Genomic DNA, 57,671 nt, shown 5'->3' with positions numbered 1-57,671 from the left:
GGGGGTCAGACAGGGAACGCGCTGGCCGTCCGGCAGCAGCAGGTCGTAGAGGTAGCTGGCACCGCGGAACGCCTTGTGCACGACCCGCAGGGCAATGTGGCTGCCCTCGTCGTACTCGATATCGTCCGGGCGCACCAGCAGGCGCAATTCTTCGCCGGGCTGCCAGTGAGGGTGACCGCGGTCGAGGACCCCCAGGCCATCGTTCATCTCACCGGCAGCATTGACCGTGACGGTGATCATGGTGCCCTGGCCGATAAACTCGGCGACGAATTCGTTGCCGGGGTTGTGGTACAGGTTGTACGGCGTGTCAGTCTGGGCCACCCGTCCGCGGTTCAGCAGGGTAACCTGGTCGGCCATGGCAAAGGCCTCGTGCTGGTCGTGGGTGACCAGGATGGCGGTGACGCCGTTGCGCTTCAGCAGTTCGCGGATTTCGGCGGCCAGCTCCGTGCGCAGCTCTGTATCCAGGCTGGAGAAGGGTTCGTCCAGCAGCAGGATCTCCGGATTGGGTGCCAGCGCCCGGGCCAGCGCTACCCGCTGTTGCTGGCCTCCGGACAGCTCGTGGGGGAAGGCACGGCCGTATTCGCTCAGGGCGACCAGTTGCAGCATGCTCTCCACCCGCTCGCGCCGCTCCGTGCGCGGCAAGTGGCTGAGCCCGAAGCCGATATTGCGGCGCACGTCGAGATGGGGAAACAGGGCGAAATCCTGGAACACCATGCCCACCTTGCGCTGTTCCGGTGGCAGCTGGCGTCCGGGTGTGCTGATGGCAACGCCACGCAGGGCAATGTTGCCAGCGCTGATGCTTTCAAATCCGGCGATGGCGCGCAGCAGAGTGGTCTTGCCGCAGCCCGAAGGTCCGAGCAGGCAGCCGATCTGCCCGTTCTGCAGGGTCATGGAAACGTCTTCCACCGCGGTGAAATCGCCATATTTGACCGTTACCTGCTGCAACTCCAGCTGGCTGCTCATGCGTGTTCCTGCTCCCTCGGCATGCTGCGGTTCATCAGGATAACAGGCAGCAGGCCGATGAGCACGATGGCAATGGCGGGCAGTGCTGCGTCCGCGAGCCGTTCATCGGAGGCCAGTTCGTGGGCGCGCACTGCCAGGGTGCTGAAATTGAAGGGACGCAGGATTAGGGTGGTGGGCAGCTCTTTCAGGACATCGACGAACACCAGCAGCAGGGCGGTGAGCAGGGTGCCGCGCAGCATGGGCAGGTGAATCCGTCGCAGCACGCCCAGGGGCGAATGGCCCAGGGAGCGCGCGGACTCGTCGATGCCGGGGCGGATACGGGCCAGCCCCGCCTCCACTGTCTGCAGCGACACCGCAAGGAAGCGCACGACATAGGCGAATACCAGCGCCGCCAGAGTGCCGCTCAGCAGCAGGCCGGAGGACATGCCGAACTGCTGGCGCAGCCAGCTATCGATACTGTTGTCGATCCAGGCGAAGGGAATCAGCACGCCGACGGCGATCACGGTGCCGGGTACTGCATAGCCCATGCCGGCAATCCGGGTGGCGATGGTCTCGGCCCGGCCCGGATACAGGCGCCGACCGTACCCCAGAAGCAATGCCAGCAGCAGGCAACACAGGGAGGCGATGGCGGCGAGCAGGAAACTGTTGCCCACCAGCTGCAGAAAGGCGCTGTCGAGGACGCCGGCATGGTTGCCCGCCGCCCAGACCCCGAGCTGGGCGGCGGGCAACAGGAAACCGGCGGTCAGTATGCCCAGGGCAGTTCCGAAGCTGGCGGCGGCGCGCCAGCCGCGCAGGGGTATCCGGGCAGGAAAGCTGCGGGCGGAACTCTTGTGGAAGCGAAGGCGTGCTCGCGAACGCTTCTCGAGAATGAACAGGGTAAACACGAACAGCAGCAGGAAGGCCGCGAGCTGCGCCGCGGTCTGCAGTTCACCGAGGCCGTACCAGGTGCGGAAGATGCCGGTGGTAAAGGCGCTGACACCGAAATAGGCCACGGTGCCATAATCGGCGAGAGTCTCCATCAGCGCCAGGCTGACACCGGCGGCGATAGCCGGCCGGGCCAGGGGCAGCGCCACCAGGAACAGGGTTTGCCAGGGCGTCTTGCCCAGGTTGCGACTGGCTTCCAGTACCGCGGTCGACTGTTCCAGGAAGGCAACCCGCACCAGCAGGTAGACATAGGGATACAGCACCAGCGACAGCATGCAGATGGCGCCGCCGAGAGAGCGGATTTGCGGGAACCAGTAGTCGTCGAAGCCCCAGCCGAAGCTGTCGCGCAGCAGGCTTTGCACGGGGCCGGCGTAGTCGAGCATGCCGGTGTAGGTGTAGGCGATGATGTAGGCGGGCATCGCCATGGGCAACAACAGGGCCCAGCTGAAGAAACGTCGTCCCGGGAAATCACACATCGCTGTCAGCCAGGCAGCGCTGACTCCCAGCAGCAGAGTGCCGCCGCCTACGCCCAGCATCAGCAACAGGGAGTTGCCGATGTAGTCCCACAGCACGGTGTCCAGCAGGTGCCGCCAGGCGTCGCTGTAGGGCCCCAGCAGGCTGGCGACGATCACCAGGATGGGCACCGCGATTACTGCGGCGCTGAGCAGCAGCAGGCTTCGCCACAGGAAAGCCGGCAGCGAATTTCCCCGGGTTGCGGTTGGCGCGGGGGTGGCTATTTCCAATTCGCCCTGTCCATGGCCATGACCGCCGCGGCATTGAGCCGGCCCAGTTCACTGACCTGCAGCGGGTCAGCCCGGAACTCGCCCCAGGATTGCAGCAGCGTGGAGGGAGCAATTCCGGGCCGGACCGGGTACTCGTTGTTGGCTTCGGCGTACCACTGCTGGCTGTCTTCACGCAGCAGGAACTCGATCAGTTGCCGCGCCATTTCCGGGTGTGCCGCAGAGCGGGTGACACCGGCGCCGCTGATATTGATGTGTACACCGCGTCCAGCCTGGTTGGGCCAGAACAGGCGCACCTGCTCCGCGGCCGCCCGCTCTTCCGCCTTGTCCGAGCGCAGCATGCCGCCGAGGTAATAGCTGTTTACCAGGGCGACATCGCACTGGCCGCTGGCCACGGCCTTGATCTGGTCGCGATCACCGCCCTGCGGCGGACGCGCGAAGTTGGCAACGAAACCCTCTAGCCAGTTTTCGGTGGCCTCGGCCCCCTGGGTGGCCAGCATGCCGGCGACCATGGACTGATTGTAGATATTGCTGGAGGAGCGCACGCAAATCCGCTGCCGCCAGGCGGGATCTGCCAGCGCGGCGTAATCGGACAGCGCGCCGGGATCGACCCGGTCTGGTGCGTACACCAGTACCCTGGCGCGCAGGGACAGCCCGAACCAGAAACCTTCATCACTGCGCAAATGTGCCGGCACCGCCGCCTCCAGGGCCGGAGACGTGACCGGCTGCAACAGGTTTGCCTGCTGGGCCCGGTAGAGGTTGCCCGCATCGCTGGTGAGCAGCAGGTCCGCCGGTGAATTCAGGCCCTCGTTGCGCAGCCGCGCGAGCAGCGCGTCCCCATCCCCGGTGACCAGATTGACGGCGATTCCGGTTTCGGCGCTGAAGCGGTCCAACAACGGCTTGATCAGCGCTTCCTGGCGCGCCGAGTAGACGTTGACGGCTTCCGGACCAGAGCAGGCGCTCAGTGCCGGGGGCAGGACCAGCAGCGCAACAAGTAGCCGGGAAATGGCAGCGCCGCGGAGTAGATGAAACATGCAGACCTCTCTGATGGCTGGGCAAGTTGCGGATTGATAACGCTAATTATTCTCATTTGTAAAACAATAGCAACCCTATTCTCTGCTATCGACCCCGAGACTGTAAATGCTGCTGCCGATCGCAGCCCGGCAATGAACGAGTCGCGGTAGCCCGGAATTTTGCAGCCCGGGGCTGCGGGCGCGTACACTGAGCCGGTTATCCGCCGGAGAATGACCGAATGTCCCCAGACCTCCCCCTGTCGCTGCTTGAACTCGCGTCTGTGCGCGCGGGTGACTCCGTTGGCCAGACACTGGCCAACAGCGTCGCCTATGCCCGGCATGCGGAGCAGTTGGGTTTTACCCGCTTCTGGCTGGCAGAGCACCATAATATCGAAGGGGTGAGCAGTTCTGCCACGGCGGTGCTGGTCGGGCACATCGCCGGTGCCACCCGCAGCATCCGGGTAGGCTCCGGCGGCATCATGCTGCCCAATCATCCGCCGCTAGTGATTGCCGAACAGTTCGGCACCCTGGAATCCATTTATCCCGGGCGCATCGATCTCGGCCTGGGCCGGGCGCCCGGAACCGATCCGGTCACCAGCCGCGCCCTGCGCCGGGCGGGGCCGGGCGCGGAAGCGTTCCCGGAGGACATTGCCCAGCTGCAGGCCCTGCTGGGTCCCATGCGCCCGGGGCAGGCAGTCAGGGCAATCCCCGGCGCCGGTACGGAAGTGCCGATCTGGTTGCTGGGCTCCAGCCTCTACAGTGCCCAGCTGGCAGGCATGCTGGGCCTGCCCTATGCGTTCGCCGGTCACTTCGCGCCGCGTTTATACCGTGAAGCAATTCAGGTGTACCGCGCGCATTTCCAGCCGTCGCAGCAGCTGGATGCGGCCTATGCCATGTTGGCGGTGCCTGCGGTTGCCGCGGATACGGACGCGGAGGCGCGCTTGCTGGCGACCACCAGCCAGCAGCGCATACTGGCGCTGATGCGCGGACGCCCCCTGTTCATGGAGCCGCCCGTAGACAGCATGGATGGACTGTGGAGCCCGCAGGAGGAAGCGGCGGTGCGCGAATTCCTCGGCCTGCAGCTGTGCGGCGGGCCGGCTACGCTGGGACGCCAGTTGCAGGAGCTGCTGGCGACGGTAGACGTCGACGAATTGATGTTCACGGTCGACATCTACCAGCCGGAGGCCCGCCGTCACGCCCTCGACATTCTGGCGGGACTGCGCTCCGCGCCTGAACGGTTGGCTGCCGGCGCCTAGCCTGCGCCGGTGGGCAGCGGGCGGTGCAGCCCGTATAATCCCGCACTTTCAGCCAGGTTCAGCCAAGACCATGACCGTTCGCACCCGCATCGCACCTTCTCCCACCGGCGACCCCCACGTCGGTACCGCCTATATCGCCCTGTTCAACCTCTGCTTCGCCCGGGCCCACGGCGGCCAGTTCATCCTCCGCATCGAGGATACCGACCAGGCGCGCAGTACCCCGGCCTCGGAGCAGGCAATTCTCGATTCCCTGCGCTGGCTGGGACTGGAGTGGGACGAGGGCCCGGACGTTGGCGGGGCCTGTGGCCCCTACCGCCAGAGTGAGCGCATGGAGTTGTACGGTGAATACGCCATGCAGCTGGTACGCGAGGGCAAGGCGTTTGTCTGCTATCGCACGCCCGAGGAGCTGGATGCGCTGCGCGAGGCGCGCCGTGCCGCGGGCGACAGTACGGCACTGAAGCCGGCGGACCTGAAGTTGCCGAAGGAAGAAGCGGCCCGGCGCGAGGCGGCTGACATGCCTTACGTGATTCGCATGATGGTGCCGGACGAGCCCGGTGCCTGCGTCATCGAGGATTTACTGCGGGGCAGCATTGAACTGGATTGGAGCATGGTGGACGCGCAGATCCTGCTCAAGTCCGACGGCATGCCCACCTATCATCTGGCCAACGTGGTGGACGATCACCTGATGGGTATCACCCACGTCCTGCGCGGCGAGGAGTGGATCAACTCCGCGCCCAAGCACAAGCTGCTGTATGAGTACTTTGGCTGGGACATGCCGGTGCTGTGCCACCTGCCCCTGCTGCGCAATCCGGACAAGTCCAAGCTCAGCAAGCGCAAGAATCCCACCAGCATCCTTTACTACCAGCGCATGGGCTTCCTGCCCGAGGCGCTGCTCAATTACCTGGGCCGCATGGGCTGGTCCATGCCCGACGAGAGCGAGAAGTTCTCCCTGCAGCAGATGCTGGACCACTTTGATATCCAGCGGGTCTCCCTCGGCGGGCCCATTTTCGATATCGAGAAGCTGCGCTGGCTCAACGGGCTGTGGATTCGCGAGGACCTGAGCGAAGAGCAGCTGGCCCAACGCCTGGTGCAGTGGGCCTACAATGCAGACAACCTGATGCAGGTACTGCCCCACGCCCAGAAACGGATGGAAACCCTGAGCGACTTCGCCCCGCTGACGGCGTTTCTGGTGTCCGGCACTCTGCCCATCACCGAGGCGTCCTTCGCGGATATCAAGGGTAAGCGCGAGGATCTGGTGACCAACCTGCAGTTCGCCCTCTGGCGCCTGGAAGCCCTGCGCGAGTGGGACCGGGATGCGGTGTGGGACGCGCTCAAGAGCCTCGCGGATGCCCTGGGTATCAAGATCAAGGAGCTGCTGGCGCCATTGTTCGTCGCCATTGCCGGCTCCAGCACCTCGTTTTCGGTGGTCGACTCCATGGCCATGATCGGCCCGGACATGAGCCGCGCCCGTCTGCGTCACGCCATCGAGGTGCTGGGCGGGGTCTCGAAGAAGGCCGGCAAAAGGCTGGAAAAGGCCTACGCCGAGCTTGCCCGGGACAGTTGAGTCGCCCCTGGCCATGCCCGCAGCTCTCGCGGCCCCTGCTTGGCGCTGGGGCCAGAGCCCTGAAGGGTCGGTGATATTCTCGCGACGGCAGCCTACAATGAACGTCCTGTAAAGCCGCCCGGAGAGTTGAGTTTGGCTATCAGTGCATTTGACTTGTTCAAGGTGGGCATTGGTCCCTCCAGCTCCCACACTGTCGGGCCGATGAATGCGGCACGCCGTTTTGCCCTGACGCTAGATGACTCGGGCGCGTTGGAGCGGTGTCAGCGTGTCACCGCGGAACTGTACGGCTCCCTGGCCGCCACCGGGGCCGGGCACGGCTCGCCCAAGGCCGTCATTCTCGGGCTGGAGGGCGAGACCCCGGAGGGGGTCGTGGTGGAGGACATCGCCAGCCGGGTTGATAGTGCTCGCGAGGGCGGCCGCATGCGTCTGCTGGGGCGCCATGAGATCAGCTTCAGCTATCGGGACGACCTGATCATGCACCGCGGCGAATCCCTGCCCTGGCATGCCAACGGCATGCGTTTCACCGCCTTCGATGCCGCCGGCGAGGTTTTGCAGGCGCGGGTGTACTATTCCGTGGGCGGCGGCTTCGTGGTCGACGAGGCAGCGGCGGAGGGCGGGGATGTCATTGTCGATGACCCCACCGAGCAGGCCTGGCCATTTACCACCGCAGATGAACTACTGCGCCAGTGCAAGATAAGCGGCCTCTCGATCAGCGCCCTGATGCTGCAAAACGAGAAAGCCTGGCGCAGCGAGCAGGAGATTCGCGACGGCCTGCTGGCCCTGTGGCGGGTCATGGATGCCTGTATTGAGCGGGGCTGCCGCGCCGAGGGCATCCTCCCCGGTGGTCTCAAGGTCAGGCGCCGGGCGGCACAGCTGCACCGGCAGCTCAAGGCCGGCGCCGGGGGCCTGGGAGACGATTCGCTCAATACCATGGACTGGGTCACCGTCTATGCCCTGGCAGTCAACGAGGAGAACGCCGTGGGCGGGCGCATTGTTACCGCGCCGACCAACGGTGCCGCGGGCATTATCCCGGCGGTGCTGAAGTACTATTTGACCCACTGCAAGGGTGCCAGCGAAGACGACGTCACCCGCTACCTGCTGACCGCCGCCGCGATCGGTATCCTCTACAAGATCAACGCCTCCATCTCCGGTGCCGAGGTTGGCTGCCAGGGTGAGGTGGGATCAGCCAGTTCCATGGCGGCAGGTGCCCTTGCCGACGCCCTGGGCGGCACCCCGGCCCAGGTCGAAAACGCGGCGGAGATCGCCATGGAGCATAATCTGGGCCTGACCTGCGACCCCATCGGCGGGCTGGTACAGGTCCCCTGCATCGAGCGCAATGCCATGGGCGCCATCAAGGCCATCAGCGCCGCCCGCATGGCCCTGCGCGGCAGCGGTGAACACTACGTGTCCCTGGATCAGGTGATCAAGACCATGAAAGATACCGGCCGCGACATGCAGGACAAGTACAAGGAAACGGCCCGCGGCGGCCTGGCGATCAACGTGCTGGAGGTGCCCGTCAATTTTGTCGACTGCTGACCCTGGCTGTAGGAGCCCGCTCCGCGGGCGATCGCGCACGGACAAGGTGAATGGCCGCGCAGCGGACAGAGAAGGTGGCCTGGGCCAGTGCGCTCCTACGCGAAGCTTTTGCCGCATGCGCTTGACACCGCATTCCAGCGTCACTAGAATTCGCGTCCTCAGAGTTTCGGGGCTATAGCTCAGCTGGGAGAGCGCTTGCATGGCATGCAAGAGGTCGACGGTTCGATCCCGTCTAGCTCCACCAATCAAATCAAGTAGTTAGGCCAATCCGCGGGGGTTGGCCTTTTTGCTTTCTGGGCTTTTGCCCCACTTTTTGCCCCACCGATGATAAGCCCTGCCCGCGCCAAGCATGAGGCCAGCAATACGTGGAATTGATTGGACTTGCCGGGATTCGCCCCCGTGGTATCTGTGTCAGTCTTTCTCCAGAGGCTCAAGCGAAGGAGGACTGTTTCATGACCACTGAATCCATGAACAACCATATGTTGCTAAGACTGCCGCAGGTCAAGGCTGTTACTGGTTTATCCCGCAGCATGATCTACGCGCTGGTTTCCAGTGACCGTTTCCCTCACCCGATTAAAATAAGCGATAGGGCGTCCGCCTGGGTGGCCGCTGAAGTTGATGCCTGGATAGAGGGTAAGATCGCTGAACGCGTGAAGCCGTAAGTCCGTGCTCTAGGAGTGCGGTCCTTGCCAAGTTCCTCTGGAAGTGGCTTTGCCCGATAGCATAAGCTGGCTTTACACCCTAAATGAATGCTGCTGAGCCTGTGAAGGCTGGATGGTCACGGCGATCATACTTTCGGATGATTGTATGGGGTATTGGCTTCCCTTATTTTGAGCCCTCGAACCATTAGGAATCGGGGGTCTACCCATGGCATTGGCTAAAAGCTCGAGCGCACCTTCCCATGGTGTGGATCCGTGTCGCATTGAAGCGCTTCTGTCGCGCGAGATAGACCGCTTCATGCAAGAGCACCCTAGGTCGGGCGAGTTGCACGCCAAGACAAAGGAACACTTCATCCACGGAGTGCCGCTTCACTGGATGAGTCAGTGGCCGGGTCCCTATCCGATCTTCGTGGAGCGTGCTCAGGGCACCTCTTTGCTTGATGTTGACGGCAACAAGTACGTCGATTTTTGCCTAGGAGATTCTGGGGCGTTCTTCGGGCATGCCAACCCTGGCGTTTCCGCCGCAATTGCACAGTACGTTCAGGGCAATGGGTCCACGATGATGTTGCCGTCGGAGGACACGGTTTACGTGGGGCAGGAGCTGACTCGGCGCTTTAATCTGCCGGTTTGGCAATTTGCTACCTCCGCTACCGATGCCAATCGTTTCGCTATTCGAATTGCTCGCATGGTGACTGGCCGAGACAAGATACTGGTCTTCAATGGCAAGTACCATGGATCTGTTGACGAGACTCAGGTGGAGTTGGATGGAGGTGATATGGTGCCGCAGCATGGCATTCATCCAAATGCAACGAACTTTCCTGAGACGACTCTGTGCATCGAGTTCAATGACCTCGGCGCGCTCGAGGCAGCTCTGAGCAAGAGAGAAGTTGCCTGCATACTCGCCGAGCCTGTTATGACCAATATTGGTATGGTGCCTGTGGATGAGGGTTTCCACGCCGGCATGCGCGAGCTAAGCAGGAAGTATGGCACGCTGCTGGTTATGGATGAGACCCATACCATCTGCTTTGGCCCGGGTGGCTACACGGGGCTGTATGGTTTGGTGCCAGACTTTCTGGTTGTAGGGAAAGTGCTGGCTGGTGGGATACCGAGCGCAGTGTATGGCATGGCTCCTGAGATTGCTAAGCGTCTCGAGGAACTGACGGCTGGCCCTGGAATCAATCATTACGGTTTTGGCGGCACGCTCACAGGTAACGCGCTTACTGTTCGCGCGATGCGCGCAACCCTTGAGAATGTTGCGACGCAGGAAAACTATGACCACATATTCTTGCTGGCCGAGCGTCTGCGATCTGGGGTTAGTGATCTGATTGAGAAGAGTAAGCTCCCCTGGCACGTCTTGCGTTTTGGTGCCAGAGTAGAGTACCTCTACCGGCCTGATCCGCCGAGGAATGGTTCCGAGGCCGCTGCCGCTCGCGATGATCATATCGAGGAGTTTATTCATCTGCATGCATTGAACAGAGGCGTTCTGCTCACACCGTTCCACAATATGGCGCTGGTTTCGCCAGCGACTTCCGAGGCGGACATCGACCGATACCTGGAAGTGTTTGGTGCCTGCATTGAGGAACTCGCCGGCGATTAAGGCAAACGGGGGTAACAAATGTCGGAATTGAAGACAGGGTTCGTATGGCATGAACTTTATATGTGGCATAACACGGACGGGCACACATTATTTTTGCCGTCTGGCATGTCTCTCGAGCCCTATCGCCATGTGGAGAATCCTGATGCGAAAAGACGGGTCAAGAATTTACTCGACGCGTCTGGGCTGAGTTCGCAGTTAGAGCTGCTTGTGCCACGCAAGGCATCGACTGTTGATCTCGCGCGGGCTCATACGGAGCAGCATGTAGTCGACGTCAAACTAAAGAATGAGCAAGGGCGGCGCGATGCGGGTGCGCTCGCACCCCTCGGAGAGGGAAGCTACGAGATCGCTCGCCTGAGCGCAGGAGGTTTGTTGTCTGCCCTCGATGCGATCCACTCGGGTGATATTCAGAATGCCTACGCTCTCGTTCGCCCGCCCGGGCATCATGCCGAGGCTGCGTTGTCCATGGGTTTTTGTATCTTCAATAATGGAGCAGTAGCGGCCCGATACGCGCAGTCAGTACTCGGATACAGCAAAATAGCCATCATCGACTGGGATGTACACCACGGTAATGGCACGCAGGCTATTTTCTGGGATGACCCCTCGGTTCTAACCGTCTCCCTTCATCAGGATCGATGTTTCCCACCTGATTCCGGGCATACTCATGAAAATGGCGAGGGCCCCGGCCTCGGATATAACCTGAATGTCCCCTTACCCTCGGGATCCGGTCGTGGCGCTTATCTTGCCGCCCTGGAACAGGTCGCGATTCCGGCGCTGGAGCGCTTCCAACCCGACCTGATCTTCGTTGCCTGTGGTTATGACGCGGGCGCTTTCGACCCTATGGCGCGACAGATGTTATCCAGCGAGGCGTTTGGACAAATGACCGCTCTGATAAAGGATGCGGCCGCAAGGCTCTGTGGTGGTCGCCTGCTTATGTACCACGAGGGGGGGTATCATGCGGAAACGGTGCCTTATTTCGCGCTCCGTGTTATTGAGGAGTTGGCAGGTATTCAAACGGGTGTTGAAGATCCTTTCCTGATGGCCGCGGAGGCGCTGGGAGGGCAGGGCCTGCAGCCGCATCAATCCGAGATGATCGATCAAGCGGCAATGAATCTGGAAGCAATCGGCAGTTAAGGAGGTTTCTGTGGAAACCACGGGCAGAACAGTAATAAGTGGCGGCGATATCATTCTCCAGGATGGCTCTTCAGCCTCGCCAGAGGCGATCGTCCTGGAAGGGGGGCGTGTGCTCGCCTCCGGTACCGCGCAGGACATGAATAGCCTTGCGGGTCGTGGGGCCCGGCGCTACGACCTGGAGGGCGCGACCCTTATGCCGGGTATCGTCGATAGTCATCCGCATTTTCTCCATTTTGCTGCTTTCGAGGCGGCTTGTGTCAACATTCTGGATGCGACTGATCACGATGAAATCGTGGCGCGAATTGCCAAGAAAGCCCAGACGACCCCGGAAGGGCAGTGGATTATCACGACGCCAATCGGAGAGCCGCATTATTTTATTCGGCGCTGGTACAAGGATCTTAAAGAGCGCCGTATGCCAGATCGAAAGGTCCTGGACCGGGCTACGACCCGGCACCCTGTGCTGATTCAGGCATGGGCACCAAGAACGCCAAATATCGTCGCCTTCAATTCGCTGGGCCTCAGGCAGGCAGGTATATCGGCCATTACACCTGATCAGGTCTGCTCTGTGCGGATTGAAAAAGACGATGATGGAGTGCCCACGGGGATTCTGCGTGGTCCTGTTGTGAATTATTACACCGAAGACCCCTTTTGGCTGCAGATTCTGTCAAAGCTCCCGCCGCCACCCGATCAGCTATGGGAACTCGGGGCGCTCGAAGGTCAGAAGCTTGCGGCGAAGCTTGGTGTGACTGCTTGTTATGAAGCCCATGGGATGGATCCCGAGCACATCCTCGCATACAAAAAAGTGCGGGATAGCGGCAGGTCCACGATGCGTGTACTCACGGCGATGGAGATCGTCAATGGCCTTTTCGATCCGCACTGGCAGCCGACGAATGATGAGGTTATCGAAAGGCTGGCGATTGCGGCAGCGATGCAGAGTACCGATGATGATTTCTTTCGCCATCGCGGTGCAACGTTGGCGCGGGGAGGGCCATGCTGGCCAGGCTTTTTACGGATTTACGACGAAATGAAGAATCCTGTGGGAGAGCTGACGCGCGGCAAGACCTTCGTCACCAAGGAAATTGAGGAGCTGGTTATCGACTATTGCCTTAAGAATGATCTTCGCCTGAATATGGTGCAGGGCGGTTATCGTGACCAGGACGATTTCTTTGATTCACTCTCGGCGTTTGAGGCGGACTACGATATACCGTCACGCAAGTGGATATCTCAGCATAATATCCTGATAACAGAGGCACATTGCAAAAAACTGGCCAGTCTGAATATGGACATCACGACGAGTGTAAGCTTTGTGTGGGGCAAAGGAGATATGTACGGCGAGCGCATTGGCGAAAGCTCCTGGCGTGATCTGGTTCCCTTGAAGAGAATGGTTGACTCCGGGGCCACTGTTGCCTGTGGTAGCGACTGGGGGCCCAAAAACATATTCCATCATATTGCGCTTGCTGAAACGCATGAGTTTGCCGCGAGCGGCCGCTGTAATGCCACCCCGGATCATAAGTTGAGTCGACAGGAATCTTTGGCAACTTGGACCACGGCTCCTGCCAAGGTGATGCAGTGGGAGGGCATCGGCTCTCTGGCAGTGGGTGATTTCGCGGACCTGGTGGTCGTCGATCGAAACCCGCTAACGACAGCCAACGAAGATCTTGAAGGTACCCAGGTTCTGAAAACAGTGGTTGGCGGCAGGTCGGTGTACGAGACCTCGGCTCTAACACGGTGGGAGCAGCTTTAGTTATCGCAGGTGGAAGAACTACCCGGTAAGATCCACGGTTACATCCGGGATGAACCGTACATCTATGGTTATTATCCCGAGACCTTGCCTGAATCCATGTTGGGGAATGTCCTTGGGCGCCCCGGACGGCCGAAAGATGACTTCCGTTATCTGGATCTAGGCTGCGGGTTCGGCGTCACCAGCAGCCTGCTCGCGGCTCTGTATCCCTGTGCAGAGGTCGTACAACTGGACTTTAATCCAGTGCATATTGCATCGATACAGGCTTTTAACAGTAGCAGCGGACTCGATAATGCCATCGCCCTGCAGCGGGATATATTCTCCCTTGAGTCGGGCGAACTCGGAGAATTTGATTTCGTTTCCGGTCACGGGCTTTTGAGCTGGATAGCGGAGGATGTCAGAGCGGCGCTGTTCTCATTTCTTCGTGGATCACTGAAGCCCGACGCACTGGTTTTTTTCAGCTATCTCACCCCCAGACTGGATCCGAGGCTCACTGCCTTTCGCACAACGCTGTACCGGACCTTTGCAGCGGCCTCCGGCGGTTCGCTGGACCGCCTTCACAGGGCACTTGAGAGCTGCCTGGTCCTTTTGCAGGAAGGATCATGGCCGGGGCTTGGCCGAGATGAGGCGCGCGAGCTTCTGCTTCAGTTCATGGAGCGCTCTCCCCGTTATTTACTGCACGAGTTCCTCAATGACGATTGGTGCCCTATTGACCCCAAGGAATTGCGGCGGTGCCTGACGGCTGATGATCTGTCTTCACGATTCCAGTACGAGGAGGAAGGTTTTCAGTCCGGGTACTGCCGGGAGGTCTTCGGAAAGGGCGACGTTACAAAACTGCTACACAAAGACGTGACGCGGTATTCTCATTACCTGGAATGTATTCCCGGTAAGCGTCCCGTGCTCAGCGACTATCAGGCACCGCCGGCGAGTGTCGGGACTGACGATAAACCTGCGGCCGGGATCTATCTGCATGAAGGCAGCAGCGCGCAGCCTCTCCTCCTGAGTAGCCTATCCCGCTACAACAGAACCATTCTTGACTCACGGCTGTCGGACGAGAAGAGTTTTCGTCCGCTTGCGATTGCCGGTGCCGGGCAGGGGCTGCGACTGACTCCGGTTCAGCAGGAGATCATTCGAGCCTTTTTAGTCGGCCGCGTACCCACCGCGATTCTCGATCAACTGCTTCTTAAAAGGGGGCTAGGCGACGCGGTCGAACGTCATCGCACGCTGGAGGGGGCGCCGGAGCCGGGGTCCCCGGAGTTGAGTCTTCTCGAATTTCTGTCTGATCGAATCCCCTATAGCTACTACTAAAAGAGTCGTCATACTTTTGGACGATTGAAGGTTTCCCCGGCCGCACTAAACTTGCGATACACATTTGATCCAACAGGAGCACGTATCGTGGGTTATTCGGATAACAGAGTACTTCGCTATCGGCTGCGTGGTCTTTTTTACGCAGGCTTGACTGTCCCCAGCTTTCTTTTACCGCCCCAGGCCCTTGCTCAGACTGATGTAGATGCTCCGAAGGTATCGGGTGGATTTGCTTTGGAGGAGGTTACGGTCACGGCCCGGCGTCGGGAGGAGTCCATGCAGGATACCCCGATTTCCATGAGCGCTTATGGCCGCGACGATATCAATAATATGGTGGTGGGAGATATCAGGGATCTTGCCAAGTTCTCGCCAAACGTACAGCTTGATGCAGCATCAGCAGTCGGCGGCAGCGGAAGCTCGTCGACGATTTTTATTCGGGGTATAGGCCAAACCGACTTCCTGATTACGACCGACCCCGGCGTGGGCATGTATCTCGACGGAGTGTACATCGCCAGATCCGTGGGGGGCGTGCTGGATCTTCTGGATGTCGAACGCGTAGAGGTATTGCGAGGACCGCAGGGCACGCTGTTTGGACGCAACACGATTGGCGGCGCCGTGAACGTGACCTCCGGTCGACCCACGGGGGAGCTTGGCGGCTCCGTCAGGGTGCGCGCTGGTAACAGAAATCGTCGAGACTTTCAGGGCTTTCTCGACCTACCGCTGATTGATGATGAACTCAATGGCCGCATTTCGCTTTCATCCAAGAACATCGATGGCTACGCGGAACAGGGACTGACTGGGCGCGAGCTGGGAAATGAAGACAAACTGATTTTCCGTGGTTCTCTGGATTGGACTCCGCGAGATGATTTCAGTCTCTTCCTATCTGCGGATTATACGGATGTGGAAGAGAGTGGTGCGGCAATTTTTACGCCCGAAATCAACGGCGGGGCTGATCTGGCGTTCCTGTACAACGGGTTGGTCGCGGCGCCTCAGGGGCTTAGCTATGACAGTTCCTGGCTTTCTTCGGAAAAATACACTAACAACGGGACCGGGCCGGCGATCAGTGAGGTAGAGGTCCTTGGTCTTACCGCGGTCGCCGAGTGGAACCTGTCCGATAGCATCCTTTTCAAGTCGATAACCGGCTACCGGGAAATGGAGGCGCTGTTTGGTAGAGACGCGGACGGGTCTCCGCTGCAGTACGTTGAAACCCTGCAAACGCAGGATCAGGATCAAATTAGTCAGGAATTCCAATTGTCGGGAAATTCCTTCAATGGCTCGCTCGACTGGATGATGGGGGTTTATTACTCCGATGAGAATGCGATTGACTTTAACGAGGTCCGTATCGCGGTAGGCCTTTACGATGCGCTGGAAGCCTTGCCGACCTCCCTTGACAATCTCGCGATGGGCAATTTTGGTGCTCCGGCGACACCGGGAGTTCCGGGTGGGCCTGGCAATCCGGTGAATGCAGGTCTGGATATCGACATAGATGCCTACAACGAAGTAAACAACGAAAGCTATGCGGCCTTTGGGCAGGCCGATTATCACATTAACGCGGATTTCTCGGTTTCCCTGGGTGTCAGATACACCAAGGACAAGAAGGAATTTATCGTAGAGCATTTGAGAAACAATGCGGGAAGTTTCGTCGCAGGCCCTGCGACGGTGAACGAGAGTTGGGATGATGTTAATTTTCGCCTGGGTACGCAGTACCGTACGTCAGACAATACTCTCCTGTATGCATCCGTGGCTACAGGTTTCAAAAGCGGGGGGTTTAACGGTAGACCTCTGGATGGGTTTGCGGTGCAGTCCTTTGACCCAGAGACGGTCACTGCCTATGAAGTGGGCTTCAAGAGTGAGTTTCTGCAGAACACCCTGCGTTTGAATGGAGCGGTGTATTTTAATGACTACGAGGATATCCAGCTCACCATTCTTACCGCGACGCCTCAGGGTAACTTCACCTTCATTACCGAAAATGCAGCGCAAGCGGAAATCCAAGGCTTTGAGCTTGAATCCACCTGGGTCCCTAGCTCTTCCTTTCAGCTAAACGTTGCGGTCGGTTACACGGATGCTGAATACACGGATCTAGACCCGGGCGCGACGATTACTCCCGATACCCGGTTTCCGAAAACTCCCGAATGGACAGTGGCGTTTGGTGCTCAGTACATGTTCGACCTAGGCGATCTCGGAAACCTGCGTTTAAGAGCGGACGCGGCATATCGCGACGACTACTTCAATGATGCGGAGAACGCACCGGAAATTGCACAGGAGGCCTTCACCATTGTCGACGCGGTTGCTGCCCTCGAAGGCAAGGGCGGGAATTGGGTGGTTGGTGTCTATGGCAAGAATCTGACCGATGAGTACTACATTCAAGCGGGTGATTCTGATCTTGGGGCTTTGGGATATTCCGAGGGCTACATCGGCCCGCGACGTGAGTACGGCGTCTACGTCGACTACAGTTTTTAGACCTGCGACGGAGGGAGTAAACAGGTATGGAGTTTTCCCAAAGTGTAGTACTGGTCACGGGTAGCGGGCAGGGAATTGGGCGGGCTATCGCGCAGGGTTTCGCCCTCAAGGGCGCAAAGGTATTTACCGTCAGCAGAACGGCGGCCAATGGCCAGGAAACGGTAGACCTTATCCGGGAAGCTGGCGGGGAGGCCTGCTTTCATCAGGCCGACCTGCAAACCCGCGAGGCAGTCGAACAATCTGTAAAGGCGGCTATCGGAAAGTACGGTAAATTGGATGTGCTGGTGCATAATGCGGGGGTCTTTCCCTTTGTTGGCATTGAAGAGCTGCAAGACGATGATTTGGAGCTCACCCTTTCAGTAAACCTCAAAGCGGCGTTCTGGTTTGCGCAGGCGGCGATGCCGTCGTTGCGGGAGTCCGAGCATGGCCGCTTGTTGTTTACCTCATCGGTGACGGGGCCGCGGGTCTCGATGCCAGGGTTGGCGCATTACGCGGCGTCAAAGGCAGGGCTGAACGGCTTTATTCGTTCGGCAGCACTGGAGTTTGCGAAATACGCAGTCACCGTAAACGGCGTAGAGCCTGGCCTGATCCATACCCCGGCAATGGATAATCTGGGAGATGAGGCCAACAGCGAGCGAATGCGAGCCAATATCCCCTTGAAACGCCTCGGAGAGCCTCGCGAGATAGCTGCTGCCATGATCTATCTAGCCAGCAAGGATGCCGGTTTCGTCACCGGTCAGACGATCGTGGTCGATGGCGGCGCTTTACTGCCAGAAAACCCTGAGGCGCTGCTATGGTAGTTGAACGTGTGACCACTAATCGCTGAGCTCAGACAGTTCATTCTTGCTCAGGTACAGCTTGTGTAGCAGATCTGTTCTTGATCTGACTCCGACTTTTTCGAAAATTTGCGAGATGTGGGTTTTCACGGTTGGCATTGCTATCCCGAGTTCAGCGCTAACTACTTTGTTGCTGGCTCCTTTTCGAAGCAGATAAACAACATCTCTTTGCCTTGGTGAAAGGTTGTACCTGCCGCTAAGTAGCTCCGCTTCTGAGTCCTTTCTGGGGAGAACGTAACTCTTAAATGTGTACTGTATGTACTCATGTACAGATTCCACACACTGGCGATCCGCATATGAAAAGGGACCTATTTTCTCTGATCTCAACAGTGATATTCCCGCAACAATCTGATCGCCCTCGCGCAGAAAAACTTCCATCTCATAATGGATATCCTGAGGCATCATGAATTCTCGAAAATACGGATCGTTGGCTGGGTTCCATACTCGCGACACATCGTCGCATGTGACGATGAATTTTTTTGTCCCGTAGAAGTTCCTTGGATGGAAAGGGTCTATGTCTGCAAAGTTGCCAGTGTATTTAGGTATGCTTTCGTCTTCCATATTGTGCAGCGTGTGCCCGTAGGAGTTGGTCACGCCGTTCACGAAGTAAAAGCAACTGGCGGTTGTGTGCACCAACCTTTCGCAAAGGCTCAGCGTTTCGTGTTTAAACTGGCTTACGTAATGAGGTTCGTTCATCGCCTGGGTACCGAGTTTGAAATTAAGCCCGCCTGCTCATGCTAATGAGGTCCTTTATTGGTGCCTTTTGCTAGCTAGTCATTATAAAGTATAATTCTCGCTATCTCCTGCATTGCGTTGCCGATAAGCAATGTATCGATAGACGTGCCTGTAAAGTCAGCGCCTGCTGTCTTGGTTTTCTGGATCACGGGCTCCGTCAGCGCTTCCATACCTGCTGGTTTCTCCCGCGTTTTTTTATCATATGGATAGCGTTTACGCAAGTCTCGATACGCTTGGACTCACCGGCTTGTTCGATGATTCCCATTGAAGCAGCTAGACCTGGTGGGCCTGGGAAATTACTGGGCACGCCTTTATTTACCTCAGCTGTGTACACATCCGTCCGAAGACTACAGCAGCACGAAAACTGGCACCGATACTGGTGGAAAAAATTGTCGCATCGCCGCACGGTATCTGAATGACAAGAGATTATAATCGGCTTTCCCCGTACCTCATGGCGCTGGTACGTGAGGCTTGAGGGCCGGGTACGGCTTTGCCGGATTGCGGGGATACCGGGAATAAAGCGTTGATCTGCCCGGTGCCGGAACTGCCGAAGTAGGGGGTAATGATTTCGGCAGCTTGATCGTAATCCGACCAGCCGAGAGCACCCAACAGCATCGCGGTATCATGCATGAAGCCCTCGCCGTGCGCTTTGACTGCGTACTCCGGCAGCATCTCGCAGAATGTTTTCCACTTCGCATCCTTCCACATCTCGACAATATTGTGATCGAGCATTTCCAGGAACGGACTCCAGACCCTGTGCAGGTAATCGGGCGCCATGCCGTTTTGGGCAAAACGGTGGGAGAGTGAGCCGCTGGCAAAGAAGGCGACGGTGCCATTGTAGTGTTTCTCCACGGCTTCGCGCATGGCCCAGCCCAGTCTGGCGCTGTCGTTGAGGTAGTGCGCGGTACACATGGCTGACACTGAAATGGCCCTGAAATGTTGTTCCGTGTTCATGTATCGCAGGGGCACCAGAGTGCCATACTCCGGATCCAGAGTGGTATTGATATGCGCGAGAGTTTCCACGCCCTGGGTATTGCATTCTTTTGCCAGGATTTCGCCCAGCTCGGGGTTGCCGTAAACTTCAAACGGCATGTTGTTGATAAAGTGCGGCAGTTCGTTACTGGTGTAGGTTCCCTTGCTGTGTTCCCGGCAATTGATGTGGTACCCGGAGTTCACGAGCCAGTGGGTGTCGAAAACCACGATGGTATCGACACCCAATTCGCGGCAGCGGCGGCTGATTTCCCGGTGGCCGTCAATGGCGGCCTTGCGACAGTCCTTGGTGGGGCCATCGAGTTCTGACAAATACAACGATGGCACGTGAGTGATTTTTGCGGCCAGTGCGAGTTTTCCCATGTTGTGCAGTCCTGCGGTAAGAGTGGCTGATAGCGATAGGCGTTTGCAGGCGTTTGAATGCTGCAGGTCGGCTAATACGCGCCATTTCCCTGGGGCTCTGAGCCGTGTTCCCTGTCACCCAGGTGACTCTCCAAAGTGTTTCTGGCATTGTAGGCCAGCGCCAGGGTGTCTACTCCCAAGGCGACGAACTGGGCGCCCGCCCGTTCATATTGGTGTGCCAGTGTCTTGCTGGTGACCAGCGTGCCCGCTGACCTTCCTGCGCTCCGGATGGTCTGCAAGGCAGATTCGACAGCATGGACGACATCGGTATGCGTCGGGTTGCCCAGATGGCCCATTGACGCCGCAAGATCGGCGGGCCCGATAAAAACACCATCGACACCGTCGACGGTGAGGATGTCCTCCAGGTTTTCCAGCGCGCGGACCGACTCGACCTGAAGCAGCAGGCAGATCTCGTTATCTGCGTTGGCAAAGTAGTCCGGAATGAGGTTCCAGCCAGCCACCCTGGCGAGAGCCGTGCCCACTCCCCTGACACCCTTGGGCGGGTAACGGGTAGTTGCCACCAGCGCGCGCGCTTGATCGGCGGTTTCCACGGAGGGAATTAGCAGCGACTGGACGCCGAGATCCAGCATTTGCTTGATCAGGGCAGCGTCGCCCTCGACGAGTCGCACCACGGGATGGCTGGGCGTGTTGCCGATGGCCAGGAGTTGTGCGTGCACAGAGCGCAGGTCATTGGGGGCGTGTTCGGCATCGATCAGCAGCCAGTCGTAGCCACAGAGTCCACAGAGTTCAGCTGATAACGGGCTGCACAGACCAAGCCAGAAGCCGTATTGCTGCCCGCCTTCCCGCAGGGCGTGTTTGAAGGAATTATGCAGTGTTCTCATGGGTTGGTACTCTCGATCAGACAAACTCGCAGCGGATTTCACCCAGGGGGCCGTAGTCCGCGCGAATTCTATCGCCCGGTCTCACAATAACCGGCGCTGTAAACGACCCGGAAAGCAGGATTTGTCCCGGCTCCAGGGCAATGCCGTGCTGGGCAAAGCGCCTGGCGATCCAGCAGATGCCGTTGGCCGGGTGGTCGAGCACGGCGGCTGCCAGGCCGGTCTCTTCGATGATGTCGTTGCGATACAGGATGCTGCCGCTCCAGCGCATATCAATGGCGTCGGGCAAAAATCGTTGTTCGCCGAGGATAATTCCTGCATTCGCCGCGTTGTCGGCGATGGTATCCATGACCGTGCGTGTGTAGCCGGTTTCGGGGTCGGTGCGAAAACTGCGTGCGGCGATCAGCTCCAGGGACGGGGTGACGTAATCCGTTGCCGCCAGGACATCGTCAATCGACAGGCTGTCACCGAACAATCTGTGTTTCAGGACAAAGGCCAGCTCAACTTCGATCCGCGGGTCAGTAAAGTCGGCATGGACGATACGGCAACGGTTACTGAACTGCATGGATTGCAGCAGGATGCCAAAATCGGGCGTATCGATGTTCATTGCTCGCTGCATCGCTCTTGAGGTCAGGCCGATCTTGTAGCCGATGACCGGGTCTCCTTTGGCGATCTTGCGCTGTACCCAGGCAGACTGAATCGCATAGGCGTCATCCAAGTCCATGCCCGGATAGGCCTGGGTGAGGGGCGTAATCTGTGCGCGCGAGATCTCTGCTCGGTAGAGATCGGCGGCTGCCGCCTGCACCTGTTGCTGGTCTAGCGTCGTCACGCCTGTTCCTCCAGGAAGTCCTGAATATTGTTCCTGTTGAACTTCAACACGGGCTCAAGCTCCCTGAGTTCAAATGACAAGGCGACACCGCGCCGTTCAAAGCAGGCAGCAAAATGATCTTCGTAGACCGCGAACAGGGTTTTGGCCACAAGCATCTTGTCCTCGTCACGACGTCCGGCCCCGATCAGTACGGCGAGGTGTACGAACATGTGATTCGGGTTGCCGTCGGCGATGCGATAGTGGCGGCATGCATAAGCGCGACTGCGGATGCCCTTGAGTGGGAAAATTCCGGTATTCCGGGCACAGCTGTGTAGCGTGGCCAGCAACTGCTGCAGGTCCAGGATGTCACTGTCGATATTGTCGGAATATTCAAGAACAAAGTGAGCCATGTAGAAACCGTCAGAAGGATTTGCCCAGTTGCGGCACACTATGGGTGCCGTGCGCGAAGCAGACATTCTTCGTCTCCATATAGAAGTCGAAGCTGAAGTCACCGCCGTCCCGGCCGATGCCGCTCATTTTAATCCCCCCAAAGGGGGAGGGCAGGTTGCGATTGTTTTCCGAATTGATCCACAGCATGCCGGTTTCAACCCGGTGCGCCAGCCGCATGGCCCGGCCTTGGTCACTGGTCCAGGCGTATGCTGCCAGGCCATAGGGACTGTCGTTGGCTATCTGGATCGCCTGCTCTTCGCTGTCAAAGCTGATGGTTGTGAGCGCGGGACCAAAGATCTCCTCCCGCGCGATGCGCATGTTGTTGTTGGCGTCGGTAAAGAGTGTGGGCTGGACATAGTTGCCCGCCGCACTGACGCTGTCGTCGCGATAGCGCTCCCCGCCCACGGCGATACGGGCGCCTTCTTCGCGGGCGACGTCCATGTAGCTCATCACTTTCTCGCAATGGCTGGTGTGGATAAGTGGCCCGACCTCGCTGGCGGGATCCAGTGGGTGGCCCACTTTGAGATTTCTGACTCGCTGCTCGAGGGCTTTTATAAAGCGGTCGCGAATGCCCGATTGGATCAGCAGGCGGCTGCTGGAGGTGCAGCGCTGGCCGTTGAGGCCGTAGATCATGAAAACCACAGCGTCCAGGGCCCGTTCAAAATTGGCATCGTCAAATACAATGACCGGATTCTTGCCACCCAGTTCAAAGTGGGTTCGCTTCAAGGTGGCAGCGCCCTGGACCGTGATACGCGCGCCAGTTTGTGATTCGCCGACAAACGCGATGGCCTTGATGTCAGGATGCTCAGTCAGGGATTTGCCGGCCACCTCGCCAAAACCGTTGACCATGTTCCAGACGCCCCCGGGAAGACCTGCTTCCTGGCTGACTTCAGCCAGAATTGCAGCGGTGAGAGGGCTGAATTCGGCCGGCTTGTGGACTACGGTGCAGCCAGCGGCCAGAGCCGGAGCAATCTTCCAGGTTGACAACATAAAAGGGGTATTCCAGGGGGTGATGATCCCGACCGGCCCTATTGGTGTCCGCAGGGTCAGGTTACTGTGCTCGGGTTGATACATCGCCTGGCCATTGCGCGCCTCGGGGGCCTTGTCGGCAAAGAAGCGGAAATTGGCCGCTCCGCGTACGGCAGCCTGACGCATGAAGCGCAACGGCTGGCCGCAGTCCATGCTTTCCACCAGTGCAATTTCCTCGGCGCGCTTGAGAATCAAATCGGCAAAATGATGGAGGATATTTTTGCGCTCGGTGGCAGGCATGCTGCTCCAGGCGGGAAAGGCATCCCTGGCTGCCAGGCTCGCGGCATTGATGTCCGCGGCAGTACCCCTGGCTACCTGCCCAAGGCTGCTGTTGTCCACCGGCGTGGTGTTGTCGAAGGTTTCGATACCTTCGTCGCTGGACCACTGTCCATTGATGAAGTGTGTGGTGGTATTCTCCCGAAAGCGTTTGAGATAGTCCTCTGCAAGCGACAGATTGCTGGCGAACTCTGACATTGTGCTCTCCTCTCCTCCTTGCAAAAAGATAACGTGTTAAATATATTTTGTCAACAAGATAACGAATTCCTCACGGAGCTAGTGATACTGAGGGGTTTGTAGCACTTCATCGAGCTTTTCAGGGTTTACAAATTAACGCGTTAACTATAAAATTGTGGGCGTAACAGACCGCTTCGGGGAAGTCTTATGCGTTTTGCCTCCTATCAACGTGAAGACGGGGTCACATCTTGGGGAGCGGTGGTTGCCGGGGATTCCGGAGAGCGGCTGATCGACCTGCAAGCTGTGGCTCCCACCCTGAAAGCTGCCATTGAGAGGGGGTTGCTACCGGGTATCCGCGTGGACAACGGCAACACCCTGGCCTTTGATGCTGTCACTCTGCTACCGCCCATTACAGCGCCGGACAAGATCCTCTGCATCGGTGTGAATTACGCCAATCGCAACAGCGAGTACAAGGATGGCAGCGCGGCACCGAGCAACCCCAGTGTATTTATCCGTTTCCCGGATTCCTTTACCGGCCACAATCAGCCACTGATCCGCCCACACGAGTCGGAGCAACTGGATTATGAGGGGGAGATTGTGGTGGTGATTGGCAAGGCGGGCCGCCGTATCAAGCGTGAGAATGCCTTCGAGCATATCGCCGGGCTAAGCATCATGAATGAGGGGACTCTGCGCGACTGGGTGCGTCACGCCAAGTTCAATGTGACCCAGGGCAAGAATTTTGAGCGCTCCGGCGCAATCGGCCCATGGATGGTTTCCGCAGATGAGTTTACCCGAAAACAGCTGGAAGACATGAGGCTGGTTACCCGCGTTAACGGTGAGGTGCGGCAGGACGACACCACTGCCAGCATGATGTTTCCCATTTCCTTTATCATCGAGTATCTCACGACTTTTTGTGAGCTGAGGCCTGGTGATGTCATCGCCACTGGCACCCCGAATGGGGCGGGTGCCCGTTTTGATCCGCCGATTTATCTCAAGCCGGGGGATATGGTCGAGGTCGAAGTCGAAGGAGTTGGTGTACTATCCAACGGTGTCGAAGACGAGCGGGTTTAAATCCCCATGAGAGAATTCCGGCGATCCCTGCCGATGTCCCTGCTCAAGGCCAGGGAAGCGGTAATGTCCACTTTTATTCCCCATCTGCGGGAACACGGGTTGTCCGCCCAGCAATGGCGCGTATTGCGGGCACTTTTTGACAATCTGGAGTCGGGCCAGGCGGAAATGGAAATGAGTTCCATTGCCAGGCAGTGTTATCTTTTGATGCCCAGTTTGTCGCGGATTATACAGTTTCTGGAGAAGCGAGGCCTGATTGAGCGGCGAACTTCCGAGGCGGACATGCGCCGCGCAATGATCCGATTGACAGCGGAGGGGAAGGAGCTTGTGAATGTCATGGCGCCTCAATCCGAAGCGCGCTATGAACGCATCACCCAGGTATTCGGGTACGGCAAGCTCGAGCTGTTATACGAATTGCTCGATGAGTTGACAGAAAAACTTTCGGCGGAAAGCGAGTCAATGGAGAACTCGTCGGAAGAAGGCGATGAGATGCCTGCCGGGGAAAAACCACATGATAGGGGATCTCAGACGAAAAGAGCCGAAGGCGGGTAGTCTATTGGCACGAGATCCGGATCTCAGGAAGAAATGTCTGGACTTCCCCTGGTTCATGGAGATTTGCAAGACAAACCGCCCCGGCAGCTTAGCTACCCACAATTGACACCTGCCTACTAAGGTGTGGTTATCGAGCGCTCTCGCCCAACACGGGCTGGTCCCTAACAGCAATGTCCACGGGCAGGACAAACCAGCGCAGGTGTTCGTGGGCGGGTGACAGCCTCGGGTTGGCGGCCATGGTCGGGTGATCCCCCCGGATCAATTCGTATTCCGCCAGTTCCAGCTGTGCTGTCAATGACAGCGGCGCCAGTTCCTTGACCACTGTCGCCGGACGCTCCAGCCAGCCCATATCTGCCAGCGGATCCGGCCGCCCCGCTGCCTGGCCCTGAAAGCGCCAGATTCCATGGTCGGCATCCAACTGGTAGCTGGGCAACAGCCGCCAGCCGTGTTCCGCCACCAGTTCCAACGCCCGCAGCAGATACTCAAACTCCTCATTGTCGATAAAGTAGTTGAAGTTAAGGCGTACCCATCCCGGGCGCAGCAGGCTTGAGCCGGCAACAATAGCGGCTTCCAGCTGTTTGCTGTAGGCCATGTCCATGCCCAGCAGGGCGTGGGCGTAGGGTCCCGCGCAGGAACAGCCACCGCGGACCTGGATACCAAACAGGTCGTTTAACAAAGCCACTACGAAGCCGTAATGCAGGTCGTGTTCCCCGTGGCGAAAGCGCAGAGAGAAAATCGGCAGGCGCGCAGCGTCATGGCTGCCGAGCACTTCGATGTTGGGGCAGGCCCGCAGCCGACTCATGGCGCGCTCGGCCAACACCGACTCGCGGGCCTGTATGGTGTCGGTGCCCACCGCCTGTTGCAGGGAAAATACCAGGCCGGCGCGAATGGATTCCACGATGGCCGGCGTACCACCTTCCTCCCGGCGCTCGATGTCCTTGCTGTAGACATGGTCCTCCGGGGTCACGTAAGTCACTGTACCGCCGCCCACCATGGCTGGCACCCGATTGCGAAACAGTGTGTTTTTTGCCACCAGAATGCCTGGTGTACCGGGGCCGCCGACAAATTTGTGGGGTGACAGGAACACGGCGTCCAGTGGATATTCGCTGTTCATGTCGATGGCTACGTAGGGTCCGGCGGCGGCGTAGTCCCAGAAAGCCAGTGCCCCGTGCGCCTTCAGGAGGCGGGTCACGGCCGCCACATCACTCTTGATACCAGTGACATTGGAGGCGGCGGAAAAGCTGCCGATCAGCAGGGAGCGATGTGCGTGCCGCTGCAGGGCCGATGCCAGTACTTCCAGATCGATACCGCCCTGCTTGTTCAGGGGTATGACCTCAAGCTCGGCGATGCTCTCTCGCCAGGGCAGCTCGTTGGAGTGGTGCTCGTAGGGGCCGATAAAGACCACCGGCCGTTCCTCCGCGGGCAGCTGTGCCGACAGCTGGCAGCGGGCGTCCAGCTCCGCCGGCAGGCGCAGATTCATCACATCAATCAGCTTGTTGATTGCTGCGGTGGCCCCGGAGCCGCAAAAGATCACCTTGTCGTCGCTGCCGCCGTTGACAGCCCTGCGGACCTGGTTCCGGGCCGCTTCCCGCAGGGCCGTGGTATGGGCGCCGGTAAAGGAGGTTTCGGTGTGCGTGTTGGCGTAGTAGGGCAGCACCTGCGCGCGGATATAGTCTTCAATGAAGTCCAGGCTGCGGCCGGAGGCAGTGTAATCCGCGTACACCAGGGGCTTGTCACCGAACGGCGTGGCGATGGGCTGGCGCTGACCAATAACGGCCTTCCGGATCCGCTCTAGCAATGGGCTCATGGGCAGGGCTCCTAAGTAGGGTTGTTGTGAACGATAAATCGAATTTTATCGGTTGGCAGCTGAAACATTGTGCCTATTTGTGTTTTAAATATGGATAACACCGGATCATTGTTTCATTATAGTATTGAATATCGAAACAAAGTGTCGGTACAGGGTGAGAGGATACACGTATGCTTGATTCGACGGATAAACATCTTCTGCGCTTGCTGCAGGTGGATGCCTCACTTTCGGTTGCGGATCTCGCCGCGCGGGTGAGCATTTCGAAATCCGCGTGCTGGCGCCGCCTGCAGAAGCTGGAACAGGGCGGGATCATTCGTCAGCGGGTGACCCTGCTCAATGCCGCCAGGATCGGGCTAGGGCTCACCGTTTTCATTACCATTCGCACCAATCAGCACAACGAGGCCTGGGCACAGCGTTTCCGGGAGGTGGTACAGGGTGTTGAGGGGGTGCTCGAGGTGTACCGCCTGGGCGGGCAGCTCGACTACCTGCTGAAAGCGGTCGTTGCCGACATGCCGGATTACGACCGGCTCTACCAGCAACTGATAGGCGCTGACCTGTTTGACGTCTCTGCCAGCTTTGTGATGGAGGAAATCAAGGCCACTACGGTGTTGCCGCTGTAAGGTGCAGGGTGCAAGGTCGGCGCGGCGAACCCGCGCCGCCTTTTAGCTTGAGTTGATCCGAGCGTATCTCAATGGCGAGGGCAGCGGTTTCCCGTTAGGACAGAGACCACGGTAGGAGAGGTTCAGCTATAGCTATTAAGGGTAGGCCGACAGAATCATATCAGTAATCCATCAGCTCGAAGTCGGATTTCCCGCTGCTGCAGTCAGGACAAACCCAGTCATCAGGTATATCTTCCCAGAGTGTCCCTGGCGGTATTTGATGTTCAGGCATGCCGACGCTTTCATCGTATATATAGCCGCAGAATAAACAAATGTACTTTCTCACGATTATTCTACCTCAACCGCATCGTTTGGATTGAAAGGCGGTATACGCGGCTCATACCCTGTCGCTTGTCGGCCATTGAAGGGGCAGGTAGCGATGGCAGTTGGCTTTGCCGGGCACCGCAATCGGTGTTTCTCCGGTTTTGATGCTGAAGTTCGGAATTCGGTGAATCCATTCTTTAAGGAAGACCCGCAGTTCGGTTCGCGCAAGGAAAGCACCTATGCACTGGTGCGGGCCTCGGCCGAAAACCAGAGTTTTCTTGTCGCCTCTTTTAAAGTCAACGTTAAACGGATTCTCAAAGCGATTAGGGTCGATTCCAGCAGCTGAAGTTGGAATCAGGATCGGGTCGCCGGCTTTCAATTGAACACCTTTGTAATCCATATCGCGAGCTGTAATCCTTGCGATATTGGCGATGTGGAACCGCCGCATCAGCTCTTCCAGTGCATCATTGATCAACTCTGGCTGATCGACCAATTGCTGGCAATGCGAGGGGTTCTCTGCCAGGAAGCGCGTTATGAACCCTAGCATCCCTGCAACGGTATCTAGGCCTGCTGCTATTAAAACAGAGCCAAAACTGATGATCTCGTCATCAGTAAAGTGCCGTCCACCATCGATTTTTGCATTGAGTATTGCACTGAAGATGTCTTTTCCAGGATTGGCGCGCCGCTTGGGTATGACTTGCTGGCTAATATAGTCGTTCACTTTCTGAAAGGCAGCGACTTGCACTGCCGGATCTACTGATCTCACGATTTCGTCTGAGATTTGCATGAGGTATGGCGTGTCCTCTATCGGCAGATCCATCAGTCTCATGACTATGATAATGGGCATCTTGAGAGCGAACTCACTGACAAATTCACATTCTCCCCTGGCATGAAATTCATCTATCAGAGAAATGGTGAGTTCGCGGGCAGTTTGCTCCAGGTTGACCACAGACTTGGGGCTGAAAAATGGTGCAAGTACTTTTCTGGCATCGGCATGAAGATGGCCGTCCCATTCGATGAGCGTAAGTGTTATCGGCATTGGCGGTAACGTTTGATGCCGACTGGAAAACAGTTCGGGGTCGTTGAGAACATTGTTCATATCCTCAAATCTTGTCAGTACCCAGTGGCCGCCATGACGGGGTGTGTAAAAAATATCAGGGCCATCATGCAGCTTGCGAAAATGCTCCCACACATCGCTCTCACCTTGCATATCATTGAAGTCGAAATCGTGAACAAGATTCTTTGGGACGTGAGAAGGTATTATGTTTTCGCTACTCATAGGTCTCTGATTCCTCTTCATACCTGCAAACCAGGCGTGAATACTCTACGAACTTTGTGCCAGAATGGTGATGCGTCTTCATCTGTCTGGAATTTTCAAAGTCAGTTCCTATATCGTTGAAGCACCGTCGATCGTGTAATCCGCTCCCGAGATGTAAAGGCTCTCATCGGACACAAGAAAACGGGCGAGCATTGCGACTTCTTCCGGTGTACCGGCTCGTCCAGTTGGAGTCAGCGATAGTCCGACTTCATCCATGTCAGCGCCAAGAGCTTCGGTCATTGGAGTGCGGATATAGCCCGGAAGTATTGCGTTCACCCTTATGTTGTCGCCGACTAGTTCCAGGGCCGCCACTTTGCTAATTCCGCGAATAGCCCACTTGGTTGCAGCGTAGGCACCGATGCCGGCAAAAGGTCTCATTCCGACACTGGAGGACAGGTTAACTATTGAGCCACCTCCAGATTTGCGAAGCAGTGGAGCAGCGTGTTTAATGCCTAACATGGGGCCCAGCTGGTTAATCTCAAAACTGCGTCTTACCTCATCCACATTAAGGTCAGCAAGTGCTCCAGGCTGGAGGATGCCGGCATTGTTGACCAGTGCATCCAATCGGCCAAATTCTGAGTCTGCGAATTGAAAAAACGCAATCCAACTGGATTCCTGGCTAACGTCCAGGCAACAGAAGCGGGCGCTATCCCCCAGTTCGTTACTCAGGTTGACTCCTTCAGACTCCAACAAGTCACCGATAATAACGCGAGCGCCCTCGCGGACGAACAACCGGGCCTCCGCAGCGCCCATTCCTCGGGCGCCGCCACTGATTGCCACCACTTTTCCGGTAAGACTACTCATTCTCGTACCTCTAATAATTGATCATTGCACGGTAATCGGGCAGGAAGCACATTGCGTCTTGGGTTTCGCCATTATCGTTTAATAGTGACAGGACTGGGGTAACTCAACAATCGCGGCGGTGAACCGCGCAATTACAGACAAGAGTAGGTGCAGTGGGGGACAAAGTGTGTGTCATTGCACTGGCAATTGCTGCCCAGCGGTTTACGGGAGGCTAAGTGAGCGAGGAGATGTTGCGCAGTGGAAACTAGCTGGCGCGCAGAGTTGCCATGCCCATAGCTTTATTGAGAGTATCCCACTGATCGTCGCTGGCGCCACCTATAGTTGCGTTTTCACTTGTGACCCCAAGCGCCCCAGCTTTCCAGTCAAATGTATCTGGGAACGTTCTAAACCAGTCGTAGACCAAGCGTCTGAAAACGATCCTCCACTCGTTGTCACGCTTTTCGAACCGGTCCTGATACCGCGCTCCTATCATGCAGTCGCTACACAATTCACCGTCCCCCCTTATCGTGTGGTGTGCGTTGAGATAGGACTCGGTGTGCGCACTGTTACCATCAAGCGCGATAACAATATTACCTAAATGATGGGCAGTGCTGATAACGCCACCGCCCTCCAGCCAATCGCAGATCGACAGGGAGAACTCCGAGCCTCCGCCATTGAAAATGCCATATTCCACGGTGCTATCAGGCCAAAAAAGCTTATTGAGAAGCTCTGGACTGCGTCGGTCGATACCACGACAATAAAGGTACAGGCATTGCTTTATAGCCTCCCGATCAGCAATTTCAGATATCTGCGCTTCCAAAGCCATTTCTACATCCCTTTACCGAACGAGTAACAGGTAATTTACCGCACACTTTTTGTAGTTCACGTTGCTGCCGGACACCTTGCATGATCGCATAGATATGATACTCGCGGTCAACTATTGCTGCGACAGACAAGTACTGTTGCAAACATGGACATGAACTTTGCGCAGCTGAGATGACGACTGATGCTCGTGCGCTGTAACCTTCTGATCAGCGCGACAAACGTTAGGAGACAGTATGTCCACTCCCATGAGTGGTAACGGTGAACGACGGTCTAAAAGTGCGTTCTCTCAAGCGAATGACTTACTGGACCGAATTTCGGAAACCTCAGGTGCCTATCCCGCCAGGCTCGCCTTGGTATATGAAAGCCGTGAGACTTCCTACGGTACACTGCAAGTGAACACGGCTCGCGTAGCCAATGGTTTTTACGCTGCAGGGTTGGTTCAAGGAGATCGAGTAGCCATCCTGGCGAAAAACAGTGATCACTACGTTGAACTGATGTTGGGTGCGTTAAGGAGCGGTATTATTGCAGTGCCAGTAAATTGCAGGCTGGCGGGTCCTGAGCTTCGCCTGGTCCTTGAAGACGCCGATCCGATGATGATATTTCACGATCCGGAGTTCTCAGTCATTTTGGGCGGTGGGGTTGCAGGTATCAAGGCGCAATGCATTCCCTTGTCAGAGCAGGAGGGCTATACAAAATGGAGGGATGAACAGTCGGACGAATTTTGTGGACCGGAAATCGGGCCCGAGAGCTGTAGTCTAATTCATTATACAAGCGGCACCACGGGATTGCCCAAAGGCGTGATGATAAGCAAAAGCAGCCTCGCACAACACAGAGCTATGGAGGACGAACTTGGAGATTGGTATCAGTGGCAAGAAGACGAATTGTTTCTTCTTGCTGCCCCGCTGTTTCATGTTGCCGGAAGCGCCTTGTTGTATGGCACTCTTTATAGAGGCGCCACCTGCGTTATCAAGGATTCGTTTGACGTTGGGGAAATACTCACAACTCTTATAGAGCGTAGAATAACAAGGCTATTCGCACCACCTGTGGTTATCAATTGGCTAATTCGTGAAGTCAAAGATCAGGGAGTTGTCTTGCTGCACCTGCGGCTACTGGTGTATGGCGCCTCTCCCATATCACCAGCCGTGCTCCGCGAAGCCCTGAAGATATTGCCGAACGTTGGTTTTATGCATAACTACGGTATGACTGAGGCGGGTGGTACGCAGGTCTGCATGTCGCCGGCTGAACACGACCCGACCAAGACACAGCAGCTGGAATCATGTGGTAGAGCCTGTCCAGGTGTTGAGCTACGGATTGTTGATCCGGAAAGTGGCGATGCTGTGGCCATTGGAACAGTGGGTGAAGTCGAGATCAAATCAGCCATGATGATGTCTGGCTATTGGCGGAAACCACAGGCGACATCCGAAGTCTTACACGACGGATGGTATCGCACGGGTGATGGAGGTCGCCTGGACGCTGAGGGCTTTCTTTACATCGTAGATCGAATTAAAGACATGATCGTTACCGGCGGGGAAAATGTTTATCCGATAGAAGTTGAAAATGTGCTATATCAGCACGAGGCGATATCTGTCGCTGCGGTTTTCGGGATACACGAACCAGAATTCGGAGAGGCGGTCACCGCAGTCGTGCAACTGAAAGAATCGTTCACCACGACCGGTGACGAGCTCAGGCTGTTTCTACGCAACAAAATCGCAGGCTATAAAATACCCAAGGCCATATATATCGTAGATGAGCTGCCCCTGACGCCTTCCGGCAAAGTAAAAAAGCACGAACTGCGAGCTCTCTACAGCTAGGTTCTCTACTGTCTTCTAATCCGAAGTTGCCTATCCCCAGAAAATTCCCCTACAGACTAGCGGAACTGCATCCAAGTGTCACTCGGAAATCCGCAAACAGATTATAAAGGGGGAATGTATTTGGTTAGTCATGGTAGAGCGAACTTTGCGTTGGCTTCTCGCCGTCATAAGCAACCTTAAGAGTATGATTTTTATCAAAAAAGAGTGCACATCCGTGACAGTCAGAACCTCCATTACCTCGCGTTCCTTACATTGGCTTTTTCTGTCTGCGAGAAAATATGTGAGGTGTTGTAATGTCAATTCTTGAGTACTTTCCACGGTCACGATTTCCGCCAGAAGCCGAAGCATTGAGAGATCCGGTCAGAGCGTTTCTCCGTGAGCGTATGCAAGGTGTGGGGCCGCTTGAGCGAGCAAGAACCTGGACAGGGTTTGACAGAGGGTTCAGTGCGGCGCTGGGCTCGATGGGTTGGTTGGGACTGACTTTTCCGGAGCGATATGGCGGTGCGGGCAGAGATGCCTTTGCGCGATTTGTGCTGGTGGAAGAGTTGCTGGTGGCCGGCGCTCCCATAGCCGCCCATTGGATAGGCGACCGGCAGAGTGGACCTTTGTTGTTGAACTTTGGTACGGAGCAGCAGAGAGAGTTCTATCTTCCGGGTATCTGCCGTGGTGATAGTGTTTTCTGTATCGGTATGAGTGAGCCAGACTCTGGGTCAGACTTGGCGAGCATTCGTACGCAGGCCGTGCGACAGGGAGATGGCTGGATACTCAACGGCTCAAAAATCTGGACCACCTACGGCCACAAGGCGGACTATATGATTGCACTGGTGCGCACTACAGGAACCAGCAAGGACCGTCAAAAAGGCTTGTCGCAGTTTATCCTTGATCTGCGCCTGCCGGGGATCACCGCGCGGCCGATCCAGTTGGCGACAGGAGATAGCGATTTCAGCGAAGTACACTTTGATAACGTCTACCTGGAGAGCTCAGCGCTGATCGGGGAGGAAGGTAATGGATGGAAGCAGGTCAATGCTGAGCTCGCCTTCGAGCGAAGCGGACCGGAACGCATCTACTCGAGCCTGGTGCTTCTGGATCTGTGGATTGAGAAAATTCGGGGGCGCGCGGACGCAAGGGACATCGAAATCGTTGGAAGGTTAATAGCCAGGCTGGCATCTTTACGGGCAATGTCGGTTGCGTTGACATCGCAGTTGGCACAAGGAGCGTCCCCTCAAATTGCTGCCGCACTGTTCAAGGATCTGGGCACTGAGTTTGAGCAGACGATTCCACTTTGCGTTGCCAACTCTGTAGGCAGTCATCCCGATCTCAATAATTCGGCTGACTTGATGCCGACTCTTGCGTTTCTCCTGCAGCTCAGTGATGCATTTTCGTTGCGCGGTGGTACTCGAGAAATCCTCAGAGGTATGGTGGCCCGTGGATTGGGGTTGAGATAATGATTGACGATCTGATCCTCGACGCGTTTGTAAGGTTGTTACGCGATAGCATAACGCCTGCCACAGTACGGCAAATTGATTCTGGGAAGAATCCAGAGCGTATTTGGTCCAGTGTGGTGGAGTCCGGTTATCTGGACGTGCTTTTATCGGAGTCGCGTGGCGGAGCTGGAATTTCTCTTGCTGGTTTCTGTCCGCTGGTTACTGCGGTTGGCGAGTATCTATTTCCCCTTCCGATAGTGGAGACAATGCTTGCTCGTGCCGTCTTTGACAAAGCGGGCATCACTTTTCCTGCTGAGCTATTTGTGGGTATCTTGCCTGTATCAGGTGCAGAGTCGGTTGCAGCTGTGGCAAATGCAGTTCTGACTCGGGAAGGCAGTGCGCTCGTGGTTCGGCCTGTCAGCGAACGATCGACCGGGGCTTTTGGCTTAGGTAAGAGCTTTGTTGATTACAGTGTCGACCCGATGTATTCCGTCGAGGAAAATTCCTTGGATTTGCTGGCATGCGGCGCTGCGCTCACTGCGGCAAAAATTGCGGGCGGGCTCAGTAAGGTACTGGAGATGTCGCTCCTGTATGTGTCGCAGCGAGAGCAGTTTGGGCGTTCCTTGTCTAATTTTCAGGTTATTCAACATCGCCTGGCTGTAGCCGCTGAACACGTGGTAGCTGTAAATCTTGCTGCCCGAATCGGCTTGTCTGGCGATGAATTCCACCGGGGTCGTGTGGCGGTGGCGAAAACGCGAGCAAGCGAAGCCGTTCCAGAGATTTGTGGTATGGCTCACGCTGTCCATGGTGCCATCGGGATTACGGAGGAATATGACCTCCAGCTCTATACGCGTCGTTTGCGCGAATGGCAGCTTTGTTACGGCTCAGACAGCTACTGGGCGCGTTGTCTGGGTGAGCTGCGACTTGAAGCATCGCTGAAATCAACGCCCGACTTTGTAAGATCTGAGCTTCAAGAACAAGGAGAGGAATGTGAGTGAACTGCCCCAGAAGATCATCGGTACAGGGAAGTATTGGCAGGAACTTGATCTGGGTATCGTCGGTCGAACATTGCGCCGGACGATTACTGAAACAGATCTTGTAAATTTCATATCGGTAACGGGGATGCTTGAGGCCATTTTCATTGATGCGCAATACCCCCATGCAGCGATTCCTGGAAGGCTCGTTCCCGCTGCGCTAACGCAGGCATTCATTGAGGGCATGCTTTTTCAGACCTTGATTCAGGGAACAGGGCTGGCATTGCTTGAGGTGCACACAGAAGCACATTTACCCGTACGCGTGAATGACTCTATTTGGGCAACCTGCGACATCACGTCAATCAAGCCTACCTCAAAGCTCAATCGGGCGATCGTTGTCGCCGAGGTAAAAGTCTACAACCAGAACGACGAACTGGTTTTAACCTACTGTCCCAAGCGGCTGCTGGCCGGAGACCCTGGAGGAAATTCTTGATCATTGTGGCCAGAAGGAAGATTCGAGTGATGCGCCAGTGGCATTTAACGTGCATGCAGGGTCTGGTATGACCAAGTCTGCAGTGTCGCTGGACGACAAGTATTTGCGTACCACCGGGCGTGTCTACATGTCTGCTATTCAAGCTCTGGTAAGATTGCCTATCGATCAAGCGCGTCGGGATCGTGCCGCAGGCTTGTCTACCGCTGGCTTTATCTCTGGCTATAGAGGCTCACCAATTGGTACCTACGATGCGTTCCTGTGGAAAGCGCGTGATCTACTTGAATCTTATGACATCACATTTCTTCCAGGGCTCAATGAGGAGCTAGCGGCCAGCAGCGTGCGTGGAACCCAGCAACTGGACTGGTTTGGCGAGTCAAAGTTCGAAGGGGTCTATGGTCTCTGGTATGGCAAGGGGCTTGGTACCGACCGTGCGATTGAGGCGCTCAAGCTAGGCAATCTGGATGGTACTTCACCTACCGGGGGTGTACTCATTGTTACCGGAGATGATCATGGAGGAAAATCATCGGCTAGTGCGCATCAGTCTGAGCATACGCTTATAGCGGCAATGTTACCTGTGTTGTACCCGGCCAATCCTCAAGAGATCATCGAATATGGGCTGTTGGGCTGGGAGATGTCCCGTCAAAGTGGACTATTTGTTGGCTTGAAATGTGTCACCGATACACTGGATCACTCCGCGACTATAGAGCTTAGCAGCCAGAACTTGGGTGTCCTTGGCGTAGCGCAGGGCAAGGATCAGGCCGACGATGTGGGATTGCGGCAGTTGAGTCCGCCGCTTGAGCAAGAGCGATTGACAGTAGACCTGAGGCTGCCATTGGCTCAGGAGTTTGTACGAGTCAATGGCCTCGATAAAGTCACGTTGGATTCTGCAACTCGTGCACTGTCGATTGTGACAGCCGGCAAAGCCTACCTCGACACGCGTCAGGCGCTGTTAGACCTTGGGCTGACAGACGAGAGGTGTAGCCAGGTAGGCATTCGCGTTTATAAACCGGGCATGATCTGGCCGCTGGAGCCTACCGGCGTCAAGGCTTTCGCCAGAGGGAGCCGAGAGTTACTGGTGGTGGAGGAAAAGCGGCCCGTAATTGAGGAGCAGCTAGCACGCATTCTCTATGGCCTTCTCGAGGACGAGCGGCCGGTGTTAACTGGAAAGTGGGATCACCTTGGCGGTAAATTGTTGCCCTCCGCTGGCGAATTGTCTCCATCCAGTGTCCGCGCTGCAATCTTCAGCAGGCTTGCGGCGATGGGCCTGGTAGACCAGGATATCCAGGCAAGGCAGGACTATTACACGGGGATTGCTAAGAACGTCGAGAACATAGTGAATGGTGGCCATGTGCGACCACCCTTTTACTGTTCGGGCTGCCCACACAATACCAGCACTGTATTGCCCGACGGCAGTATAGCGATGAGCGCAGTTGGCTGTCATGGCCTTGCCGCTTTCATGCCAGCTCGCCGCACTCTAATGCCAATGCCCATGGGCGGCGACGGAATGCCGTGGCTATCTGTAGGGCCGCTGGTCGACCGGGAGCACATGTTTCAGAATATGGGCGATGGTACCTACGCGCATTCAGGAATACTCGCGATTCGTGCCGCAGTTGCTGCGAATGCCGTTATGACATTCAAGATACTTTACAATGATGCCGTGGCAATGACGGGTGGTCAGCCTGTAGAAGGCTCGCCATCGCCTGCGGATGTGGTCAGGCAGTTGCTGGCGGAGCGTGTTTCTCCTGTCGTGGTCGTTACCGATGACGTGGTCGGATTTCAGGGAGAAAACTCACTGCCGCGCGGAGTAAATGTTCATCATAGAGATAATCTGGATAGCGTCCAGCGCGAACTTCGCAGCGTGTCCGGGGTATCTGCTTTAGTGTATGTGCAGACCTGTGCGGCAGAGAAAAGACGTCGTCGCAAGCGTGGAACCTATCCCAACCCCAGCAAAAGCGTCTTTATCAATCCGCAGGTTTGCGAGGGTTGTGGCGACTGCTCAGTGCAATCGAATTGCTTGAGCATTCAGCCTGTAGAAACCGAATTTGGACGTAAACGGACAATAGATCAGTCTTCATGTAACAAGGACTTTAGTTGCCTTAAGGGCTTTTGTCCTTCGTTTGTGACTGTTGAAGGTGCCGATATCAATGCGGTTAACTTACTGAATGATCCGATTCTGGATGCAGCGATACTTAACTTGCCATCGCCTATCACGGCTGATATTGATGGTACGTATGGTCTGCTCGTAACAGGTATAGGAGGCACCGGAGTGCTCAGTATAGGAGCCATACTTGGTATGGCCGCCTATATCGACGGAAAGGGTTGCAGTGTACTGGATCAAACGGGCATGGCTCAAAAAGGCGGAGCCGTTACCAGCCATATCCGAATCGCCGCCGGACAATCAGAGATTTACGCATCCAGATTAGATATGGCTATGGCTGACCTGATAATTGGGTGCGATATGGTAGTTGCATCTGGGCAGCCAGTGTTAGCGACCATCAAGCCGGGTGTAACCAGGGCAGTAGTTAACGGTGACGTGACGCCTACGGGTAACTTTCAGAAAAATCGTGACTATGAAATCGACGCGGGAGATCTGGAGTCAGTCATTGCCAAGGCAGTCGGTGAAACGCATTGCCATTCTCTAAATGCTACACAACTCGCTACAACACTCACCGGAGACAGTATTGCAACAAATATGTTGATGCTGGGTTTTGCCTTGCAGAGCGGTTTTCTGCCGGTTTCTTTAGAAGCGCTGGAATCAGCGATACGACTTCACGGCCTGAACATAGACGATAATCTGCGAACCCTCGCTTTAGGTCGGGTGGCGGCCTATTCACCCGAAGCGCTCTCTGCGCATAAAAAAGACGCCTTGCCGGTTGAGAGCAATATGGGGCTCGAAGACATATTGCTCAGCCGGGGGAAGCTTCTCGAACAATATCAGAATAAGAGTTACGCCGATGAATACCTAGAGTTTGTGAGGGAGATGCGCAGCGTTGCCGCCGCCCAGTTGCCTGATAAGGCTGATGATCTGGTGCGCACCATTGCCCTCAATTTATCAAGACTTATGGCCTATAAGGATGAGTATGAGGTGGCTCGTCTGCACACAAGTCAGGATTTCTCGAAGCTTATGCAAGGGCAGTTCTCCGGGAAGTATTCCGTTAGTGTTTACCTGTCGCCGCCGCTGATCTCCAGAATTGATCCGAACACCGGGCGACCGAGAAAGCGACGCTTTGGCCCCTGGGTTTTCCCCCTTTTTCGAGTTCTCCGCGAGCTGAAGTTCTTGCGAGGGACATTAGCAGATCCGTTTTCCTACACCGCTGAGCGCCGGTCGGAAAGGGCGCTTATTGTAGAGTATCGGAAGCTCGCAAGTGACGTTGTGAAGATGACTAATGAAGGCAATTTTAAGGAAGCGATTCATGCCCTGGGCGCCGTAGGTGAGATAAAGGGTTATGGCCCCGTTAAATTATCTGCAATCGACCAATACCGCGAGACGCTGCCAGGATTGCTTCAGAAACTCCATGCCAAACAGAAAAAGTCTGACGTTATTAAAAGCGACGCATTGGCTGCGGAGGGAGTGCGATGAAAGATGATGAGTACTTATGCTTCGACTTTTTTGTAGAAGAGCATATTGCCCATGTCCGGTTTAACAGAGCAGCTTTGCATAATCGCTTTGACCGTGAGCTGCATAGCGAATTTCCAGCTGTGCTGGAGCAGATGGCAAGAAACAAGTATATAAGGGCCTGTATTATTTCCGCAGAGGGGCGATCTTTCTCCGCAGGGGGAGACCTCGAACTCATACTGGAAGGTAATGCGTCGTCTGCAGTCCGGGAACGATTGACAGCTGAAGCTCGCTCCATTATTTACGGACTACTTGACTTACCTTTTCCAGTGTTGGCTGCTGTCCATGGAGCGACGATTGGCCTGGGCGCTTCGGTAATTGGATGTTGCGACATTGTCGTGGCTTGTAGAGACGCGCAGATAGCGGATCCGCATGTGTTGCTCGGACTGGTTGCGGGTGACGGTGGAATCTTGGCCTGGTCTCAATCGGTGGGTATCATGCGAGCAAAACGCTATTTGCTGACGGGTGACGCAATTTCCGGGGCCGAAGCCCACGCTATGGGGATGGTGACCGATCTGGTGGAAAAACCGGAAGACGTTCTGCCGGCGGCTGTCGCTATCGCGGAAAAGCTTGTTAAGTTGCCGCGTGGGGGAGTGCGAGGTACCAAGCAAGCATTTGCAGAACTTACTCGGGAGCTGCTTGGCGCTGCATTTGAGCGGTCTCTTGCCTATGAAATGGAGACTCTCTCAGGCGATGAGGTTTTTGAAGTGGTTTCCAGGGCTCTCACAAAAAAATGACCCATTGTCTTTTGCTTCAGCAGTCAAGACATACAGCGTGGCTGGTTATTTAATAGTCAACGACTAGCGTGGATTATACTACTAGACCGTCTGGTGGGGGTGCACACAATGAAGGATGTAGCGAGCTTATGACTGACAATTCAGAAAATGAAACTCCACTTCGTTTTGCTGAGCCTAACGAAGATATCGATTACGAGCCGTTCAGACAGACATATACGCTACCTGAATGGAAGGACTCTAAAAAACGCTATGGGAAAGCAGCGCCGCGTGACTTGGGAACGGCAAGGCACACGGATATGCAAAGATACTACTCGCCCACCGTGATGGACGAGGAATGGAATCGAGTGTGGACCAAGGTATGGCTCCTTGTTGGTCACCTGAATGACATTCCCAAGCCCAAGTCATTTATGAAAATTGATCGCTATAAAGAGTCAATTCTGGTCGTGCGAGGTAACGGCGACACAGTACATGCAATGTACAATGTCTGCCAGCATCGCGGCGCTCGATTGGTGGAGCGTGATTTTGGGAAAAGCGCGAAATTTGTCTGCCCTTTCCATAAGTGGGAATTTTCTACAACGGGCAAGCTGCTCAAGGTTCAGGATCAGGAAACGTTCAGGGAGGAGGCGCTGTGCCACAACCTTGATCTACCCAAGGTGGCTGCAGCTGTTTGGCGGGGCTGGGTGTTTATCTCGCTAGATGACGATCCCCAGCCTCTGGAGGACTTTCTGGGGCCAGATGTTGTTAACCGCACGGCGGCCTATGACTTCGAGAAGGTGATAAGAATTCGTGACGTGCAGCAGGAGTGGCCGGCAAACTGGAAAGTTGCGCATGAGGCATTTGTCGAGGGCTACCATGTTCAGGCTACGCATCCTCAGCTAGTGCCCGCTGTTGACGCCTACCACACTCAGACCGATTTGTTTGAGAATGGTCATGCCTTGAGTGTCTATCAATTCATGAGCCCGGCGCCCCAATATGCAAAGCGAATGGCTGGGAAAAAGCTGGAGCTGGCTGAAGAACACAAAATATTCCTCAGAGAGGCGGGTATCCCAGAGGAGAAGTGGCCAAAGGATCCTCTAGATGTGCCAAAGGCAGTGATCAAGGCGAAGCTCAAGAAGAAGGATTATGCCATCGACTACGCCAAGTTCAGCGAGGGTCAGTTGATTGACGACTGGAGTATTGGGATATTTCCTTCTACTGAGACCTTTCTGCACCCTGAAGGCTTCTTTATACAGAACTGGCTTCCGCATCCTACAGACCCTGAAAAATGTATATATCAGGTGCAGGTCTATGCGGTGCCTGGCATTGGAGAGCTGCCCTCGTTCATGGCAGTGGAGGATGTCGATCTAAGCGGCACTACTGTTCTCCCAAGAACGTATATTGAGACCGATGATTTAGAAAACCTCGGTCCGGTGATTAGTCAAGACCGTGTGATGGTACCCCGTGTACAAAAAGGGATTCACTCAAAAGGCTTTAAAGGCTCGGTATACAGCGAGCAGGAGATTCGCATTAGACATTTCTTTGATGAGTACTACAAGTACATGAATGGGAGCAAATAAGACGCGTTTTGGCCTGGGCAATTTTGATAGAGCGTTTGTCTCGGTCGGGTTAAATGACACTTGACAATATTGGTGATTTGGAACACCTTTAGCAGCTACAAATATAATAGATCTTTTTGAGGTAGAGGTCTACCGTATGGACATGCTCTATTCATACAACGGCAGTGATGCGAAAAAGGTCTTTCGCGATTACGCCAAAGTAATCAGGGAAGAGTTTTATCAAGGCGATCTTGAGCTGGATTCGTCGGACCACTTTGAGGTGGCAATCGAGAAGGCTTTGGGATACCCGATTTCGGTTATGCGCGTGAAGTCGACATCCGGAATTTCTTTCCGCCGTTCCATGGAAGATATACGTGAAAACCAGATAGGCGTTCGTGTAATCTGGTTTATCACGAGAGGTTCTCTGGCACTGGTGCGCTCTGCGAACTCCTATGGCGTTGAATCTGGTGAGTGCTGCATTCTCGATTCCAGTGATCCGTTTCTGGCGCACGCTGAACCGGATTCTCGTGGCGTTTTTGAGGCGAGCCAGGCAATTGTCCCGGCACACCTTTTTCTGACCCACCTGGCTGATGCTGACGAGTTAAATGAACCCTTCCCCATACATATGGGTGGACGGAGACTGATTACGCGGTTTCTGGATATAATGATCGAAGATGGAGACTGCTTAACGCGAGTTGCCGCGGAGTCGCTTGTGACTTCATTTCTTATATCAATGGCAGACTGCCTGGCGAGTAGGATTGAAGACGTTCCCAAGCGCCAAAGCCTGATCGATCGACGCTTTGAAGATATCGACACCTATATAGCTAAGCACCTGACTGACCCGGACTTGAATTACGTTGATGTGGCAAAAAATTGCGGTATCTCTACGCGCCATCTTTGTCATGTATTAAAAATTCACAACACCTCATTTTCAGAGCGCCTTTGGAGTCAGCGCATGGTGAAAGCCCATGATTGGCTGTTGTCTGATAAGTTCATAGACCAACCAATATACCATATAGCCTATATGGCGGGTTTTAAGAGCGCCGCGCATTTTAGTCGGATGTTCAAAGAGGTCTACGGGATTTCACCCAAGGAATGTCGTGTCGCTGGGGCCACTCGTGCGCCATCGCATAGGATCGAATCAGTTGATTGTTTCGACATCCTGAAGTAACGAGATTTATGATGTATTCGCTACTTGAAAACGGGGCTGCGGTGATCCAGAAACGCCTGTACGCCTTCGACAAAGTCGTCATCGGCGGCTGCGGCGCCCACAGCCTCTGACTCGAGTATTAACTGAGTCGCCAGGTCATTGCCCCATGATTGATTGAGTAGACGTTTTGTTTGCCGGAATGCAATGGTAGATCCTGTTGCGAGCTTTTGGGTGAGTTTGATGAGTTCGTCCTCCAGCGATGAAGGGCTGATCACTTGACTAACCAGACCGATATCCTGTGCTGCTTGCGCGTCGAGCCTGGACGATAGTAGTGTTAGCGATTTAGCGGCTCGAAATCCCACGACCCGAGGCAGGAAATAGCTTAGTCCCAGATCCAGGGGTAATCCAAGTTTGGCATGGGCGAAGACAAAGAAGCTGTCTTCAGACGCCAGGCAGAAATCCGCGATTAGGGTAAACAGCAAGCCGGCACCCGCGACAGCTCCCTGGGTTACGGTTATAACGGGTATGTTAACTCTACTTAGCAGCAGAATGGCTTCAGAATTTCCTATCAGCCTGCGTTCATACTCACCGCAGCGTTCTGCGGGGGACAAGGCAAGTGAATCCTGAAAGCCGCCTGCATCTCCACCTGCTGAAAAATGTCCCCCATTGCCTCTAAAAACGAGGTATCTAACGCTGGTGTTTGCCGAGATCGACCGTAAAAAATCGGCCAATTGCCTCAGCATATCTCTGCTGATCGCGTTGCGCACTTCAGGTCTGTTGAAAGTGACATAGGCACCTTTATCACGTATTTCAGTAATCAGGTCTGTAGTCATTGATAGATTTCCTCAATGTTTAAGGGATCGCTGTTAGTCAATGCAGCTAGTGCTGATGCACACCCTCATCCCAAAATGACCCCTGAGTAGTGGAGAGGATCTTAAGGTGCGTATCCTCGTTCCCATAAAGATGCGAGATGACCCGTAATCGCTTGTAGTAGTGACCAATAGAGTACTCTTCCGTCATGCCAATCGCTCCGTGCAATTGGACAGCGTTTGCGCCGACAAACAGTGCAGCAGAGCTTACCAATGCCTTCATTGCACTGATAGCTCTGGAGCGCAACGGGTCTGACATTCCAGAGCTTGCTATACCGTGATAGACGATTGATCGAGATAGCTCTAACTCCACGAGCATCTCTGCCATGCGGTGTTGCAGCGATTGAAAGTTGTTCAATGAGCTACCGAACTGTTGCCGGAGTTTCAAATAGTCTCGGGTGAGGAAGAGGGCAGTGTCCATCGCCCCTACGGCTTCTGAGCAAAGACAAATCAGGGCGTCGGCAAAACCATTGGCCAAGGCCCGCATTGTGTGTTCGGGGCCAGAGAGCTTTACGGAACTGGGGGTGTTTTCGAGACACAGGTCTCCTGCTAAGGCGTTGTCTATCGTGCGGTAGGGTTTGATCTGACTTTGTATGGCTTCTGCATCGACTAAAAATAGCGCTGCGCCCTCGTCGGTATTGGCGGAGACAATAACGTGATCGGCGATTGAAAGGCCAACAACCAGAGATTTTTTGCCATTCAGTCGCCATTCACCCTTATGAGGCGTCGCTCGTGTTTCAGTATGCTGCAAGTTGCCTCTCGCGGCAGGCTCGCTATGGGCAGTGGCGAGAATAGTATCTCCAGCTATGCTTTTCTCGAGCAGTAACATGGTCTGCTGCGACACCGGTAGCGAAGCCAGAATCTGACAAGACAGTACTGCAGACGATATGAACGGCTCAAGGACCAACGCGTGGCCAAATTGCTCGCATATAATCGAGTTGTCTATGACGCTTCCACCGTACCCCCCCAGCTCTTCGGGTAACCCTGCACCTAGCCAACCAAGGTCAGCAAATGCCTTCCACTGTGTGCGATCGGCCACTTTATCCGACGCTACCCGTGCCATACGCGACTCGAAGTCATACTGTTTTTTGCAGTACTGTGTGACGGTATCCTGTAATAGCTGTTGTTCTGCCGATAAACTGAAGTCCATGGGTTGGCTACAGCTCCAGTATTGATCTTGCAATTAACGTTTTTTGTATCTCACTTGTGCCACCGTAAATGGTAGTGGCGCGGCGAAACAGAGCCCTTGCCGAAACGCCGATTTCTTCATCGTCTGTAATAGGCGGTGCCAGTGAGGATGGGTACCGAGTGCTGTGACCTTCCGGGTCGTTCATTACCGCTATTCCATAGTCGCCCAGGGCTTCTGCGGCTAGAAGCGCAGCTCGCTCACTAAGTTCTGCCCCCTTAAGCTTGAGCACTGAGGCTACGGCATCACTGGAGGAGTCATCCTGGTCGGCGCTTAAAGACCTTAGTACCGCCCACTCAAGGGCTATGGTTTCGCACTCAAGCCTCGACAGCTTTCGAGCGAACAGGGGGTCGTCAATGACGCAGGCGGACTCCTGAGGCTGTCTGGACGCGATTCTGCGTATCTGCTCGATGTCACGCTTGGTGTGTGATATGACTGCCGAAGAGGTTCTTTCGTGGGTCAGAAGGTCCTTTGCGTAGCGCCACCCCTCTCCAGCGGTACCCACCAGATTTTCCGCTGGAACACTCACATCCTCCAGAAAAACCTCGTTGAGCGTGAGTCCTTCCTCGATAGACCAAATAGGACGGACTGTCACGCCAGGTGACTTCATGTCGAGTAACAGAAAAGAAATGGAAGCCTGCGGTTTTTTGTCTGACTCGGTCTTCACCAGTGCAAACATCCAGTCAGCGTAGTGGGCCTCTGTGGTCCAGATTTTGTGCCCATTGACCCGGAATGTATCACCAGAGAGTTCGGCTCGCGTCTTGATTGACGCCAGGTCCGACCCAGAGTTGGGCTCTGAGAAGCCCTGACACCACCATTCTTCACCACGAAGAATACGCGGCAAAAAGCGCTCCTGCTGGGCCCTGGAGCCGTACTTGAACAGAACTGGACCGAGCAAATCGAGCGCACATCGATCGAGAACCGGGGCCCTGGCTCGCCTGAGTTCATCCTGGAAAATATACTTTCTGAGCGGGCTCCAGTTGGTTCCTCCGAACTCGACTGGCCAGTGCACGGCACTCCAGCCGTTAGAATACAATATTCTCATCCACCGGGTTACATCGTCCTTGTGTGAATGGTAGTCGTGTTGCCCCCTTCTTCGGATGTCGGCCGGCAACGAGGTCTCGACGAACGCCCTTATTTCATCGCGGAATATAATATCGTCTGGAGAGAGCCTTAGGTCCATTCTCTGCACGTCATCTTGTAAATGATACTCTTGAACCAGCGATTATGCTGAATTGCCTGCGACTTGGCGACATAATCGCCGCGCTACCTCAACGGCAGTCAAAGCTCTGCTCCACTGCAGACTACAAAACAGTCATCGTAGTTCTTTTATCCTCTCTTATTCGATCTTTGCCTATCTGGGCGCCTTTGCCAGTGCAGCGCCAGTAAAGAGACATAGCCCCTATGGACTGATTCACCTTTTGGCAGTCACTTTATACTAGGCTCGTCCAGTACCTGAAATCAGCCTGTCATGATGAGGGCATCCTCAGGGTTGCTTTCGTTGGGGGAATTATAGTGAAACGTTTGGAGTGCTTGAATTGAGCGAAGATGATTATTGGATCTGGGGTACCGAAGCAACCCGACCTCGGCTCCTTCACACGATGCTGCGCGTATCCAATCTGGAGCGATCGCTGAAGTTTTACTGCGAAATTCTTGGGATGAAGGTCCTGAGTCGAGTTGATGTAGAGAGCGCAAAGTTCACGATCGTCTTTTTAAACTTTTCAGACGATTTTGATTCCGGCGCCATAGAACTGACCTACAACTGGGAAGGCCAGGCTAACGACGAGGGCTATACACACGGCTCCGGTTACGGACACGTTGCTGTCGGAGTGCCAGACATACACTCGTTCTGTGACATCTTAAAGTCACGGGGTGTGGAAATAACTACCGAGCCCAAGAGCCTTCTGCCTGGAGCGCCTGCGCTGGCGTTTGTTAAAGATCCCGATGGCTATTCAATAGAGCTTATCCAGACATACAAGGCGGCGCCAGAAAATGGGTGAGCCTGATTAAGATGCCGATGCCCGAACAAGGAGTCAATGCTGATCTACTGTCGCAATTACGCGATGTTGTAGGTGACGGGGGGGTATTGGCTGGGGACGATGTTGCGGGCAGATCGTGCGATCCATTTCGACAGGTCACAATTGAAGGCGGAGTGATTTTGAGGCCGGCTGATACGGCTCAGTTGTCCCGCGTAATGGCCCTGTGCAGTGAATTTTGCCAGCGGGTAGTGGTTCATGGCGGTCGTACCGGTGTGTGTGGTGGTGCATATGCAGGACCGCGGGATTTGGTGGTGTCACTGGAGAGAATGAGCCAGATACGTGAAATATCTACGGTCAGCCAGCTGGCGGTTGTTGAGGCTGGCGTTACTGTGCAAGCGTTGCAGGAGGCCGCGGCTGACCAGGACTTGTTCTACCCTATAGATCTGGGTTCCAAGGGTACGGCAACAATAGGGGGAACAATTGCGACAAATGCAGGAGGCAATCGCGTCCTGCGGTGGGGTATGACACGGCAAAATCTCCTTGGTGTTGAGGTCGTTCTGGCGGATGGAACTGTGGTCTCCAACATGAACAGGTTAGTCAAAAATAATATGGGCTATGATCTCAAGCAGCTGTTTACTGGCTGCGAAGGTACCTTGGGGATTGTGACCGCTGCAGTGCTTCGACTTGTGCCGAAGCCGGTCAGTCAGAATGTGGCATTTGTGGCCGTGGAAAGCCATGAGAAGCTTCTGGTTCTGTTGAATCGCGCACGACGTTTGCCCACCCTCTCTGCGTTTGAGGTGATGTGGCCGGATTACTACAATCTGGTCGTCAACAGCGGGACTGGCCGTGACCCCATTCCCTCGGGTTCTGCAGCGTATGTGCTCATTGAAACGATGGGCTACAGCCAGAAGTATGATGATCAGATATTTGAAGAGTTTCTCATTGACGCTCATGAAGATGGCGTAGTCGTGGACGTGGTCATTGCCACCAGTGGCAAGCAAATTGAAGACCTGTGGAGAGTGAGAGAAAGTGCGGAAATTATCGTTCAGGAGTTGAGCCCGTTCGTCTCCTTTGACATCAGCCTGGAGGTTGCGGATATCGAATCCTTTCTGCATCTGAATCTAAAGGAGCTTGAGTCTCGCTATCCACAGACCCGAACCGCATCGTTTGGTCATATCGGCGACAATAATATCCATCTTGCGGTGCACGTTGGCCCTCACACCCTGCGCGAAGAACGAGCAATTGAAGCCTGCGTTTTTAGTACACTGCGTCAGTTTAACGGCGCCATAACAGCTGAGCACGGTATCGGGCAGTTTAAGAAGGAATTTTTGCCACAGCACAAATCGGCTCAGGAGATGACTGTAATGCACACTATTCGGAAAGCGCTGGATCCTCAAGGGCTGCTGAATCCGGATGTTCTGTTGTAGATCTGCCATATTTTTATAACTCGGATCGAGTGTACAGCGTTGTACTTTTGGCGAAGGCCGATGCACAGCCAGCGGTTTGTCTTTACACCGTTGAGATTTGAAAAAGACTTTTTGTTCACGGACATTTTATGGATGCAATGAACGTACCTACGCCTGAATTTATGAATGAAGAGGCTGTCAGGCAATTTGGCGGGTCTGTTTCGAGGTTTCTCGAGCGACATGCAACGCCTGAAAAAACGGCAATGTGGCGCTCATCTGGCTGCGTTCCCACGGAAGTGTGGAAAGAGGCCGGTCGCGCTGGTCTGCTCGGAGTAAGTATTCCTGAGCAGTATGGCGGCGCGGGTGTTGGATTTGAATTTGAAGCTGCGCTTATTGAACAGCTCGGCCGCTACAACGCTTTGAATTTTTCTGTGCCCCTACATAACGCTGTGGTTGCTCCCTACATTGTTGACTACGGTACAGAGCAGCAGCGGCAGCGCTATCTTCCCGGAGCAGTAACAGGCGATACGATTTTGGCTATTGCGATGTCTGAGCCAGGCGCTGGCTCAGATCTGCAGGGTATGAAGACCACGGCAGTTCGTGACGGCGACCACTATGTCCTGAATGGGCAGAAAACCTTTATATCCAATGGTCTGCTGTCGAGTGTGGTGATTGTGGCCGCAAAAACCAACCCGGAGCTTGGCGCAAAGGGATTGTCATTGTTCATTTGTGACACAGATACCGCCGGTTTCGAGCGTGGAAGATTATTGCACAAGCTCGGACAAGAGGGGCGAGACACCGTTGAGCTCTTCTTCCAGGATATGCGTATTCCGGCAGAGAATTTACTTGGCGAGGAAGGTTCTGGATTTTCCATGATGATGGAAAAACTCCCTCAGGAACGACTGGTGATCGGTTGGCAGGCAATGTCCATGATTGAGTCTGCACTCAACTGCACGGTGGACTACTCACATCAGCGGAGAGCCTTTGGCCGCACCATCTTCGATTTTCAGAACAGCCAGTTCAAGCTTGCCGAATGCCTTACTCAGGCAACGGTCGCCAAGGTGTTTCTCTATCACTGCACCGAGCAGCTTTTAAGTGGAGGTCTCGACGCTGCAACTGCGTCAATGGCGAAATACTGGATTACAGAGGCACAAGGTCGAATCATTGATGAGTGTCTCCAGCTACATGGTGGGTACGGCTACATGACCGAATATCCGATCGCAGAGATGTACAAGGATGCTCGTGCCTATCGTATTTATGGTGGCACCAGCGAGATAATGAAGTTACTCATTGCAAGATCCCTGAAAAACTAGCTGGAGACGATTTTTAATGGAGACGGCTTACATAATTGACGCAATCAGGACTCCCATGGCTAAAGGCAAAGCCGGGGGTGCCTTTGATCAGATGCACCCGATAGAGCTGTTGTCGCAGACGTTGCAGGCTTTGGTGTCGCGCAACGACATAGATCCGGGTGAGATAGATGACGTGCTTGTAGGCTGTGTCAGCCAGGTGGGAGAGCAATCCAATAATCCTGGTCGTATGGCACTATTGGCAGCTGAATTTCCTCAACATGTGCCGGCAACGACCATTGAGCGCAAGTGCGGCTCGAGCCAGCAGGCGATACATTTTGCAGCACAGGGAATTGCAGCGGGCGCCTATGATATTGCCATAGCCTGCGGCATCGAATCGATGAGCCGGGTCCCCTTGGGTTCTGCCCGATTGGGTGCCGATATCTATGGGCCTACACTGAGTCAGATATACGCCCCGGGGCTGGTGTCACAGGGAGTCTCCGCCGAGTTAATTGCATCGAAGTGGAAAATATCCCGTCAGGAGATGGACAAATTTGCAATGGAATCGCATCAGCGGGCTGCAAACTGCAGGTCAGACGGCTCTTTTGCCAGGGAAATAGTTCCCATCAAAACTGCCTCGCGTACTGTTTCAGAAGATGAAACTATTAGACCGGCAACGACGCTCGAAGGCCTGCAGGGCTTGTCATCATCGTTCATCACTGACGAGATGACCCGTCGCTTTCCTGAGATCAACTGGGGGATAACCCCTGGCAATTCATCGCAGTTAACCGATGGTGCATCGGCAGTTCTGTTAATGGGTGAGAAGACAGCAGTGCGCCTTGGATTGAAACCAAGAGCGCGCTTTGCAGGCTTCGATGTGGTTGGGGATGACCTGTTGCTGATGCTCACGGCGCCCATTCCTGCCACTCGGCGCGTGCTTAAGCGAGCGGGTCTTTCTTTGAATGACATCGATCACTTTGAAGTCAATGAAGCTTTTGCAAGCGTCCCCTTGGCATGGATGAGGGAATTTAACGTTGACCCTGCTCGGCTGAACCCGCGGGGCGGGGCAATCGCACTTGGTCACCCCCTAGGCGCATCAGGATCCAGACTTATGACGACGATGTTGAATGCTCTGGAGGATTCCGGGGGCCGTTACGGTCTGCAAACCATGTGTGAAGGTGGCGGTATGGCAAACGCGACAATTATTGAAAGAATTTGATTGGGGAAACTGGATAAATGGATATAAGTGGCGAAATAGCAATGGTAACGGGCGGAGCGTCCGGGTTGGGGCTGGCGACAGTGAAGCGTCTGGTCTCTATGGGTGCCCGGGTGTTGATGGTTGATCTGCCTGCGTCAAACGGCGAAAAAGTAGCAGCTGCGATTGGAGATCAGGTGAGATTCATTGCGGCCGACGTTACCAGTGAAGAGCAGATGTCTGAGGCCGTTGATACTGCGCGATCTATGGGCAGTGGGCTTCGGGCGACGGTCCACTGTGCCGGCCGTGGTCACACCATGCGGGTACTCGACCGGCAGGGTAATCCGGGTTCTTTGGACGCGTATTCCGGTGTGATTCAAACCAATCTCATTGGCAGTTTCAATGTGCTGCGGCTCTCCGCAGCTGCTATGGCGAAAAACGAGCTGCATAACGGTGATCGTGGGGTGATCATTCTTACTGCATCAGTGGCAGCTTACGAGGGACAGATTGGTCAAATCCCCTATGCTTCGTCGAAGGCAGGGGTGGTAGGTATGACTATTGTGGCTGCGAGAGATTTGGGATCCAGAGCTATCAGAGTCTGCACCATCGCACCCGGTATTTTCGATACGCCACTTTTGGCAACTGTCTCAGAGGAGGTTCGTGCATCGCTGGGAGCATCGGTTCCTCATCCGGCCCGGCTCGGTCATCCTGAAGAATATGCATTGATGGCGACACAGATTATTGAAAACCCGATGTTGAATGGGGAAACCATTCGGCTGGATGGTGCTCTTCGCATGGGGTCGCGCTGATGACTTTTGTGGATAATGGCGCTGTCACGTTTGAAGTGGATGCTGGAATCGCCGTGGTCACCATAAACCGACCGGAGGCTCGCAACTCGGTTAACCTCGCAGTCGCGAAGGGTTTGGCGACAGCTCTGGACGAGGTTGATACTAGAGAGGATATAAAAGTCGGCATACTGACGGGCGCTGGAGGCAACTTCTGTTCGGGCATGGATCTGAAGGCTTTCCTGGCCGGAGAAATTGTACGGATTGAGGGAAAAGGCTTTGCAGGTGTTACACAGGTGATGTCCCGTAAACCCTGGATTTCCGCGGTCGAGGGTTATGCTCTCGCGGGTGGATTTGAACTTGCGATCTGGTGCGACCTGATCGTTGCATCTGAAGAAGCGCGCTTCGGACTGCCTGAAGTCAAACGCGGATTGGTCGCGAATGCCGGCGGTCTACTGCGGTTGCCCCGTCAGATGCCAACAAGAATCGCCACGGAGCTCGTATTGACGGGGGACTTGGTTAGCGCTCAGAGACTAAATTCCTATGGCTTGATCAATTGTCTGTCCGCCCCTGGTGAAGCTTTACAGGGAGCGATGACACTTGCGGCTCGTATAGCGGCCAACGGCCCATTGGCGGTATCCACAAGTAAACTCGTAATGCAACTGGGTAGCGACTGGGATCAGACAGAGATGTTTGAGCAACAGAACCGACTAACCGCTCCTGTTTTTGTGTCGGAGGACGCAAGAGAGGGCGCACTGGCCTTCGCTGAAAAACGTGAACCGCAATGGCGGGGAAAATAAGAAAAGACGTTTGAGGTGAGTTTGGCTGAACAAGAGTCTCATGTTCATGATGACGCCCAAATTTTAAATCGGAAGTTTATTCAAATTACTCATGGCGTCTTTTTGCTACATCCGATGAGGTCCTGATTTATCATTCTGACAGGTTCACGCGACCGGCCTTATAATTAGCGCCGCTACAGACAATGTACAGGTTACTTCGAGTCATGTAAGCGACGACTGCATTGCTGTTAAATTGTATCTATGGATCCGAAATCCTTGCCGGTTTCTAACAATAAATGATGCGGAGTTTTAGTCGATGCCAAAAATAGACATGAGCAGATTGTGCCGTGAAAATTGCACTCAGGTCGCAGTTTTACCTTTACTTCTGACCACTCACCTGGCCCTGTTTACGGCCGTAGCTAATGCCCAGGACGCCGGCACTGGCAGCTCGCAAGCTGTAGGCACAACTGATGCCGCATTGAGCTTGGAGGAGGTCGTCGTTACGGCCCGACGTCGAGAGGAGTCTCTGGCAGAGGTGCCAGCATCGATAACTGCCTTGAGTGCCAACGAGTTGCAGGCGCAGGCGATTTTTAGCGACGCAGATCTGCAGCGGGCGGTGCCGGGCCTGTTGGTCAGGGAGAGCCTGTCGTCGAATCAAGTCAACTACTCTATTCGTGGACAAAGCGTTGACGCATTTTCAAGTTCAAGTCCGGGTGTGCTCGCATATGTTAACGAGTTTCAGGCGACATCGACCGGCGCTTCCTCGTTTTATGATCTGGAATCCATACAAGTCCTTAAGGGACCCCAGGGGACGCTCTATGGTCGAAACACAACAGGTGGTGCAGTTCTTCTCACCACAGCAAAGCCGACAGAGGAATTCTCAGCTTCAGTAACGGGGCGTATGGGTAACTATGGCTTGTATTCAGGTGAAGGATTTGTCAACTTTGCGATCGCCGACGACAAGGCGCTGGTTCGGCTGTCCGCCAAGATATTGAAGCAAGATGGTTTTCAAGACAATCTTTTCAACGGCAAGGAATTAGGAGCGCCAGAGTACCAAACGGGCCGTATTAGCGTTTTGTTAAGACCGACCGATTACATAGAAAGTTTATCGATGTTCCAGTATGACGAAAGCTCAGGTCAGAACGTTGGTAGTGTCTTGTATAACGCCTCTCCTTGCGCCGGTCCCGCTGATGCTTCCTGCACATACAACCCGGCGGTACCGTTTTGGCCAGCTTATCTGGCCGGTAACCCTGGCGTAGACCCGAACGGACTCTCTGCTTTCGCTGATGTGCAGCGGCAGCGCGGCCCATACGATGTGAGTCTGAACAGCGACTTAAGCCATGATGGTGATCAGATATTGTTCGTAAACAACACAACGATTGAGTTGTCTCCAAATCTGACATTGAAGAATGTGATTGGCTATATAGATAGTACAAGTGATGACTCCACCGACGTAGATGGTAGTCCCTATGCTATTTACGCTAATGGTTTGTGGGATGGCGGTGATCGAACTCAGTTTGGTAACGAGCAGTGGTCAGAGGAATTCCAGATACAGGGAATTGCATTTGACCAACAGCTTGAGTACTTGATTGGCGCCTACTATGGATACGAAAAAAAGAACTTTTATATACCGACTAGGTTTTTTGATCTGCGCCCGGTCATACCTGACGTGCCAAGCGCGGATAAAGACAACGAACAGGAAAGCAAAAATTTCGGTGTATTTGCCCATGGAAGTTATGACCTGGGTGAATTAACGGGAATTAACGGTTTGGGCTTCACAGCAGGTTATCGGCATACCTGGGAGGATGTTGAGGTGAAGCATCTTCCCAGAAGCCTCTATTACCAGCTGGGAATAGCGCCGGAAGGGCTTGAGAATGACTTCGACAACCCCAGTTGGAATATTGGCTTCGATTATCAGACGACCGATGAGCTTCTTCTGTATATCGTGCAGAGAGGCAGTTGGAGGTCAGGTGGTTTTAATACCAACTCTCCACTTTTTGAGGGCACCATTGACGTCGGTGGTTCTGAGTTTGCACCTGAGACCACGGAAGATATTGAATTGGGTTTGAAGTTTGACGGTCAGCTTGGTGGAAAGCCGGCGCAACTAAATATAGCGGCCTATATGCAGGAGGTTGAAGACATTCAGCGTGTTGTGTATGTGACCGTTCCTCAGTTTGGTCCAACTGCGTTGACTGCCAATATACCCAAGGCAGAGATAAATGGCGTGGAACTGTCAGGTCAGATGTTGATTGCGGACTGGTTGAGGCTGGGCGCAAATGTGTCTTATACGGATGCCGAGTTTACTGATAACGAAGTGGTCTTGTTTGGTGTAAGTACTGCATTTGGGCCTTATCCGGACACTCCGGAGTGGTCGGGTTCAGCCTTTGCTGAAATCACGCTTCCGATTAGTCCTTCCTATGGCGATGTGACATTTCGAACGGATGTTTTTTCGCAGTCGAAATTTTATTTTTCGAGTCTGGATGACACGATTAACCCAGGAACAGACCTGCCAAGCTATACATTGGTTAACTTTCGTCTGAGTTGGTCGTCTATCAACCAGTCTCCGTTGAGCACGAGTGTCTTCGTTACCAACGCATTTGACGAAGAATATTACACAGGCGGGCTAGCGCTTGGCTCAGTACTGGGTGTCAACGCAGCGGTACCTGGTAGGCGACGAATGTATGGCATCGAATTCTCTTACGATTTCTGAACATGATCTGAGATTTCGGTCCTGCGGCGTGGCAGTGAGAGTGAGCCGTGTTCGTTAGTTGAAGCACAAAAGAGTGTTCTTCACCATGCAGAACTTTGCCGGCGTCAGCCGGCTTTTTTTTAGAGAGTCGTATTCGTTTTGTAGGCCACTCTCCCCGAGCGGGGATTGTTGACAACTGCCGGTCGCAGCGCAGTAACGCCACCTTTGGGCTCCAGCGCAGTACGATGCGAGGGAGGCAGCAGTGGGTTGATCCCGTGGTAGAAGATCGAACTCGTGAGAGCGGCATGACAGGTATAAACGCTGCCGTCCCGGGCCATCACGACGCCAGCCTCACTGGTGTCGGGAAGCCTGGTGTAGCCGGTCAGCGCGCCATCGCCGGGGTCAATGCTGGCAAGCACCACCTGGTGCGGCTGGGTCAGAGGGGCGGCGCCCGGCGGCGTGAACGTATAACCCAATGCCAGGACCACCAGCAGGTGATCCCGGCCCAATGTCTGGACGCTATTGACGACGGCGTGGGGGCGAGGGTCGGTGAAAAATGGCTTCAGCGGCGCGCGCTCCGGCAGCAACTCGCTGGCGAGCGCATCGTAATCGCGACACCAGCGTGCCTCACCAGTCTCAGGGTCTATCGCGCTTAGCTGTGACGCGGCTCCCGGCACTGTGTTCGAGCCTGTATATATAGTGCCGTCGCTGCCGACACTCGGTGATGCCGCGGGGCCGGCAGGGGCATAGCGCCACAGCGGCGTGCCGCTATCAGCAGCAAAGGCGAGTAGTTCACCTCGGTGGTTGCCCGTGTAAACCTGGTGCCCGGAGGGTGACAGGCTGGGAGTCACGGAGCAACGGCCATCGAACTGCCGGGTGAAGACGATCCTCAACTGGTTGGCTTCCTCCCGCAGTGCGTAGAGACGTGTTTGCATGGCGCTGTCGCCCGCGCCGGTGATGTAGAGCAATCCACTGTCCAGATCAACGGCAGGGGAATTGGTAACCGGAAAGTGGGTACCAAAAAAACCGGGAAAGAGTACGGCGGCAGTCTCCTTATCCATCATTCCCTGCCACAGGCCGGGCGGCAGGGAAGCCGCTGGTGGCGGTGTCCCGCGGGGCAGTGCCAGGGGCGGCACCACCGGTGCGCCCGTGGCCCGGTCCAGGAGGACCGCAAATCCGTCGAGCGACACGCCCCCGACATGGCCGCTGGCGGAGAAAACCGCGGAGGCGAAGCCTTCCCGAATGCCCAGGGCGTGCAGGTCGGTGCGCCAACGCGGGCTGCCATCTCCCTCCACGCAGAAGAATGCCTGATCGTCTGCCAGGAAAATGGCCCCGCTTGCATCCACCAGGGGAGCAAAGGGACAGGCCCTTGGGCCGATGTGGCCGGTGTTGGTCCAGGGCTCGCTCTCCCAGCGCAGATCGCCATCGGTGTCCAGGGCGTGGAGGTGACTGAAATTGGTACCACGACCGCTGCACAGGTAGAGGTTACCGTCGAGGTCAACGGTGGGGCCGAACAGTACAGCTGCGCCCTGGAGTCGATGCCATTTGAGGGCGTAATGCGCTGCTGTAGGGTAGGGCACGGCATCGGAGTTGCGGCTATCACCGTGGATGCTGTTCCACTGTGCCTGGGTCCAGGGATTATTCCGAGTCATGCGCCATTGCCCACGCAGTGGTAGACCGCGGCACAGAGGGCCCGCGCCCGCGGGTCACCGACCAGGTCTGCGCCCATGCGGTTACAGACATAAGCAAAGGACAGGCCGTTGTCGGGGTCGGCACACACAAACGATCCCCCCCAGCCACTGTGGCCATAGACATTCTCGACCGGACCGTAGAGACCGGTTTGATTGCGAACCAGACCGGCACACCAGGGCATGGGTGATTGCAACAACGCGTCCTGGCGCACCGACCGGACCTTGAACAGCGCTTCCCGCGTCTGTGCGCCAAGACTACTACCATCGATGAGCCTGGACAACAGTTGTGCGAGACCAACTGCACTGGCGTGGCCGTTCGCAGCTGGCAGTATCGCGTTGCGCCAGGCTGCCGTTGCCGCAGCTTCTGCCGGTATGACTGGATTGGTCAGAGCCAATCGCACTGCCTGGGGTATCGCTTCCGGGGCGGGGAGGTCCACATGGGGGGGCGGAATCAGAGTGGCTACACGCCCGACCTCGGTGCCGGGGCAGCCGATAAATATGTCGAGTCCGAGTTCACGCTGAAACACGGTGTCCACCCAGTCGCGCAGGTCACGACCCGTAGCGCGACGGACCAGCCCGTTGGCGAGAAAGCCAAACGTGACCGGATGATAGCAGGTGTTTTCTCCCGGAGGATGGCTTGGCTCCTGCTTCGCGAGGAGGTCCTCCATACGTTCTGTGTCGTAGAGATCCTGCAGAGATACGGTTTCCTGAAATCCTGCGAGTCCCGCCTGATGGGAGAGCATTTCCGCAACCGTCAGGCGGTCTTTGCCGTGACTGCCGAAGTCTGGCCAGTAGTGGCTCACCGGCGCATCGTAGTCCAGTGCTCCGCGATCCACGAGTATGGCGATCACCAGCGCGACCACAGCCTTGGTGGTCGAGTATACATTCACCAGCGTGTCCTGCCGCCATGGGTTCGCGGCGCCGACCGCGACATCACCACCGGCGAGATTGGCGAGTACCTCGCCGTTGCGGAGCAGACAGAAGGCGCCCCCACCTCGCGGTAGTCGTCATCGCGAAGAAAATTCGCCCGGAAAGCGTCTGCCACCGGCGCAAATCCCGGTGCAAGCTGCACTAGCGCAAGTTCCGACATGAGTCAGCGTTCACAGGCTATTGAGGCGGACTGTGGCGCCCCAGGTCCGGGGTGCACCGTAGGTGCTGCCGCCATTGCCGATGCCGTTGTCAAACGCATGCTGACGGTAGGTCTCATCGCCCAGATTCTTGCCCCAGAGTGATACTTCCCAGCGGTCGTCCGCGCTGCGAAGCGCCAGCCGTGCACCCCACAGGCCGTAGTCCTCGGTGGCGAGGTAGGGAATGTTCACTGCCTCCCGGAACGCCTCGTCGGTGTAGCTGTACTCC

47 protein-coding genes, 1 tRNA gene and 2 pseudogenes (1 of these 50 running past the window's edge) are annotated in these 57,671 nt (G+C 55.5%); 29 read left to right on the top strand and 21 right to left on the bottom strand.

All coding sequences use genetic code 11. The features are described 5' to 3' along the window. The 3 genes in view from RLO07_RS04070 to RLO07_RS04060 are tightly spaced (each overlapping or abutting the next) and all read right to left on the bottom strand, a layout consistent with a single transcriptional unit that may run on beyond the window. Nucleotides 1-963: the 5' portion of an ABC transporter ATP-binding protein gene (locus tag RLO07_RS04070; protein ID WP_462290853.1), read on the bottom strand. 213 nt of this gene lie to the left of the window's left edge; the window shows 963 of its 1,176 coding nt (coding positions 1-963); the start codon lies at nt 961-963; its stop codon lies beyond the left edge, outside the window. After that, the gene (locus RLO07_RS04065; protein ID WP_462290852.1) at nt 960-2,630 is read right to left on the bottom strand and encodes an ABC transporter permease; all 1,671 of its coding nucleotides are present in this window, start codon (nt 2,628-2,630) and stop codon (nt 960-962) included. Before RLO07_RS04065 ends, RLO07_RS04070 begins: the two co-directional genes overlap by 4 nt. Next, a complete protein-coding gene (locus tag RLO07_RS04060; RefSeq protein WP_462290851.1) occupies nt 2,621-3,661 on the bottom strand; it encodes a Fe(3+) ABC transporter substrate-binding protein in 1,041 nt (346 codons plus the stop codon). The genes RLO07_RS04065 and RLO07_RS04060 overlap by 10 nt, the downstream gene beginning before the upstream one ends. 218 nt (nt 3,662-3,879) lie before the next feature. On the opposite strand from RLO07_RS04060, the gene RLO07_RS04055 reads away from it, so the two are divergent. The 11 genes from RLO07_RS04055 to RLO07_RS04005 all read left to right on the top strand — a co-directional run bounded on the left by RLO07_RS04055 (nt 3,880) and on the right by RLO07_RS04005 (nt 17,689). Next, on the top strand, nt 3,880-4,896 hold the full coding sequence (locus tag RLO07_RS04055; RefSeq protein ID WP_462290850.1) for an LLM class flavin-dependent oxidoreductase: 1,017 nt from the start codon (nt 3,880-3,882) through the stop codon (nt 4,894-4,896). A 70-nt stretch (nt 4,897-4,966) separates the two neighbouring features. Further along, entirely contained in the window at nt 4,967-6,460 is a 1,494-nt protein-coding gene (gene gltX / locus RLO07_RS04050; RefSeq protein ID WP_462290849.1) for a glutamate--tRNA ligase, read from the top strand. Nucleotides 6,461-6,592: 132 nt separating this feature from the next. Then, nucleotides 6,593-7,996, top strand: a complete 1,404-nt coding sequence (locus RLO07_RS04045; protein ID WP_462290848.1) for an L-serine ammonia-lyase — start codon at nt 6,593-6,595, stop codon at nt 7,994-7,996. Nucleotides 7,997-8,164: 168 nt separating this feature from the next. Next, nucleotides 8,165-8,240 (top strand) — tRNA-Ala (locus tag RLO07_RS04040). Between the two features lie 208 nt (nt 8,241-8,448). Next, nucleotides 8,449-8,658, top strand: coding sequence for a helix-turn-helix transcriptional regulator (locus tag RLO07_RS04035; protein ID WP_462290847.1), 210 nt, complete (start codon nt 8,449-8,451; stop codon nt 8,656-8,658). A gap of 205 nt (nt 8,659-8,863) precedes the next feature. Beyond that, the gene (locus RLO07_RS04030) at nt 8,864-10,252 is read left to right on the top strand and encodes an aspartate aminotransferase family protein (protein ID WP_462290846.1); all 1,389 of its coding nucleotides are present in this window, start codon (nt 8,864-8,866) and stop codon (nt 10,250-10,252) included. A gap of 18 nt (nt 10,253-10,270) precedes the next feature. Further along, nucleotides 10,271-11,383, top strand: coding sequence for a class II histone deacetylase (locus tag RLO07_RS04025; protein WP_462290845.1), 1,113 nt, complete (start codon nt 10,271-10,273; stop codon nt 11,381-11,383). Between the two features lie 10 nt (nt 11,384-11,393). Then, nucleotides 11,394-13,127 (top strand): amidohydrolase, encoded by a 1,734-nt coding sequence (locus tag RLO07_RS04020; RefSeq protein WP_462290844.1) that lies wholly within the window; start codon nt 11,394-11,396, stop codon nt 13,125-13,127. A 9-nt stretch (nt 13,128-13,136) separates the two neighbouring features. Next, the gene (locus RLO07_RS04015; protein ID WP_462290843.1) at nt 13,137-14,432 is read left to right on the top strand and encodes a class I SAM-dependent methyltransferase; all 1,296 of its coding nucleotides are present in this window, start codon (nt 13,137-13,139) and stop codon (nt 14,430-14,432) included. 87 nt (nt 14,433-14,519) lie between these two features. Continuing rightward, nucleotides 14,520-16,889: a TonB-dependent receptor gene (locus RLO07_RS04010; RefSeq protein WP_462290842.1), complete on the top strand. Its 2,370-nt coding sequence runs from the start codon at nt 14,520-14,522 to the stop codon at nt 16,887-16,889. 26 nt (nt 16,890-16,915) lie between these two features. Further along, on the top strand, nt 16,916-17,689 hold the full coding sequence (locus RLO07_RS04005) for an SDR family oxidoreductase (RefSeq protein WP_462290841.1): 774 nt from the start codon (nt 16,916-16,918) through the stop codon (nt 17,687-17,689). Between the two features lie 15 nt (nt 17,690-17,704). On the opposite strand, the gene RLO07_RS04000 is transcribed toward RLO07_RS04005, so the two are convergent. The 7 genes from RLO07_RS04000 to hpaE all read right to left on the bottom strand — a co-directional run bounded on the left by RLO07_RS04000 (nt 17,705) and on the right by hpaE (nt 23,452). Further along, nucleotides 17,705-18,319 carry a LuxR C-terminal-related transcriptional regulator gene (locus RLO07_RS04000; RefSeq protein WP_462290840.1) on the bottom strand — a complete coding sequence of 205 codons (615 nt, stop codon included), beginning with the start codon at nt 18,317-18,319 and terminating at the stop codon, nt 17,705-17,707. 176 nt (nt 18,320-18,495) lie between these two features. After that, nucleotides 18,496-18,681, bottom strand: coding sequence for a hypothetical protein (locus RLO07_RS03995; protein ID WP_462290839.1), 186 nt, complete (start codon nt 18,679-18,681; stop codon nt 18,496-18,498). 205 nt (nt 18,682-18,886) lie between these two features. Further along, entirely contained in the window at nt 18,887-19,813 is a 927-nt protein-coding gene (hpaD, locus tag RLO07_RS03990; protein WP_462290838.1) for a 3,4-dihydroxyphenylacetate 2,3-dioxygenase, read from the bottom strand. A 71-nt stretch (nt 19,814-19,884) separates the two neighbouring features. Then, nucleotides 19,885-20,694, bottom strand: a complete 810-nt coding sequence (locus RLO07_RS03985) for an aldolase/citrate lyase family protein (RefSeq protein WP_462290837.1) — start codon at nt 20,692-20,694, stop codon at nt 19,885-19,887. A 16-nt stretch (nt 20,695-20,710) separates the two neighbouring features. Then, nucleotides 20,711-21,520 carry a 2-oxo-hept-4-ene-1,7-dioate hydratase gene (gene hpaH / locus RLO07_RS03980; protein WP_462290836.1) on the bottom strand — a complete coding sequence of 270 codons (810 nt, stop codon included), beginning with the start codon at nt 21,518-21,520 and terminating at the stop codon, nt 20,711-20,713. Further along, nucleotides 21,517-21,909, bottom strand: a complete 393-nt coding sequence (locus RLO07_RS03975; RefSeq protein ID WP_462290835.1) for a 5-carboxymethyl-2-hydroxymuconate isomerase — start codon at nt 21,907-21,909, stop codon at nt 21,517-21,519. Before RLO07_RS03975 ends, hpaH begins: the two co-directional genes overlap by 4 nt. 10 nt (nt 21,910-21,919) lie before the next feature. After that, complete coding sequence (gene hpaE, locus RLO07_RS03970; RefSeq protein WP_462290834.1) at nt 21,920-23,452, bottom strand: 5-carboxymethyl-2-hydroxymuconate semialdehyde dehydrogenase; 1,533 nt, start codon at nt 23,450-23,452, stop codon at nt 21,920-21,922. 186 nt (nt 23,453-23,638) lie between these two features. Between hpaE and RLO07_RS03965 the strand changes: the two genes are divergently transcribed. Together RLO07_RS03965 and hpaR are read left to right on the top strand one after the other, a co-directional pair. After that, nucleotides 23,639-24,502 carry a fumarylacetoacetate hydrolase family protein gene (locus tag RLO07_RS03965; RefSeq protein ID WP_462290833.1) on the top strand — a complete coding sequence of 288 codons (864 nt, stop codon included), beginning with the start codon at nt 23,639-23,641 and terminating at the stop codon, nt 24,500-24,502. 33 nt (nt 24,503-24,535) lie between these two features. Beyond that, nucleotides 24,536-25,051 carry a homoprotocatechuate degradation operon regulator HpaR gene (gene hpaR / locus RLO07_RS03960; protein WP_462290832.1) on the top strand — a complete coding sequence of 172 codons (516 nt, stop codon included), beginning with the start codon at nt 24,536-24,538 and terminating at the stop codon, nt 25,049-25,051. A 127-nt stretch (nt 25,052-25,178) separates the two neighbouring features. Here hpaR and RLO07_RS03955 read toward each other — a convergent pair whose 3' ends face one another. Then, nucleotides 25,179-26,858 carry an aminotransferase class V-fold PLP-dependent enzyme gene (locus RLO07_RS03955; protein WP_462290831.1) on the bottom strand — a complete coding sequence of 560 codons (1,680 nt, stop codon included), beginning with the start codon at nt 26,856-26,858 and terminating at the stop codon, nt 25,179-25,181. A gap of 170 nt (nt 26,859-27,028) precedes the next feature. On the opposite strand from RLO07_RS03955, the gene RLO07_RS03950 reads away from it, so the two are divergent. Further along, nucleotides 27,029-27,478, top strand: coding sequence for an Lrp/AsnC family transcriptional regulator (locus tag RLO07_RS03950; protein ID WP_462290830.1), 450 nt, complete (start codon nt 27,029-27,031; stop codon nt 27,476-27,478). Between the two features lie 160 nt (nt 27,479-27,638). Here the strand turns inward: RLO07_RS03950 and RLO07_RS03945 are convergent, their stop codons facing one another. The 4 genes from RLO07_RS03945 to RLO07_RS03930 form a co-directional block, all read right to left on the bottom strand. Beyond that, nucleotides 27,639-27,803 carry a rubredoxin gene (locus RLO07_RS03945; protein WP_462290829.1) on the bottom strand — a complete coding sequence of 55 codons (165 nt, stop codon included), beginning with the start codon at nt 27,801-27,803 and terminating at the stop codon, nt 27,639-27,641. Nucleotides 27,804-27,854: 51 nt separating this feature from the next. Continuing rightward, entirely contained in the window at nt 27,855-29,060 is a 1,206-nt protein-coding gene (locus RLO07_RS03940; RefSeq protein WP_462290828.1) for a cytochrome P450, read from the bottom strand. 108 nt (nt 29,061-29,168) lie between these two features. Continuing rightward, nucleotides 29,169-29,903, bottom strand: coding sequence for an SDR family oxidoreductase (locus tag RLO07_RS03935; RefSeq protein ID WP_462290827.1), 735 nt, complete (start codon nt 29,901-29,903; stop codon nt 29,169-29,171). A 244-nt stretch (nt 29,904-30,147) separates the two neighbouring features. After that, nucleotides 30,148-30,708, bottom strand: coding sequence for a nuclear transport factor 2 family protein (locus tag RLO07_RS03930; RefSeq protein ID WP_462290826.1), 561 nt, complete (start codon nt 30,706-30,708; stop codon nt 30,148-30,150). A 232-nt stretch (nt 30,709-30,940) separates the two neighbouring features. Here RLO07_RS03930 and RLO07_RS03925 point away from each other — a divergent pair, with 232 nt between their 5' ends. The 8 genes from RLO07_RS03925 to RLO07_RS03890 all read left to right on the top strand — a co-directional run bounded on the left by RLO07_RS03925 (nt 30,941) and on the right by RLO07_RS03890 (nt 42,468). Then, entirely contained in the window at nt 30,941-32,518 is a 1,578-nt protein-coding gene (locus tag RLO07_RS03925) for an AMP-binding protein (protein WP_462290825.1), read from the top strand. A gap of 293 nt (nt 32,519-32,811) precedes the next feature. Further along, nucleotides 32,812-33,963 (top strand): acyl-CoA dehydrogenase family protein, encoded by a 1,152-nt coding sequence (locus RLO07_RS03920; protein ID WP_462290824.1) that lies wholly within the window; start codon nt 32,812-32,814, stop codon nt 33,961-33,963. After that, a complete protein-coding gene (locus RLO07_RS03915) occupies nt 33,963-34,940 on the top strand; it encodes an acyl-CoA dehydrogenase family protein (protein ID WP_462290823.1) in 978 nt (325 codons plus the stop codon). The genes RLO07_RS03920 and RLO07_RS03915 overlap by 1 nt, the downstream gene beginning before the upstream one ends. Then, nucleotides 34,933-35,409, top strand: coding sequence for a MaoC family dehydratase (locus RLO07_RS03910; protein WP_462290822.1), 477 nt, complete (start codon nt 34,933-34,935; stop codon nt 35,407-35,409). The genes RLO07_RS03915 and RLO07_RS03910 overlap by 8 nt, the downstream gene beginning before the upstream one ends. A gap of 67 nt (nt 35,410-35,476) precedes the next feature. After that, entirely contained in the window at nt 35,477-38,989 is a 3,513-nt protein-coding gene (locus RLO07_RS03905) for an indolepyruvate ferredoxin oxidoreductase family protein (protein ID WP_462290821.1), read from the top strand. After that, nucleotides 38,986-39,762 (top strand): enoyl-CoA hydratase/isomerase family protein, encoded by a 777-nt coding sequence (locus tag RLO07_RS03900; RefSeq protein ID WP_462290820.1) that lies wholly within the window; start codon nt 38,986-38,988, stop codon nt 39,760-39,762. The genes RLO07_RS03905 and RLO07_RS03900 overlap by 4 nt, the downstream gene beginning before the upstream one ends. A gap of 128 nt (nt 39,763-39,890) precedes the next feature. Beyond that, nucleotides 39,891-41,318 (top strand): aromatic ring-hydroxylating oxygenase subunit alpha, encoded by a 1,428-nt coding sequence (locus tag RLO07_RS03895; RefSeq protein WP_462290819.1) that lies wholly within the window; start codon nt 39,891-39,893, stop codon nt 41,316-41,318. 136 nt (nt 41,319-41,454) lie between these two features. Further along, a complete protein-coding gene (locus RLO07_RS03890; protein WP_462290818.1) occupies nt 41,455-42,468 on the top strand; it encodes a helix-turn-helix transcriptional regulator in 1,014 nt (337 codons plus the stop codon). A 20-nt stretch (nt 42,469-42,488) separates the two neighbouring features. Here RLO07_RS03890 and RLO07_RS03885 read toward each other — a convergent pair whose 3' ends face one another. The 3 genes from RLO07_RS03885 to RLO07_RS03875 are packed head-to-tail and all read right to left on the bottom strand — an operon-like array spanning nt 42,489 to nt 45,685. Further along, nucleotides 42,489-43,280 (bottom strand): enoyl-CoA hydratase/isomerase family protein, encoded by a 792-nt coding sequence (locus tag RLO07_RS03885; protein ID WP_462290817.1) that lies wholly within the window; start codon nt 43,278-43,280, stop codon nt 42,489-42,491. A 46-nt stretch (nt 43,281-43,326) separates the two neighbouring features. After that, nucleotides 43,327-44,466: an acyl-CoA dehydrogenase family protein gene (locus RLO07_RS03880; RefSeq protein ID WP_462290816.1), complete on the bottom strand. Its 1,140-nt coding sequence runs from the start codon at nt 44,464-44,466 to the stop codon at nt 43,327-43,329. 7 nt (nt 44,467-44,473) lie between these two features. Next, the gene (locus RLO07_RS03875) at nt 44,474-45,685 is read right to left on the bottom strand and encodes an acyl-CoA dehydrogenase family protein (RefSeq protein WP_462290815.1); all 1,212 of its coding nucleotides are present in this window, start codon (nt 45,683-45,685) and stop codon (nt 44,474-44,476) included. Between the two features lie 355 nt (nt 45,686-46,040). On the opposite strand from RLO07_RS03875, the gene gloA reads away from it, so the two are divergent. From gloA to RLO07_RS03840, 7 genes are all read left to right on the top strand, one after another. Further along, the gene (gene gloA, locus RLO07_RS03870; protein WP_462290814.1) at nt 46,041-46,502 is read left to right on the top strand and encodes a lactoylglutathione lyase; all 462 of its coding nucleotides are present in this window, start codon (nt 46,041-46,043) and stop codon (nt 46,500-46,502) included. Then, complete coding sequence (locus RLO07_RS03865) at nt 46,499-47,908, top strand: FAD-binding oxidoreductase (RefSeq protein ID WP_462290813.1); 1,410 nt, start codon at nt 46,499-46,501, stop codon at nt 47,906-47,908. Before gloA ends, RLO07_RS03865 begins: the two co-directional genes overlap by 4 nt. 128 nt (nt 47,909-48,036) lie before the next feature. Beyond that, on the top strand, nt 48,037-49,200 hold the full coding sequence (locus tag RLO07_RS03860; RefSeq protein ID WP_462290812.1) for an acyl-CoA dehydrogenase family protein: 1,164 nt from the start codon (nt 48,037-48,039) through the stop codon (nt 49,198-49,200). Between the two features lie 16 nt (nt 49,201-49,216). Then, entirely contained in the window at nt 49,217-50,395 is a 1,179-nt protein-coding gene (locus RLO07_RS03855; protein WP_462290811.1) for a thiolase family protein, read from the top strand. Between the two features lie 17 nt (nt 50,396-50,412). Continuing rightward, complete coding sequence (locus tag RLO07_RS03850) at nt 50,413-51,180, top strand: SDR family NAD(P)-dependent oxidoreductase (protein WP_462290810.1); 768 nt, start codon at nt 50,413-50,415, stop codon at nt 51,178-51,180. Beyond that, complete coding sequence (locus RLO07_RS03845; protein ID WP_462290809.1) at nt 51,180-51,956, top strand: crotonase/enoyl-CoA hydratase family protein; 777 nt, start codon at nt 51,180-51,182, stop codon at nt 51,954-51,956. The genes RLO07_RS03850 and RLO07_RS03845 overlap by 1 nt, the downstream gene beginning before the upstream one ends. Before the next feature lie 295 nt (nt 51,957-52,251). Continuing rightward, nucleotides 52,252-54,645, top strand: a complete 2,394-nt coding sequence (locus tag RLO07_RS03840; RefSeq protein ID WP_462290808.1) for a TonB-dependent receptor — start codon at nt 52,252-52,254, stop codon at nt 54,643-54,645. A 119-nt stretch (nt 54,646-54,764) separates the two neighbouring features. On the opposite strand, the gene RLO07_RS03835 is transcribed toward RLO07_RS03840, so the two are convergent. From RLO07_RS03835 to RLO07_RS03825, 3 genes and pseudogenes are all read right to left on the bottom strand, one after another. Further along, nucleotides 54,765-56,276, bottom strand: coding sequence for an outer membrane protein assembly factor BamB family protein (locus tag RLO07_RS03835; protein WP_462290807.1), 1,512 nt, complete (start codon nt 56,274-56,276; stop codon nt 54,765-54,767). Continuing rightward, nucleotides 56,273-57,298 (bottom strand): annotated as a pseudogene (locus tag RLO07_RS03830) (serine hydrolase domain-containing protein); the annotation flags it as partial. The gene RLO07_RS03835 and the pseudogene RLO07_RS03830, both read right to left, overlap by 4 nt. Nucleotides 57,299-57,415: 117 nt before the next feature. After that, nucleotides 57,416-57,671: pseudogene (locus RLO07_RS03825) on the bottom strand (TonB-dependent receptor); the annotation flags it as partial.

The sequence above is a fragment of the Haliea sp. genome, from assembly GCF_040221975.1.
In the GTDB taxonomy this organism is placed as follows: domain Bacteria; phylum Pseudomonadota; class Gammaproteobacteria; order Pseudomonadales; family Halieaceae; genus Haliea.
Note: the sequence above shows the minus strand (reverse complement) of the source record. Positions and strands in the feature narration are given on the sequence as shown.

What these genes read in the sequence shown, in the direction of transcription:
- RLO07_RS03895 (WP_462290819.1), top strand. Translation starts at nt 39,891, where the DNA reads ATGACTGACAATTCAGAAAATGAAACTCCACTTCGTTTTGCTGAGCCT.
- RLO07_RS03885 (WP_462290817.1), bottom strand. Translation starts at nt 43,280, where the DNA reads ATGACTACAGACCTGATTACTGAAATACGTGATAAAGGTGCCTATGTC.
- RLO07_RS03855 (WP_462290811.1), top strand. Translation starts at nt 49,217, where the DNA reads ATGGAGACGGCTTACATAATTGACGCAATCAGGACTCCCATGGCTAAA.
- RLO07_RS03985 (WP_462290837.1), bottom strand. Translation starts at nt 20,694, where the DNA reads ATGAGAACACTGCATAATTCCTTCAAACACGCCCTGCGGGAAGGCGGG.
- RLO07_RS03905 (WP_462290821.1), top strand. Translation starts at nt 35,477, where the DNA reads ATGACCAAGTCTGCAGTGTCGCTGGACGACAAGTATTTGCGTACCACC.
- RLO07_RS04055 (WP_462290850.1), top strand. Translation starts at nt 3,880, where the DNA reads ATGTCCCCAGACCTCCCCCTGTCGCTGCTTGAACTCGCGTCTGTGCGC.
- RLO07_RS03925 (WP_462290825.1), top strand. Translation starts at nt 30,941, where the DNA reads ATGTCCACTCCCATGAGTGGTAACGGTGAACGACGGTCTAAAAGTGCG.
- RLO07_RS03930 (WP_462290826.1), bottom strand. Translation starts at nt 30,708, where the DNA reads ATGGCTTTGGAAGCGCAGATATCTGAAATTGCTGATCGGGAGGCTATA.
- RLO07_RS03915 (WP_462290823.1), top strand. Translation starts at nt 33,963, where the DNA reads ATGATTGACGATCTGATCCTCGACGCGTTTGTAAGGTTGTTACGCGAT.
- RLO07_RS03845 (WP_462290809.1), top strand. Translation starts at nt 51,180, where the DNA reads ATGACTTTTGTGGATAATGGCGCTGTCACGTTTGAAGTGGATGCTGGA.
- RLO07_RS03940 (WP_462290828.1), bottom strand. Translation starts at nt 29,060, where the DNA reads ATGAGTAGCGAAAACATAATACCTTCTCACGTCCCAAAGAATCTTGTT.
- RLO07_RS03835 (WP_462290807.1), bottom strand. Translation starts at nt 56,276, where the DNA reads ATGACTCGGAATAATCCCTGGACCCAGGCACAGTGGAACAGCATCCAC.
- RLO07_RS03875 (WP_462290815.1), bottom strand. Translation starts at nt 45,685, where the DNA reads ATGGACCTAAGGCTCTCTCCAGACGATATTATATTCCGCGATGAAATA.
- RLO07_RS03955 (WP_462290831.1), bottom strand. Translation starts at nt 26,858, where the DNA reads ATGAGCCCATTGCTAGAGCGGATCCGGAAGGCCGTTATTGGTCAGCGC.
- RLO07_RS04035 (WP_462290847.1), top strand. Translation starts at nt 8,449, where the DNA reads ATGACCACTGAATCCATGAACAACCATATGTTGCTAAGACTGCCGCAG.
- RLO07_RS03950 (WP_462290830.1), top strand. Translation starts at nt 27,029, where the DNA reads ATGCTTGATTCGACGGATAAACATCTTCTGCGCTTGCTGCAGGTGGAT.
- RLO07_RS03975 (WP_462290835.1), bottom strand. Translation starts at nt 21,909, where the DNA reads ATGGCTCACTTTGTTCTTGAATATTCCGACAATATCGACAGTGACATC.
- RLO07_RS03935 (WP_462290827.1), bottom strand. Translation starts at nt 29,903, where the DNA reads ATGAGTAGTCTTACCGGAAAAGTGGTGGCAATCAGTGGCGGCGCCCGA.
- RLO07_RS03920 (WP_462290824.1), top strand. Translation starts at nt 32,812, where the DNA reads ATGTCAATTCTTGAGTACTTTCCACGGTCACGATTTCCGCCAGAAGCC.
- RLO07_RS03965 (WP_462290833.1), top strand. Translation starts at nt 23,639, where the DNA reads ATGCGTTTTGCCTCCTATCAACGTGAAGACGGGGTCACATCTTGGGGA.
- RLO07_RS03850 (WP_462290810.1), top strand. Translation starts at nt 50,413, where the DNA reads ATGGATATAAGTGGCGAAATAGCAATGGTAACGGGCGGAGCGTCCGGG.
- hpaE (WP_462290834.1), bottom strand. Translation starts at nt 23,452, where the DNA reads ATGTCAGAGTTCGCCAGCAATCTGTCGCTTGCAGAGGACTATCTCAAA.
- RLO07_RS03840 (WP_462290808.1), top strand. Translation starts at nt 52,252, where the DNA reads ATGCCAAAAATAGACATGAGCAGATTGTGCCGTGAAAATTGCACTCAG.
- RLO07_RS04030 (WP_462290846.1), top strand. Translation starts at nt 8,864, where the DNA reads ATGGCATTGGCTAAAAGCTCGAGCGCACCTTCCCATGGTGTGGATCCG.
- hpaD (WP_462290838.1), bottom strand. Translation starts at nt 19,813, where the DNA reads ATGGGAAAACTCGCACTGGCCGCAAAAATCACTCACGTGCCATCGTTG.
- gltX (WP_462290849.1), top strand. Translation starts at nt 4,967, where the DNA reads ATGACCGTTCGCACCCGCATCGCACCTTCTCCCACCGGCGACCCCCAC.
- RLO07_RS04005 (WP_462290841.1), top strand. Translation starts at nt 16,916, where the DNA reads ATGGAGTTTTCCCAAAGTGTAGTACTGGTCACGGGTAGCGGGCAGGGA.
- RLO07_RS03890 (WP_462290818.1), top strand. Translation starts at nt 41,455, where the DNA reads ATGGACATGCTCTATTCATACAACGGCAGTGATGCGAAAAAGGTCTTT.
- RLO07_RS03900 (WP_462290820.1), top strand. Translation starts at nt 38,986, where the DNA reads ATGAAAGATGATGAGTACTTATGCTTCGACTTTTTTGTAGAAGAGCAT.
- RLO07_RS03860 (WP_462290812.1), top strand. Translation starts at nt 48,037, where the DNA reads ATGGATGCAATGAACGTACCTACGCCTGAATTTATGAATGAAGAGGCT.
- hpaR (WP_462290832.1), top strand. Translation starts at nt 24,536, where the DNA reads ATGTCCCTGCTCAAGGCCAGGGAAGCGGTAATGTCCACTTTTATTCCC.
- RLO07_RS04025 (WP_462290845.1), top strand. Translation starts at nt 10,271, where the DNA reads ATGTCGGAATTGAAGACAGGGTTCGTATGGCATGAACTTTATATGTGG.
- RLO07_RS04060 (WP_462290851.1), bottom strand. Translation starts at nt 3,661, where the DNA reads ATGTTTCATCTACTCCGCGGCGCTGCCATTTCCCGGCTACTTGTTGCG.
- RLO07_RS03880 (WP_462290816.1), bottom strand. Translation starts at nt 44,466, where the DNA reads ATGGACTTCAGTTTATCGGCAGAACAACAGCTATTACAGGATACCGTC.